General features: G+C 39.8%; 53 protein-coding genes. 13 read left to right on the top strand and 40 right to left on the bottom strand.

Annotated features, from left to right (window positions below; translation table 11 throughout):
• Window positions 1–162 precede the first annotated feature (162 nt).
• Window positions 163–978, bottom strand: coding sequence for an SDR family oxidoreductase (locus AWW67_RS01845; protein WP_062299839.1), 816 nt, complete (start codon window positions 976–978; stop codon window positions 163–165).
• 156 nt (window positions 979–1134) lie between these two features.
• Here AWW67_RS01845 and AWW67_RS01850 point away from each other — a divergent pair, with 156 nt between their 5' ends.
• Window positions 1135–1962 (top strand): carboxypeptidase-like regulatory domain-containing protein, encoded by an 828-nt coding sequence (locus AWW67_RS01850; protein ID WP_176699982.1) that lies wholly within the window; start codon window positions 1135–1137, stop codon window positions 1960–1962.
• Here AWW67_RS01850 and AWW67_RS01855 read toward each other — a convergent pair.
• Window positions 1959–3548, bottom strand: coding sequence for a SulP family inorganic anion transporter (locus tag AWW67_RS01855; RefSeq protein WP_062299843.1), 1590 nt, complete (start codon window positions 3546–3548; stop codon window positions 1959–1961). The genes AWW67_RS01850 and AWW67_RS01855 overlap by 4 nt on opposite strands.
• Window positions 3549–3706: 158 nt before the next feature.
• Here AWW67_RS01855 and rlmD point away from each other — a divergent pair, with 158 nt between their 5' ends.
• The 3 genes from rlmD (at window position 3707) to AWW67_RS01870 (ending at window position 9363) form a co-directional block, all read left to right on the top strand.
• On the top strand, window positions 3707–5110 hold the full coding sequence (gene rlmD, locus AWW67_RS01860; protein ID WP_062299975.1) for a 23S rRNA (uracil(1939)-C(5))-methyltransferase RlmD: 1404 nt from the start codon (window positions 3707–3709) through the stop codon (window positions 5108–5110).
• A gap of 86 nt (window positions 5111–5196) precedes the next feature.
• Window positions 5197–8115, top strand: coding sequence for an alpha/beta hydrolase family protein (locus AWW67_RS01865; protein ID WP_062299844.1), 2919 nt, complete (start codon window positions 5197–5199; stop codon window positions 8113–8115).
• A gap of 294 nt (window positions 8116–8409) precedes the next feature.
• Window positions 8410–9363 carry an aldo/keto reductase gene (locus tag AWW67_RS01870; protein ID WP_062299846.1) on the top strand — a complete coding sequence of 318 codons (954 nt, stop codon included), beginning with the start codon at window positions 8410–8412 and terminating at the stop codon, window positions 9361–9363.
• A 60-nt stretch (window positions 9364–9423) separates the two neighbouring features.
• Here AWW67_RS01870 and AWW67_RS01875 read toward each other — a convergent pair whose 3' ends face one another.
• The gene (locus AWW67_RS01875; RefSeq protein WP_062299847.1) at window positions 9424–9897 is read right to left on the bottom strand and encodes a hypothetical protein; all 474 of its coding nucleotides are present in this window, start codon (window positions 9895–9897) and stop codon (window positions 9424–9426) included.
• Window positions 9898–10159: 262 nt separating this feature from the next.
• The gene (locus AWW67_RS01880) at window positions 10160–10351 is read right to left on the bottom strand and encodes a cold-shock protein (protein WP_053224066.1); all 192 of its coding nucleotides are present in this window, start codon (window positions 10349–10351) and stop codon (window positions 10160–10162) included.
• Window positions 10352–10412: 61 nt separating this feature from the next.
• Here AWW67_RS01880 and AWW67_RS01885 point away from each other — a divergent pair, with 61 nt between their 5' ends.
• On the top strand, window positions 10413–10928 hold the full coding sequence (locus AWW67_RS01885) for a SixA phosphatase family protein (protein WP_062299849.1): 516 nt from the start codon (window positions 10413–10415) through the stop codon (window positions 10926–10928).
• 443 nt (window positions 10929–11371) lie between these two features.
• Here AWW67_RS01885 and AWW67_RS01890 read toward each other — a convergent pair whose 3' ends face one another.
• The 14 genes from AWW67_RS01890 to AWW67_RS01955 all read right to left on the bottom strand — a co-directional run bounded on the left by AWW67_RS01890 (window position 11372) and on the right by AWW67_RS01955 (window position 25683).
• Window positions 11372–12424: a M20 family metallo-hydrolase gene (locus AWW67_RS01890; protein ID WP_089082019.1), complete on the bottom strand. Its 1053-nt coding sequence runs from the start codon at window positions 12422–12424 to the stop codon at window positions 11372–11374.
• A 1-nt stretch (window position 12425) separates the two neighbouring features.
• On the bottom strand, window positions 12426–13211 hold the full coding sequence (gene argB / locus AWW67_RS01895) for an acetylglutamate kinase (protein ID WP_062299852.1): 786 nt from the start codon (window positions 13209–13211) through the stop codon (window positions 12426–12428).
• 142 nt (window positions 13212–13353) lie between these two features.
• Window positions 13354–14295, bottom strand: coding sequence for an N-acetylornithine carbamoyltransferase (locus AWW67_RS01900; protein ID WP_062299853.1), 942 nt, complete (start codon window positions 14293–14295; stop codon window positions 13354–13356).
• A 66-nt stretch (window positions 14296–14361) separates the two neighbouring features.
• The gene (locus tag AWW67_RS01905; RefSeq protein ID WP_053224061.1) at window positions 14362–15489 is read right to left on the bottom strand and encodes an aspartate aminotransferase family protein; all 1128 of its coding nucleotides are present in this window, start codon (window positions 15487–15489) and stop codon (window positions 14362–14364) included.
• Between the two features lie 9 nt (window positions 15490–15498).
• Window positions 15499–16452 (bottom strand): N-acetyl-gamma-glutamyl-phosphate reductase, encoded by a 954-nt coding sequence (argC, locus tag AWW67_RS01910; protein ID WP_062299855.1) that lies wholly within the window; start codon window positions 16450–16452, stop codon window positions 15499–15501.
• The gene (locus AWW67_RS01915) at window positions 16445–17647 is read right to left on the bottom strand and encodes an argininosuccinate synthase (protein WP_260311256.1); all 1203 of its coding nucleotides are present in this window, start codon (window positions 17645–17647) and stop codon (window positions 16445–16447) included. Before AWW67_RS01915 ends, argC begins: the two co-directional genes overlap by 8 nt.
• Window positions 17637–18317 (bottom strand): GNAT family N-acetyltransferase, encoded by a 681-nt coding sequence (locus tag AWW67_RS01920; RefSeq protein WP_053224059.1) that lies wholly within the window; start codon window positions 18315–18317, stop codon window positions 17637–17639. The genes AWW67_RS01915 and AWW67_RS01920 overlap by 11 nt, the downstream gene beginning before the upstream one ends.
• 331 nt (window positions 18318–18648) lie before the next feature.
• Complete coding sequence (locus tag AWW67_RS01925) at window positions 18649–19257, bottom strand: YkgJ family cysteine cluster protein (protein ID WP_062299856.1); 609 nt, start codon at window positions 19255–19257, stop codon at window positions 18649–18651.
• A gap of 110 nt (window positions 19258–19367) precedes the next feature.
• A complete protein-coding gene (locus AWW67_RS01930; RefSeq protein ID WP_062299858.1) occupies window positions 19368–20090 on the bottom strand; it encodes a hypothetical protein in 723 nt (240 codons plus the stop codon).
• 24 nt (window positions 20091–20114) lie between these two features.
• Window positions 20115–20885 carry a LytR/AlgR family response regulator transcription factor gene (locus tag AWW67_RS01935; RefSeq protein ID WP_062299859.1) on the bottom strand — a complete coding sequence of 257 codons (771 nt, stop codon included), beginning with the start codon at window positions 20883–20885 and terminating at the stop codon, window positions 20115–20117.
• Window positions 20882–21910, bottom strand: coding sequence for a sensor histidine kinase (locus tag AWW67_RS01940; protein ID WP_062299861.1), 1029 nt, complete (start codon window positions 21908–21910; stop codon window positions 20882–20884). The genes AWW67_RS01935 and AWW67_RS01940 overlap by 4 nt, the downstream gene beginning before the upstream one ends.
• Before the next feature lie 19 nt (window positions 21911–21929).
• Window positions 21930–22619: a hypothetical protein gene (locus AWW67_RS01945; protein ID WP_062299862.1), complete on the bottom strand. Its 690-nt coding sequence runs from the start codon at window positions 22617–22619 to the stop codon at window positions 21930–21932.
• A 63-nt stretch (window positions 22620–22682) separates the two neighbouring features.
• Entirely contained in the window at window positions 22683–23327 is a 645-nt protein-coding gene (locus AWW67_RS01950) for a hypothetical protein (RefSeq protein WP_062299864.1), read from the bottom strand.
• Window positions 23328–23514: 187 nt separating this feature from the next.
• Window positions 23515–25683 (bottom strand): TonB-dependent receptor, encoded by a 2169-nt coding sequence (locus AWW67_RS01955; protein ID WP_062299865.1) that lies wholly within the window; start codon window positions 25681–25683, stop codon window positions 23515–23517.
• A 259-nt stretch (window positions 25684–25942) separates the two neighbouring features.
• Here AWW67_RS01955 and AWW67_RS01960 point away from each other — a divergent pair, with 259 nt between their 5' ends.
• Both AWW67_RS01960 and AWW67_RS01965 read left to right on the top strand, forming a co-directional pair.
• Window positions 25943–26746: a hypothetical protein gene (locus AWW67_RS01960; RefSeq protein ID WP_062299867.1), complete on the top strand. Its 804-nt coding sequence runs from the start codon at window positions 25943–25945 to the stop codon at window positions 26744–26746.
• Window positions 26747–26753: 7 nt separating this feature from the next.
• Window positions 26754–27806, top strand: a complete 1053-nt coding sequence (locus tag AWW67_RS01965) for a WD40/YVTN/BNR-like repeat-containing protein (RefSeq protein ID WP_062299869.1) — start codon at window positions 26754–26756, stop codon at window positions 27804–27806.
• A gap of 40 nt (window positions 27807–27846) precedes the next feature.
• Here the strand turns inward: AWW67_RS01965 and AWW67_RS01970 are convergent, their stop codons facing one another.
• The 3 genes from AWW67_RS01970 to AWW67_RS01980 all read right to left on the bottom strand — a co-directional run bounded on the left by AWW67_RS01970 (window position 27847) and on the right by AWW67_RS01980 (window position 30808).
• Window positions 27847–28542, bottom strand: coding sequence for a hypothetical protein (locus AWW67_RS01970; RefSeq protein WP_141655357.1), 696 nt, complete (start codon window positions 28540–28542; stop codon window positions 27847–27849).
• An 84-nt stretch (window positions 28543–28626) separates the two neighbouring features.
• On the bottom strand, window positions 28627–29364 hold the full coding sequence (locus AWW67_RS01975; RefSeq protein WP_245620814.1) for a nitroreductase family protein: 738 nt from the start codon (window positions 29362–29364) through the stop codon (window positions 28627–28629).
• Complete coding sequence (locus AWW67_RS01980) at window positions 29357–30808, bottom strand: SLC13 family permease (RefSeq protein WP_062299873.1); 1452 nt, start codon at window positions 30806–30808, stop codon at window positions 29357–29359. Before AWW67_RS01980 ends, AWW67_RS01975 begins: the two co-directional genes overlap by 8 nt.
• Window positions 30809–31228: 420 nt before the next feature.
• Between AWW67_RS01980 and sucD the strand changes: the two genes are divergently transcribed.
• The gene (sucD, locus tag AWW67_RS01985; protein WP_053224046.1) at window positions 31229–32104 is read left to right on the top strand and encodes a succinate--CoA ligase subunit alpha; all 876 of its coding nucleotides are present in this window, start codon (window positions 31229–31231) and stop codon (window positions 32102–32104) included.
• A 54-nt stretch (window positions 32105–32158) separates the two neighbouring features.
• Here the strand turns inward: sucD and AWW67_RS01990 are convergent, their stop codons facing one another.
• The 15 genes from AWW67_RS01990 to AWW67_RS02060 form a co-directional block, all read right to left on the bottom strand.
• Window positions 32159–33355 carry a M20 metallopeptidase family protein gene (locus AWW67_RS01990; protein ID WP_053224045.1) on the bottom strand — a complete coding sequence of 399 codons (1197 nt, stop codon included), beginning with the start codon at window positions 33353–33355 and terminating at the stop codon, window positions 32159–32161.
• Window positions 33352–33879, bottom strand: coding sequence for a hypothetical protein (locus AWW67_RS01995; protein ID WP_062299874.1), 528 nt, complete (start codon window positions 33877–33879; stop codon window positions 33352–33354). Before AWW67_RS01995 ends, AWW67_RS01990 begins: the two co-directional genes overlap by 4 nt.
• The gene (gene secA / locus AWW67_RS02000) at window positions 33872–37225 is read right to left on the bottom strand and encodes a preprotein translocase subunit SecA (RefSeq protein WP_062299876.1); all 3354 of its coding nucleotides are present in this window, start codon (window positions 37223–37225) and stop codon (window positions 33872–33874) included. Before secA ends, AWW67_RS01995 begins: the two co-directional genes overlap by 8 nt.
• A 69-nt stretch (window positions 37226–37294) precedes the next feature.
• Window positions 37295–38065: a diaminopimelate epimerase gene (dapF, locus tag AWW67_RS02005; protein WP_062299878.1), complete on the bottom strand. Its 771-nt coding sequence runs from the start codon at window positions 38063–38065 to the stop codon at window positions 37295–37297.
• Window positions 38066–38199: 134 nt separating this feature from the next.
• Window positions 38200–38559, bottom strand: a complete 360-nt coding sequence (gene rplS, locus AWW67_RS02010; RefSeq protein ID WP_053224041.1) for a 50S ribosomal protein L19 — start codon at window positions 38557–38559, stop codon at window positions 38200–38202.
• An 86-nt stretch (window positions 38560–38645) separates the two neighbouring features.
• A complete protein-coding gene (gene trmD / locus AWW67_RS02015) occupies window positions 38646–39323 on the bottom strand; it encodes a tRNA (guanosine(37)-N1)-methyltransferase TrmD (protein ID WP_062299880.1) in 678 nt (225 codons plus the stop codon).
• A gap of 3 nt (window positions 39324–39326) precedes the next feature.
• Window positions 39327–39860: a ribosome maturation factor RimM gene (gene rimM / locus AWW67_RS02020; RefSeq protein ID WP_062299882.1), complete on the bottom strand. Its 534-nt coding sequence runs from the start codon at window positions 39858–39860 to the stop codon at window positions 39327–39329.
• An 11-nt stretch (window positions 39861–39871) separates the two neighbouring features.
• Window positions 39872–40435: a 30S ribosomal protein S16 gene (locus AWW67_RS02025; RefSeq protein ID WP_062299884.1), complete on the bottom strand. Its 564-nt coding sequence runs from the start codon at window positions 40433–40435 to the stop codon at window positions 39872–39874.
• Window positions 40436–40571: 136 nt separating this feature from the next.
• The gene (locus AWW67_RS02030; protein WP_062299886.1) at window positions 40572–40829 is read right to left on the bottom strand and encodes a hypothetical protein; all 258 of its coding nucleotides are present in this window, start codon (window positions 40827–40829) and stop codon (window positions 40572–40574) included.
• 178 nt (window positions 40830–41007) lie between these two features.
• Window positions 41008–42108: a DUF4221 family protein gene (locus AWW67_RS02035; protein ID WP_062299888.1), complete on the bottom strand. Its 1101-nt coding sequence runs from the start codon at window positions 42106–42108 to the stop codon at window positions 41008–41010.
• A 109-nt stretch (window positions 42109–42217) separates the two neighbouring features.
• Window positions 42218–42622, bottom strand: a complete 405-nt coding sequence (locus AWW67_RS02040; RefSeq protein WP_062299890.1) for a hypothetical protein — start codon at window positions 42620–42622, stop codon at window positions 42218–42220.
• A 61-nt stretch (window positions 42623–42683) separates the two neighbouring features.
• Window positions 42684–43847, bottom strand: coding sequence for a DUF4221 family protein (locus AWW67_RS02045; protein ID WP_062299892.1), 1164 nt, complete (start codon window positions 43845–43847; stop codon window positions 42684–42686).
• An 11-nt stretch (window positions 43848–43858) separates the two neighbouring features.
• Entirely contained in the window at window positions 43859–44113 is a 255-nt protein-coding gene (locus AWW67_RS02050) for a hypothetical protein (RefSeq protein WP_062299894.1), read from the bottom strand.
• A 2-nt stretch (window positions 44114–44115) separates the two neighbouring features.
• Window positions 44116–45285 carry a DUF4221 family protein gene (locus AWW67_RS02055; protein ID WP_176699983.1) on the bottom strand — a complete coding sequence of 390 codons (1170 nt, stop codon included), beginning with the start codon at window positions 45283–45285 and terminating at the stop codon, window positions 44116–44118.
• A gap of 15 nt (window positions 45286–45300) precedes the next feature.
• The gene (locus AWW67_RS02060) at window positions 45301–45573 is read right to left on the bottom strand and encodes a hypothetical protein (protein ID WP_141655358.1); all 273 of its coding nucleotides are present in this window, start codon (window positions 45571–45573) and stop codon (window positions 45301–45303) included.
• A 393-nt stretch (window positions 45574–45966) separates the two neighbouring features.
• On the opposite strand from AWW67_RS02060, the gene AWW67_RS02065 reads away from it, so the two are divergent.
• The 3 genes from AWW67_RS02065 to lpdA are packed head-to-tail and all read left to right on the top strand — an operon-like array spanning window position 45967 to window position 51690.
• On the top strand, window positions 45967–48717 hold the full coding sequence (locus AWW67_RS02065; RefSeq protein WP_062299899.1) for a 2-oxoglutarate dehydrogenase E1 component: 2751 nt from the start codon (window positions 45967–45969) through the stop codon (window positions 48715–48717).
• Between the two features lie 6 nt (window positions 48718–48723).
• Window positions 48724–50259: a 2-oxoglutarate dehydrogenase complex dihydrolipoyllysine-residue succinyltransferase gene (gene odhB, locus AWW67_RS02070; protein WP_062299901.1), complete on the top strand. Its 1536-nt coding sequence runs from the start codon at window positions 48724–48726 to the stop codon at window positions 50257–50259.
• A 30-nt stretch (window positions 50260–50289) separates the two neighbouring features.
• Window positions 50290–51690, top strand: a complete 1401-nt coding sequence (gene lpdA, locus AWW67_RS02075) for a dihydrolipoyl dehydrogenase (protein ID WP_062299903.1) — start codon at window positions 50290–50292, stop codon at window positions 51688–51690.
• A gap of 101 nt (window positions 51691–51791) precedes the next feature.
• On the opposite strand, the gene AWW67_RS02080 is transcribed toward lpdA, so the two are convergent.
• Together AWW67_RS02080 and AWW67_RS02085 are read right to left on the bottom strand one after the other, a co-directional pair.
• Entirely contained in the window at window positions 51792–52232 is a 441-nt protein-coding gene (locus tag AWW67_RS02080) for a hypothetical protein (protein ID WP_062299905.1), read from the bottom strand.
• 213 nt (window positions 52233–52445) lie between these two features.
• Complete coding sequence (locus tag AWW67_RS02085; RefSeq protein WP_062299907.1) at window positions 52446–52865, bottom strand: hypothetical protein; 420 nt, start codon at window positions 52863–52865, stop codon at window positions 52446–52448.
• Between the two features lie 192 nt (window positions 52866–53057).
• Here AWW67_RS02085 and carB point away from each other — a divergent pair, with 192 nt between their 5' ends.
• On the top strand, window positions 53058–55871 hold the full coding sequence (carB, locus tag AWW67_RS02090) for a carbamoyl-phosphate synthase large subunit (protein WP_062299909.1): 2814 nt from the start codon (window positions 53058–53060) through the stop codon (window positions 55869–55871).
• Between the two features lie 6 nt (window positions 55872–55877).
• Complete coding sequence (locus AWW67_RS02095) at window positions 55878–56117, top strand: hypothetical protein (RefSeq protein WP_053224026.1); 240 nt, start codon at window positions 55878–55880, stop codon at window positions 56115–56117.
• Window positions 56118–56144: 27 nt separating this feature from the next.
• Here the strand turns inward: AWW67_RS02095 and AWW67_RS02100 are convergent, their stop codons facing one another.
• Together AWW67_RS02100 and AWW67_RS02105 are read right to left on the bottom strand one after the other, a co-directional pair.
• Window positions 56145–56837 carry a hypothetical protein gene (locus AWW67_RS02100; RefSeq protein WP_062299911.1) on the bottom strand — a complete coding sequence of 231 codons (693 nt, stop codon included), beginning with the start codon at window positions 56835–56837 and terminating at the stop codon, window positions 56145–56147.
• 220 nt (window positions 56838–57057) lie between these two features.
• The gene (locus tag AWW67_RS02105) at window positions 57058–57516 is read right to left on the bottom strand and encodes a CPBP family intramembrane glutamic endopeptidase (RefSeq protein ID WP_260311260.1); all 459 of its coding nucleotides are present in this window, start codon (window positions 57514–57516) and stop codon (window positions 57058–57060) included.
• Window positions 57517–57671: the final 155 nt, after the last annotated feature.

Raw genomic sequence — 57671 nt, forward strand, 5'->3', positions numbered from 1 at the left:
GGAATCAGGAATCAGGAATCAGTTAAGGCTGAGTTTTTTCCAGCAATTTGAGTTCCCCACCTCACTGTTTTTTACTTTATTATTTCCTGATTTACTTGTTTTCTGTTTTACTAATAACTGATTCCCTGATCAACTAATAACTGACCAACTAATCACTCTTAACTACTTTTTCGCAGAAAAAGGCGAGTCTGGTTCTTTAGCGAAAACATTGAATACAATTTTATCCATTCGGCTGGGGATCCATTTATTGAGGAAGACGGCCAATTTACCTTGGCTGGTAAATACGATGTCGCGCTTTCTTTTTTGAATGGCTTTTATAATTCCTTGAGCTACTTCTTCTGCCGTCATCATCTTTCCTTCATCACGAGGCGATTCACCTTGGGAAGTACCGTCAGCCGTAAGTGCGGCATTTCTGATATTCGTTCCTGTAAAACCAGGGCAAGCCACGAGTACATGAACACCTCTGTGCATTACTTCCGTACGCAGCGATTCCATAAAGCCATTCATCGCATATTTTGAGGCGGTGTAAGCGGTTCTGGCTGGGGTGCCTCGGTAACCGTTAATTGACGAAACGCCTACAATGGAGCCTTTGGTTTTTAGTATTTCAGGAAGACAGTATTTAGTAGCGTAAAGGGTTCCGTAAAAGTTAATGTCCATCACTTTTTTGAAAACATCCATTTCGATTTCTTCGAAAAGCGCTCGCATGGAAATGCCCGCATTATTGATCAGGATGTCAATTTTACCGAAGGTATTTAGGGTTTCATTGACTAAAATCTCGTTGTCTTTTTCTTTGGCTACATCCAGTTGCAGACAAAGATTTCGGGTTTTCATGCCATCCAGAATTTCGGCTACTTCATTAAGGCGTGCTTCATTTCTACCAGTAATGACAATATGTGCGCCCAGTTTAGCAAACTCAATGGCCAATGCTTTTCCAATACCCGAAGAAGCTCCTGTGATGATAACAACTTTGTTTTTCATGCCTAATATTTACGCAAAGATATCAGCTTTTAGAACTCTCTTAAATAATTCATGATATTAAGGGCTTAATACATGATGGCTGTTAATAAATTAATGAAAAAGCTGGTATACATAATTACCCTTCTACTATTGATTACTGGCTACAGCAAGGCTCAAATGGTTATTAAAGGAAAAGTTATGGCTTCAGATGATGGATTGCCATTGCGCTTTGTGAGCATTCAAGCAAAAGAAACTGACAAAAAAACACTAACAACTATTGATGGTGATTTTGAAATTGAGGTTGAACTCGGACAAACACTTATTTTTAAATTCGTTGGGTTTGCCGAAAGGGAAGTTCAAATTACTGACGACAAATTTTATCTAGTTGAGCTCAAACCATATATCATTCAAGATGATTTTGGCCAGAGTCGTATTCATTTTGATGCAGGGTATGATCTGAAGAACAGGTTTGTTATAGGAAAGCTTAGCTACGTTTCAGACCAAATTGGGTGGTTTTCAATCCGAACTTCAGTCGTAAAAAACCTTACTAGCCAAGCTGATTTTCTCGACTCAAAAATAGAAGCTTCCAATCTTATTTACTCATATCCTAACATAAGCATTGGCACTACATTTCGATACCAAAATATCTCTTTCCAAGATTACAGTTTCAAAAACTCTACATTTTCATTTCAACCAAAATTGAGATATTTTGATGGTAATATTGGGTTTGGAGTTAGCAATCATGATTTAAATTCCAAGAAGTCTTTTGGAATCCTTCTTGGGGCAAATAAAGAAATTCGTCTTGGCAAATATCACTATATCCCGATTGAGGTCTCCTCAACCTTTTGGGGTAAAAACGTAGAATTTAATGCCTCATTAAAATATAGAGTCCTAAGATATTTTGAGCTTGGATTGAGCTATCAGCATTATCGAAGTTTTGATTCGTTGATAGCAACAGTTGGAAGCTCAATCAGATTATGGAAACGGGCTAAAAACGAATACTAAACTTCAGCCGCCACTTTTTTATTGTAATTATCAATCGCCACAAAGTAATCTGGATCTTCAAGTACATTCACATCGCAAATTTCTTCGGCACGTTTAATTAGCGCTAAGCAATCTTTACTTAAATGACGCAAGTGAATAGTTTTCCCTTCTTTCTGATACCTTTCTGCCAGCTTATTAATAGCTTCTATGGCAGATTGATCGACAATGCGTGATTCAGCAAAATCAATAATCACTTCATTCGGGTCTTCTTTAATATCGAATTTGCTATTGAAAAGGCTGATAGAACCAAAGAATAATGGTCCGTAAATTTCATAGTGCTTAATGCCGTGTTCGTCAATTGATTTCCTCGCTCGAATGCGCAATGCATTTTGCCAAGCAAACACCAATGCCGACACGATCACCCCTGCAAAAACAGCAATGGCCAAGTCGAAAATTACAGTAAGCCCTGTTACCAATATGATTACGATTACATCGGCCTTCGGTACTTTGTTCCAAACCTTAAAAGTAGACCAAGCGAATGTGCCAATCACCACCATAAACATTACACCTACCAATGCTGCAATAGGCACCATTTCAATGTATTCTGAACCAAAAAGAATAAAAGCGAGCAAAGCCAACGCGGCAACCACGCCTGAAAGGCGACCTCTTCCGCCAGATTTTACATTGATAATACTTTGGCCAATCATGGCGCAACCGCCCATTCCACCAAAAAATCCGTTCACCATATTGGCCAAGCCTTGCGCAACCGATTCACGGTTTCCGCTTCCACGGGTTTCGGTTAATTCGTCTAATAAGTTTAAGGTCATCAAGGATTCGATCAGGCCAATCGCGGCTAGGATTACTGCGTAAGGAAATATGAAGGCCAAGGTGTCCCAGTTCAGGTCGATTACTGGTACGTTGAAAGAAGGAAGTCCAGCTTTAATACCATCGCCTCCACCGGCTTGAATAAAACTCTTTACTGTTTCGGTTTCTATACCTCCAAAAATTACAATGAACGACACTACCAATATGGCTACAAGTGCCCCCGGAATATTCTTATTGATTTTAGGGATAAAAACCATAATAGCCATGGTCAGCAGTGTTAAACCAAGCATGATAAAAAGTGACTGACCTGTAAGCCATTCGCCACCTACTTTAAACATGCCCAGTTGCGACATAAAAATCACAATGGCCAAGCCGTTTACAAAGCCCATCATTACCGAATGTGGCACCATTCTGATGAACTTGCCCAGCTTTAAAAAGCCAGCCGACATTTGAATAATGCCTGTTAATATCAAAGTAGCAAACAAGAACTGAAGGCCTTGACCTTCGCCCATAAGCTCACCTTCGGCTACCAGAGAAACCATTACTACTGCCAACGCTCCCGTAGCTCCAGAAATCATCCCTGGCCTACCACCAAAAATGGAAGTAATTAGACCCATCATAAAGGCACCATAAAGCCCAACAATTGGAGAAATTCCAGCCACAAAGGCAAAGGCAACTGCCTCTGGCACAAGCGCCAAAGCCACTGTTAAGCCTGAAAAAATATCACTTTTGGCGCTGATTCTGTTTTTGTCAACAATTGAGAATGCTTCTCTAAAATTCATATGCGTTTTTGTAATAAGCCTGCAAAGGTAGGGCATTTCATTTAGACAGAAAGACTTACCTATGAATTGTTGGTTAAATCACACCACGGCAAAAGTAACTCATCATCAAAATTAACATTGGGTAACTAGACTTTCACAGAATGAAATTATCTTCGCGCATGGCAAAGTTTAGGGGAAAAAGAAAAGTACTAGAGCAAGTAAGAATCGAAGGCATTGCAGCAGAAGGAAAGTGCATTGCCCGTGTAAACGATGAAGTGCTTTTTGTGGAAGGCGTGGCGCCAGGTGATGTGGTAGATGTACTCGTGACCAGAAAGAAAAAGAACTTTATGGAAGGCAAGCCCCTTACTTTTCATGAATACTCAAAAGATAGAGTAAAGCCTTTCTGTCAGCATTTTGGCATTTGTGGAGGTTGTAAATGGCAACACATTCCGTATGACATTCAGCTAAAATACAAGCACCAGCAAGTGATTGATAATTTGGAACGTATTGGTAAAATCCCTTTGCCAGAAGTCAGTCCAATTTTAGGTTCTTCTAAAATCAAATATTATCGAAACAAGCTTGAATACACCTTTTCAAACTGGAAATGGCTAACGCAAGAAGAAATTGCCACAGGCGAAGAACTCGACCGAAGAGGTTTGGGCTTCCACGTTCCGGGCAGCTTTGATAAAATATTGGACATTGAAACCTGTTATCACCAACCCGATCCTTCTAACGAAATTAGGCTTTCGGTAAGAAAATACTGTTTGGAAAACGATGTCCCTTTTTTCGACTTAAAGCGAAGAACCGGAAATGTCAGAAACCTGATCATCAGAAATTCATCGCTAGATCAATGGATGGTGATTGTTCAGTTTGCCATGGAGCATGAAAAGAATATGGGGCTGATGGAGCACATTAAAACCGCCTTCCCTCATATTCATTCCTTACAATACGTAATTAACGATAAGGGCAACGAAACTTTCCACGACCTAGAAGTGAAACTTTACTCTGGCGAAGCTCATATTACTGAGGCCATGGAAGATGTCCAGTTTCGAGTTGGACCAAAATCGTTTTACCAAACCAATGCGGCTCAGGCTTATGAGCTCTACAAAATTGCCAGAGATTATGCTGGTTTAAAGGGTGACGAAGTGGTTTATGATTTATATACCGGCACAGGCACCATTGCCAACTTTATTGCCAAAGACGCTAAAAAAGTAATTGGTTTAGAGTATGTAGAAGCGGCCATTGAAGATGCCAAATTGAATTCAGAAATCAATGGAGTGACGAACACCGAATTCTACGCAGGCGATATGAGGGAATTACTCAATGACGATTTCATGTCTAATCATGATAGGCCGGATGTGATCATCACCGACCCACCACGTGCAGGAATGCACGAAGATGTAATTGAAATGTTGCTCAAAATTGAGGCTGAAAAAATCGTGTACGTTAGCTGTAACCCCGCCACACAAGCCCGCGACTTGGCTTTACTCGATGTAAAATACACCGTTAAAAAAGTACAGCCAGTAGATATGTTTCCACAAACGCATCATGTGGAGAATGTGGTTTTGTTGGAAAAGAAATAAACGTTTAAGGCTGATAAATTAGCCAAAACTTCGTGAGCGCATCAAATTTTGGTTAACTTCCTTTTCGAAATTAAACAAACTCAATCATGCGTAAACAACTACTCACATTCTTAGCACTTTTTTGCTTTGCAAGTTTTGCTGTGGCCCAAGAAAAAAAGCCCATTACATGGCAAGATATTCCCACTTGGAAATACATGCAAAGCAATAGCTTTCAAGTATCACCAGATGGAAAGTGGATTGCCTACGGAAACGTGGCTTTGGAAGCAGATGGCGAGCTCATCCTTCAAAACATTTCAGACCCAAGTGCTGAAAAAAAATCATTCCCCATCGGCTCAACAAACTTCCCCTCGATTTCTTTTAGTGATGACGGGAAATGGATTGCGTTTAAGGAGTATCCTACGTTTGCTGAAAGCAAAGCAAACAAAGGAGCGAAAGGAAAACCGCTTCGAGACAAACTTACTTTGATCGAACTAGGAACAGATGAGAAGACAACTTTTGAAAACGTAATCAGCTTTTCTTTCAACGGCAAAGCAGCTTCGCATTTGGCCATCAACCTGGCTAAAGATGGAAATGGTGACGGCAAAGGTTCTGATCTTTTGATTCATCATTTAAAGACTGGAAAATCTCAAAACATGGGAAATGTCTCTGAATTCAGGTTCAATAAATCGGGTAGCCACTTGGCATATGTTGTTGATGCGGCCAATAAATCTGGCAACGGCCTTTATCTACTGAATTTGACTAACAACAGAACCCAAATCTTAGATTCAGACAAGGCATCTTACAAGTCTATCAACTGGACTGAGAAAGGCGATGCTTTTGCTGCCTTAAAAATGGTTGAAGACAAAAAATACAAACAAGATCACGGTCAGGTAATTGGAGTGAAAAACCTAAACAACCCACAGGTTACCATTTATGATGCCCTGAAAGACAGCATTGGTTTTGACCAAGCGTACACCATAAGCGGTAGTCGAAGACCAATGTGGTCAGAAGATTTAACCCGACTTTTTTACGGCATTCACCCACTGACACTAGCGAAAAAAGATGATAAAAAAGAGCTGGACAAAGATTCGGTGAAAATGGCAGAAGCAAATGCCATGGAAAAAATCATGGCAGACACATCGATAAAGTCGATTGCCGATCTGCAAAAAGCAATTGCCAAACTGAACTCAGGAAAAGAAAAGAAAGAGGCAAATACTGATAAGCCAGATATGACCATATGGCATTGGAACGACAGCAAACTCCAGTCGCGACAGCAGGTTACGGCAAATCAGGACAAAAATTACAGCTTCTGGGCCATGTATAATGTGGCATCCGCTAAGCATACCGCTTTACAAGACAGCAGTATGAAAGATTTAAGTATTCTACCTAAACATCGTTATGCCTTGGGGTCAGATGCTCAAGCTTACGAACTAGACATTAACCTAGACGGGCAGCAATACAGCGACTTTTACATCGTAGACTTACTTACAGGTGAAAAAACTACGCTTTTCACTAAATTCTATATTCCATCATATTCGTCATCACCAAGACCCTCAACGGACGGAACCAAACTGATGTATGGAAAAGATGGACATTATTTCGTCTACGATATTGCTAGTAAATCAACAAAAAACATCACGGAAAATCTTCCAGTAACCTTTGTAGACGTTGAAGATGACCATAATGTAGAGAAGCCCATGGTGGGCGCCTTAGGCTGGAGTTCAGATGACAAGTATGTGTTACTTCGAGATGGTTGGGATATTTGGCAGGTGCCTTTAAATGGCAAATCATCATCTATCAACCTTACTCAAAATGGTAGAGCGAAAAAGATTCGCTACCAGTATAGGTTTGGACTTGATCCTGAGGAAAAAGGAATTGACCTTACTAAGCCAGTTTACGTCCGAACCTATGGTGAATGGAACAAAAAAAGTGGTATTTCCTTGCTTTCTCCAGCAAAAAAAGATGGCCTATCTTCTGGAGCTAAATCTCTAATCTGGGAAGACGCTAATGTTGGAGGCCTTAGAAAAGCTGAAAATGCTGATGCATTCTTCTTCAGTAAAGAGACCTTCAATATGCCAACAGAAATTTACATGACGGACGCCTCGCTTTCTTCACCAAAGCAGGTTACAGAAAACACACCTGATGCCGAAAAGTACCTTTGGTCAGACGGAACACAATTGGTGGATTATGTGACTGACAAAGGAGATTCATTACAAGGAGCATTATTTCTTCCAGCCAATTATGTAGAAGGGAAAAAGTACCCAACCATAGTTTACTATTACGAGAAACTTTCACAAACCCGCCATAATTGGGCAAACCCAGGATTTAGCGGAACAGGCTGGAACCCTACTGTTTACACCAGCAATGGTTATGCTGTGTTTATTCCAGACATCGTTTACAAGCTAGACGATCCGGGAATGTCAGCGGTTTGGGCAGTACTTCCTGCCGTAAAAGCCGCCATCGCTACGGGTGTGGTCGATGAAAATAATATCGGAATTCATGGTCATTCTTGGGGTGGTTATCAAACTTCTTTCCTCATTACACAAACAAACATGTTCAAGGCGGCTGCGGCAGGAGCACCTCTAACGAACATGATCTCGATGTATGATTTGATCTACTGGAACTCTGGCGGTGGAAACATGTCCATCTTTGAAGCTTCTCAAGGAAGGTTTAGTGGCGCCCCATGGGAAAACTGGGATTCTTACGAGCGAAATAGCCCAGTGTACCATGTGAAAAAAGTGAATACCCCACTCTTAATGCTTCACAACGACAAAGATGGTGCAGTAGATTTCACCCAAGGTATTGAGTATTATTCAGCTTTAAGAAGGCTGAAAAAACCAGTGATACTTATGCAATACAAAGGCGAAAATCACGGACTGAGCAAGCTTGAAAACCGAAAGGATTATAGCGTTCGTATGATGGAATTCTTCAATCATCATTTAAAAGGCCATGCTGCCCCAGACTGGTTAGAAAAAGGAATTGACAACCTTAAATTAGATGAACATTTAGAGAAAAGAGGTTTCTAAATTTAAAAACCAAATTGCTTTCAACATCACATCCCTCGATACACATCGGGGGATATTTTTTTTGCTAGTAGCCTATTTTTGAAGTGGCGAGTTTTAACTTAATACTAAAGGTAAGGCTAATACTATTTCTATTCTTTGGCAACCAGTTAAAATTAGAAGGAAGAATCCTTTCTAAAATTTAAAAAGCGAATTGCTTTTGGAAGTACTCTTCAAAAAAAATAAGCCTTACTAAATTCAAAAATTCTGAACTGCCAAAGAACTTGATTAGTTTAAGACTTAAATAAAAGAAGCATTATGAACCAATTGATATTTAAAAACGGAGATAAATTAGACACCATCGGGCTGGGAACTTGGAAATCTGAACCAGGAGAGGTTTACAAGGCAGTAAGAGAAGCCATAAAACTAGGCTACCGACACATTGACTGCGCTTGGATTTACCAAAACGAAAAAGAAATAGGCAACGCTTTTGCCGATGCCTTTGCCGAAGGTGATGTAACCCGAGATGAGCTTTTTGTCACCTCAAAACTTTGGAATTCATTCCATGCTCCAGAAGATGTAATGCCTGCCTTAAAAGAATCGTTGAACGCATTACAGCTCGAATATTTGGACTTGTATTTAATCCATTGGCCAATTGCTCATAAAAAAGAAGCCATCAATCCAAAAACTGCTGACGATTTTATTCCGATTGACGAAATGCCCATTGCCGACACTTGGAAAGCCATGGAAGCTTGTGTAGAGGCGGGGTTAGTAAAACATATTGGCGTTTCAAACTTCAATATTCCTAAGTTGAAAAAGCTGATGGAAACCGCCATTATTCAGCCCGAAATGAACCAGGTGGAGTCGCACCCTTATTTGGCTCAGAATGACTTATTGCAATTCTGTATTGACAACAATATTCATTACACGGCCTACTCTCCGCTTGGGTCGCGCGATCGTGCCGAAGGTATGAAAGGGATTGACGAACCTGATATGTTTGAAAATGACGTGGTGAAGAAAATCGCTGAAGCCCACAATGTTCACCCCGCTCAAATTTTAATCAAATGGGCGGAAGCCAGAGGCACTGCCGTAATTCCAAAATCGGTAAATCCAGAAAGGTTAAAGAAGAACTTGAAGTCGGCTAAAATTGAGCTGAGTAAGGAAGATATGGCCAAACTGAACAAGCTTGATAAAGGATACCGATTCCTAAACGGTAAGTTTTGGGAACGCGAAGGTGGAAGTTATACCGCAGATGGTCTTTGGAATAACTAGACTCACCTCGCACTTATTTAAATTCTCAAAAAACCAGCCTTGGAGACAGGGCTGGTTTTTTTATTCTATTCTAAAATGAATCAATAAAATCGACAGAACCTGTTCCAGTGTGTTCAAATAAGGAGTTTTTACCTTTAGGATAAATGTGTCATTTTTAGCACTTGCATTGAAAGACCTAAGTCCTGAAACGCTACTTTTTTTCAATTCAGAAATCCAATATTGAGCAAATTTGTTACCGCCATCTCCTAAAACAACAAACCTTTTTTTTGACAACAACCTAGAAATACCATTATTCATTTTAATGGTAAAATCGGAAGACTCAAAATTGGAAACAGTTAAACTAAGTTTGATGTTAGTGTTCAACGCAGAAACAGAAGCACCTTTACTTATTTCAAGTAACAACCTCAATTTATCACTTTGAATAATACTTTTATTCGTTACCACTAAAAGGACACTATCAGAATAATTATCCAGCTTTACATTAAATTCATCTGCAATAGATTCAAGTAATTCTGCAATTCTTTTATCATTCATTATTAATAAAATCTAATGCTCGGTTTAGCTTGTGCTTCCCTTATTGGTCGCTGTATCCACATACACAGCCTAATATAAAAAGCTTATTTCAATTTTACCTTTTGATTTTTAAAGCTTACTTCCACAGGGTTATAATAACCCATCTAACCTATAAAACAGAAGAGGTTACACCATTGCTGATGTAACCTCTTTTGTATTTTTATGATTTATAAAAAAACCCCGACCAGTCGGGGTTCAATAATCAAAAATCTATAATTCTTAACTATATTTTCTTGACATTCACAGCGTTAAGTCCTTTACGACCTTCTGCTTTCTCGAATTCAACTTTGTCGTCTTTGTCGATAGCATCGATTGTACCAGAAACGTGAACAAAGATTTCTTCACCAGATGCGTCATCAACGATAAAGCCGAAGCCTTTATCATTGTTGAAGAATTTTACTACTCCTGTATTCATTGTAAATTGTAATAAGTAATTAAAAATTTTATTTGTATTACGGCAAATGTAGCTATTAGTTATGAAATCCAATAAAACCAGCAATAAAAAACTGTATATCGTTCGTCATGCCAAATCTAGTTGGGGCAATCCGCATCTATCTGATTTTGAGCGACCTTTAAATCATCGTGGTAAAAATGATGCGCCAGATATGGGTCAGCGACTGGCCATGAAAGGCATCAAACCATCGCTTATCATATCCTCTCCTGCCAACAGGGCATTGACCACGGCAAAAGTAATTTCTGCTAAAATCGGTTATCCTGTTTCCTACATTATGGAAGAAGAAAGGCTTTATCATGCTTCTACCGGAACCATTAAAACGCTGTTAAGCCGAGTGGATGATCAGCACAACACAGTTATGATTTTTGGCCATAACCCTGGGTTGACTTACTTGATCAACGAAATCAGTCATTTTGATTTAGACAATCTACCCACCTGTGCGGTATGCGGTATTGAGTTTGAAATGGAAAGTTGGAAAGATATTCACAGTACTAAAGGTCATCAGTTTTATTACGATTACCCGAAATCGCAGCAATGATCTTCTCTTATAAAACGGGTCGCTCCTACGGAGCTTAACTATCTATTCATTTGACCCTAAGCTACAAACGGTAAGTCCCGCTGGGACTAGAGTAGTTTGTATTCTCGAATCTATGATCAAAAGCCTACCAAAGAGTAAAAGATACACATTTAAAATGCATCATAATTTTTAAGAAAACTAACCTCGTAGAGGTGGCCTGATTGTAACATAATCCACTAATCGCCAACAAGCCCCATCGGGGCGACCTGCTAAGATTGCCGCTAAAGCATACCCCAGTTCCAAAAATCCAATCATACCTGAGGACAAAGCCAGTCCATTAAGACACCCCATGTATCCGTGATGAAGCTAACCTCGTAGAGGCGGCCTGATTGTAGAATAGCCGCTAACGAACGAACCTTAAGCCCCATCGGGGCGACCCGATAAAACTTCAAGACTAATCTAAATCACAAAACCTGTTTCAGAAGTTGGATGTAAAACTCAATTCCCTCTTCTATTTCATGGATGAAAACAAATTCATCGGCTGTATGCGATCGTGCCGAATCGCCAACACCGAGCTTTAATGAAGGATAAGGCATTAGCGCCTGATCCGACATTGTTGGAGAGCCATACGTTTTTCCACCCAAAGCAATTCCCGCCTGAACAATCGGATGATCCATTGGAATGGAGGATGGATTCAATCTGGTAGATCGTGGTTCCACTTTGGATTTAACATGCGCTCTAATAATTTCTAAAATTTGGGTATTTGAATAGCAATCTGTACTGCGCACATCAACTACAAACTTGCATTCATCAGGCACTACATTGTGCTGCTGGCCCGCATTAATCATCGTTACCGACATTCGCACTGGCCCCAAGGTTTTCGAAACTTCATCAAAGGCATAAGTACGAAACCATTCAATATCTTTCATGGCTTTGTAAATGGCGTTTTCGCCTTCATTTCGGGCAGCGTGGCCAGATTTTCCGATGGCTACACAGTCCAGAACCATCAATCCTTTTTCCGCTATCGCCAAATCAAGCAAAGTAGGCTCGCCCACTATGGCGAAATCTATATCTCCCAGTTCTTCTAGAATACTTTCCACCCCATTCTTCCCAGAAATTTCTTCTTCGGCTGTAGCCGCCAAAATCAAATTGTATTTTAGGTCAGGAGCATGAGAGAAATGTAGAAAACAAACCATGAGAGAAACCAGACTGGCTCCAGCATCATTGCTTCCCAAGCCGTAAAGTTTTCCATCTTTCACCTCCGGAAAAAATGGATCTTTGATGTAGCCCACATTCGGTTTTACGGTGTCGTGATGCGAGTTGAGCAAAATGGTGGGTTTACTGGCATCGAAATGTAAGTTCTTCACCCAGACGTTATTGCCTTTTCTTTGGGTTGAAATTCCTTTATTCTGAAAAAAGGATTGAATCAAATCGGCCGTTTTATCCTCTTCTTTGCTGAAAGAAGGAATAGCAATAAGCTGTTTTAGTAATTCGATTGCCTCGTTGAATAACTGCATTTTAATTGGTGATTAGAGTTCCAGATTGGTCATTGGCCAAGGCTGGTAAGTTTTCAAAAGAACCGATTCTCACCGATTTAGCACCATGAGCCAAGGCCAATAAAGCGCAATCCATTTTGGGAAGCATGCCTTCATTGACCACTCCGCGCTCTTTTAGTTCTGCTACTTCTGCCCTTTTAATTTCAGGAATTACAATTTTATTTTCGAAATCGGAAAGTACACCAGGTTGCTCGAAGCAGTAAATCAATTTCACTTCAAATTGCTGCGCCAAAGCAGCTGCCACAGAAGCCGCAATGGTATCGGCATTCGTATTGAGCATATGACCTTCGCCATCGTGGGTCAAAGGTGCCAACACAGGGATTAGTCCCGAATCGATAAGGTTTTTAAGTATTTCAGTATTGATATTTTCTGGCTTTACATCGCCTACAAACCCATAATCAATTGCTCCAACGGGTCTTTTTGTAGCAGGAATTACATTGGCATCCGCACCAGTGAGGCCAATGGCGTTTACCTTCAAGGCTTGAAGTTTACTAACGATTCGCTTACTCACCAAGCCACCATACACCATGGTCACCAAATCAATGGTTTCCGCATCGGTAATTCTTCGTCCGTCAATCATTTTGGCTTCAATGCCCAATCTCTTACCAAAGTCGGAAGCAATTTTTCCACCTCCGTGAATTAGAATTTTCTCTCCTTCTAAAGTTGAAAACGATTTTAGAAAAGCATTTAAAGCCGATGCTTCATCAATTACCTTTCCCCCAACTTTAACAATGGTAAGTTTTTTCATTTTTCTTATTTATTTGGCCTCTCCCTAAATCCCTCTCCTAGGAGAGGGACTTTACAGACTGCGAGTGTGTAGTGGATCTCTCCAAACTGGCAGTCTGTAAGCCTTCCCCCTCGGGGAATTCCGAAGTTTCGGAAGGATGGGGCTACATTAACAATTCGTAAAACACCGCTTGAGCTGCGTAAACTCGGTTTTCAGCTTGTTCTAAATGAATGGCATTTGGTCCATCTAAAATTTCATCTTTAATCACCAAGCCACGTCTTACGGGCAAACAGTGCATCACTTTCGCGTTTTCAGTCAATTCCAATTGCTTCGAACCGAAAGTCCAGCTTTCATCCTGAGATAAAATTTGGCCATAGTCATCATAAGACGACCAGTTCTTCACATACACAAAATCGGCATCTTTAAGCGCCTCTGCTTGGTCATGAAAAACTGGTACACCTTGGCGAAACTCTTCTGCCAAATCATAGCCCTCTGGATTGGCAATACTGAAATCAACGTCAGCTTTTCCCATCCATTCTGCAAAAGAATTGGGAACTGCTTGCGGTAAAGCCTTTACATGTGGCGCCCAAGTCAGCACTACTTTGGGTTTGTGCGTTGCTGTCCATTGCTCTTTGATCGTAATCAAATCGGCCAAGCTCTGTAATGGATGTCTGGTGCCGCTTTCCAAACTCACAATGGGAACTCCCGCATATTTAATAAAGGCATTCAAGAGCTTTTCTGAATAGTCCGCTTCTTTCGATTTCAATTCAGGAAAAGTACGCACCCCCAACACATCAAAATAACGTCCCATTACAGCTGCAGCCTCCTTAATGTGTTCGGCCTTATCGCCATTCATCACCACACCATCTTCAAACTCTAAAGCCCAGCCGTCTTTCCCTATATCGAGCACAATGGCTTGAGCCCCTAGATTTTGAGCCGCCACCTGAGAACTCAAACGTGTTCTCAAGCTCGGGTTGAAGAAAATCAAACCGATTCTTTTGCCTTCGGCCAATTTGGTTTGAAATGGATTTGCCTTTAACGACAAAGCCTTTTCAACCAGTGCATTTATATTTTGTACGTCTTTTACTGAAGTGAAATTTTTCATTCTTTTTTATTCGTTGCGGAAATGAATTCAATCATTCCTACATTTTGAGATCGTAATTCTGACCTCTTATTTGTTTAACTCTATACTTAATGCGGCTAAAAACTGATCCAGTTCGGCCTTGCTAATGTTCAGCGGTGGTAATAAACGAATCGTGTTTTTATTTGAAGCCGAACCAGTGAAAATGCCATGTTCAAAAATCAAGGCTTTACGCAAAGCCGCCACATCAAAATCAAATTCAGCACCAATCATTAGGCCCTTTCCTCGGACTTCCTTCACTTGTTCAATTTTCTTCAATTCGGTTTCAAGGTAAGTGCCCATTTCGGTAGCATTCTTGAGTAAGTGTTCTTCCTCTATCACTTCCAAAACTGCAAGCGAAGCAGCACAAGCCAAATGATTTCCTCCGAAAGTGGTGCCCAACATGCCATGCCAAGGCTCAATTTCTGGTGAAATCAAAACACAACCCACTGGAAAGCCATTGCCCATTCCTTTTGCCATGGTAATAATATCAGGACGCACTACAGAATGCTGATGAGCGAAGAACTTACCTGTTCTTCCAGCCCCCGACTGTACTTCGTCCAGAATTAATACGGCTTCATACTTATCGCAGAGTTCGCGAGCTCTGGCTAAAAAGGCATCGTTTGGCGAATACAGCCCAGCAACTCCTTGAATGCCTTCAATAATTACACCTGCTACTTCATCATCAAAAGCTGAAGTTAAAGCCTCCAAATCATTCAAAGGCACAAAAACCACCTCGTGACCACTGTTGAATGGCGCTACGATTTTAGGATTGTCAGTTGCGGCAACTGCTCCAGAGGTTCTCCCATGAAAAGCATTTTCAACCGCAATAATTTTGCGTTTTCCAGTATGAAAAGAGGCCAGTTTTAATGCATTTTCATTGGCTTCGGCACCAGAGCTACACATAAAAAACTGGTAGTCGTAGTAGCCTGAAATTCGGCCCATCGCTTCGGCCAATTGATCTTGCAATGAATTTTGAACTGCATTGGAATAGAAACCAATTTTAGATAATTGATCTGTAATTCGTTTCACGTAATGCGGATGGGTATGACCAATGGAAATAACCGCATGACCACCATATAAATCCAAATACTCTTTCCCTTCTTTATCCCAAAGTTTGGCTCCAAGCGCACGCACAGGCTCAATTGGGTAAAGCGGATAAACATCAAATAATTTCATAGTTATCAATTAAAAAGCACTTGGTTTTAAGTTCAAGCCTAGTTTTTCAGGCAAACCAAACATTAAATTCATGTTTTGTACGGCCTGACCGCTAGCACCTTTGAGTAGGTTATCAATCGCAGAGTGGATCACCAAATAGCTGCCATGTTTTTCAAGATGAAGCACACACTTATTAGTGTTCACTACTTGTTTCACATCAATGGCCGCATCGCTTACCCAAGTAAAGGGATGGTCTTCATAATATTCCTTATACACCTGAATGGCTTCTTCCAAAGGCCACTCGCAATGCTGATAGGCCGTCACAAAAATGCCTCTAGTGAAGTTTCCTCTGTAAGGCACAAAGTTGATGGGCTTATCGAACCAAGGCTGAAGCTGTTGAAGGCTTTTCCCAGTCTCATCCATGTGTTGGTGGGTGAAAACTTTATAAGCCGAAACATTACTGTCGCGCCAGCTAAAATGGGTACTGGCCGAAGGTTGAACTCCTGCACCTGTTGAGCCCGTCATGCCAGAAAGGTGTACTTCTCTCAACATTCCGTTATAGGCCAAAGGCAGCAAAGCCAACTGAATGGCCGTGGCAAAACAACCAGGATTGGCCAAGAAACGGGCATTTTTAATTTCGTCACGATTAAGTTCGGGCAAGCCATAAACGGCTTCATTACTCATTCTGAAATCATGGCTTAAGTCAATAATCTTGACCGTATCTGGCACTTGATTCTCCTTCATAAATTCTGAAGAAGCACCATGTCCCATGCAAAGGAAAAGCAGATCAATATCGAAATGGATCTGATCCGTAAAGCAAAGTTCGCTATCTCCCAAAAGGTCGGTGTGCACATTATGAATAGGTAAACCTACCTGACTTCGGCTGTGGGCAAAAATGACCTCCACCTCAGGATGATGAATCAGTAAACGCAGCAACTCACCTCCTGTATAGCCTGCTGCTCCAACTATTCCTGCTCTAATCATTTTCTTGATTTACTTGGTGGTAAATGGCACTTTGGTTACCGAAAATCTTTGCAAAGCCTTTTACGTCATCACCCGTCCAAGCATTGTTCATTTCTCCGTAGTTGCCAAATTTGGCCGACATCAAATCATGCTCAGATTCAATTCCAATGAGCTGATAACGGTAAGGTAAAAGCTTGAAAAATGCTTTTCCAGTCACAAATTTCTGACTGCTTTCCATCATAGTTTCCAAATCACGCATTACAGGATCCATAAACTGCCCTTCGTGCAGCCAGTTGCCATAAAATGCGGCCACTTGGTCTTTCCAGTAAATTTGCCATTTAGTCAAAATATGTTTCTCCAAAGCCTGATGTGCTTTGATGGTAAGGATGGCAGCCGAAGCCTCAAAACCCACCCTTCCTTTAATTCCAATAATGGTATCACCCACATGGATATCGCGACCAATGCCAAAAGGTGCTGCTATTTTCTCTAAAGCCTGAATGGCTTCATATGAATGTGTAAACTCAGTTCCGTTTATCGACTTCAACTCACCTTTTACAAAGCCCAATTCTAAATCCTCTTCCACTGTTTTGGTTACTTGAGTGGGCCAAGCTTCTTCAGGTAAATAACCTTTAGAAGTCAATGTTTCTTTTCCTCCAACCGATGTTCCCCAAAGGCCTTTGTTAATAGAATAAGCCGATTTCGAAAAGTCCATATCTACACCTTTCGATTTCAGGTAAGCGATTTCTTCTTCTCTCGAAAGTCGCATATCTCGAATGGGCGTGATGATTTCCGCGTCAGGTAAGTAGGTTTGGAAAATCATATCAAAACGGACTTGGTCGTTTCCAGCACCAGTGCTTCCGTGCGCTATATATTCAGGGTTAAGTGTTTTGGCATATTTGGCAATTGCCATGGCTTGACTCACCCTTTCGGCACTTACAGAAAGTGGATAAGTACTGTTTTTCAATATGTTACCAAAAATCAAATATTTGATTACACTTGAGTAATAGTTAGAAGTTTCTTCAATGGTTTTATGGCTGGTTACACCCATCGCATAAGCGCGCTTTTCTACTTCGTCTAGTTCTTGCTGAGAAAAACCACCCGTATTTACCAATACCGAATGGATTTCTAAACCGCGTTCTTCGCTTAAATATTTTACACAATAAGAGGTGTCGAGCCCTCCGCTATAGGCTAAAACTACTTTCTTCTTATTCATCATTTTTCTTTCTTTTGGCTTCTGCCTTCAACAAAATATTTTTCTTAAAATTCACCCAGCGCTTGAACAAGTTAAAGTCTTTATCCAACTCGCGTTCTACCCATTGGGTTCTTTTAGGTTTTACGTTTTTCTCCCATTCCGGATTGTACAACATGGCTGTACAAATGCAGTTTGACCTATTTTTTGCTTTTAGTATCTCGTAATTGACACAGCTTTGACAGCCCTTCCAGAAATCCTCGTCTTGGGTAAGTTCTGAATACACCACAGGTTTATAACCCAATTCTGAGTTGATTTTTAACACAGCCGCGCCAGTAGTTAGCCCAAATATTTTTGCTGTGGGGTACTTCTTCCTAGATAACCTGAACACGGCTGCCTTAATACGTTTTGACAAACCTAAGCCACGAAATTTATGAGATACGATGAGCCCAGAGTTGGCTACAAATTTCTCATGACTCCACACCTCAATGTAGCAGAAACCCGCCCATTCACCCGCTTCAGTTACGGCTACTACCGCTTTGCCTTCACGCATTTTTAGCGATACGTATTCTGGGGTTCTTCGCGCAATTCCAGTGCCTCTAATTTTGGCGGAGTTGGCTATTTCTTCAATAATATCTTCTGTAAAGCGGGTGTCTTCTTCTGTGGCTACCCTTATTATGAATTTTGTTGATTCCATTCTCACTATAATTCTGGACCATGAAAACGACTCAATGTTTTCAGAAATCCTAAAAGGAAATATGATTAAAAATTTGAAAAAGAATATAGGTAATATTGGGGACTTGACTACCGCATAGGTAGTCTATGTATATGAGGCGACTAGCGCCTAAAAAACTTAGGTGTATATACAGCAAACTCAGACACAGGAAGTGTCAAGTTTACGGCTGATGATATGTTCGCTTCGTTCTTCATTCTGAAATGAGGGACAAAGGAAATGAAAAGTTTGGAATGGACAACGGTTTTATACAGGAATTTTAAAAACCCAATAAAAATGGTTCAAAACACAGTATTTACGCACTCAATTTACGATAACCTGCTGGTGGCCTGCGATATGCATAATAACTCATCACCACTTCAATTGCTTGACGAATTGCCTGATTAATAGGCATCATCTTAGTACCTAGTTCGGTGTCAATACTTCGAAGTCTAAAGTAATAATCACTCATCATTGGTGCGGGAGTACCTGCCTCCATATCTGCTTCAATCTTTGAAATAGTATCTGCTTGGCCTGCTTTCATGATTTTACAGGTAATGAATTTTGGCTTGCCGTTTTTATCGCGTGTAGCTGAATAACCAAAAAGCCGACAAATTAAACCTCGATATGCGTACTGAGAGCAACCTCCTTTATCTAAGGAATCCTTCACTGGATTAAATAGCGTACACATGGAGCTTTCATTCGCCAGCAGGCCTTGATAAACTTCATCAATTCGCTTGGTCAGGAAGAGGTGAAGGGCATAAGGAAGAAACTCTAAAGGAGTAGCCTCAATATTGGCCTTGAAGCAGCATTTTCCACAGCCCGAAACACAATGAAGACCACTTCTATCGCGAAGTGAATTCATTTCTTGGTCTAAAGCGGCAAAAATCTTTTCTACCGATTTTACTTTTCTGACGATTGACATAAGGGCTGCGAAGGTAGTGGAGAAAAGCATCGAGTTTACATTTCTCGTAAGATTTACTTTTAGTGCTTACACCCTAAAAGTCAAGCGTTTTAACCAAGGTTGGTAAAGAGTTATTTTTTGGAAAAAACAACCTGTGACCTCACAGGTAGGGCACCTTCTTCTAGGCTTAAAAATGAAATACCTGTAAGCATATTCCCATTACTTTTTTCTACATAGATAATTCCAAAACCAGCGGTAAGTACTTCGGAAGAAAACTCGATGGCCATGTATTTTCCTAAAGTATGGGTGTAGAATTCTCGTTTTTCATGTTGGCCGTTTTCCCAAATAAAAAGCTCTCCTTTGGGTCTAAATTCAAAGGTTTTATTCTGAAAAAACCCCGAACTACCATTGGTACTCCATGAGCTATTTGTCAGCTCAAATGGAGCAACTTCTGGAGAAAAAGCAGCAAAAAAATAGTCTGTTGGGCTTTCATCAATGGTTGATTTTAATACAAGCATACCTTCGGTATTGAATCCTCCGTAGAGTGTATCTTCTAACGATTCGAAGCGCACCTGTTTTCCATCTTGAATCACTTTCCACTCTTCTTTCACATCGGCATAGAAGCTTTCTGCCTTATTGCTCGGCAACACTGACAACAGCATAAGCCCAGGTTCTATGAAGCTCTGCTCATCGTCATAACCACCCTCATTATACTCCAACACTGCCCCGTCTTCTCCCATTACCATTTCGGGCGGAGAAGCCTTAATATAAGCCAAAAGCCAATTTCCATTAAGGTTTTGAGCACTAAGAGAGGTAGAAAAAACAATTAGAATTGATGATAATAAAACACGCATGTCCGAATATACGGTAAAAAGGCATTATCGATCGAGCCACTTTTTAAAATCTTGCACTTTGTCTCTGCTTACAATCGCATCGGTTTCATCTGTATGAATTAAAATAAGTCGGAGACGAGAGTTTGAATAGGTGATAATATCCTTTACCGCCTCTAGCGAAACCAAGTATTTACGATTAATGCGGAAGAATTTTTGAGGATCTACCAACTGTTCCACTTGTTCCATGGTGTAGTCAATAATGTATCGGTTCTTCTCTTTAGTTTGAAGGTAAGTGGCCTTTTCTTGGCTAAAAAAGTATGCTGTTTCTGAAGTTGCAATGGTGTGAATATGCTCCCCAATTTTGACAACAAAGCGCTCCTTGTATTGCTTTGTCAGCATTTGCATGGCTTGCTGAATCAGCATCATATCCATACCTGAGTTTCGCTCAGGTACGCTGGGCTTAAATCTGGCTTCATACTTTTCTAAAGCACTTTCTAAATCTGCTGGATCAATGGGTTTGAGCAAATAATCAATGCTATTTACCTTAAACGCCTGAATGGCATACTCATCAAAAGCAGTAGTGAATATGATGGGGGAAGAAACTTCTACCTGCTCCAAAATCTCGAAACTGAGTCCATCTGCCAACTGAATATCGAAGAACAGAAGATCGGGCTGAGGATTTTCTTTTAACCAATTCACCGTTCGTTTTACCGAATCGAGTTTGGCCAGTATTTCAATTTCTGGATTAATTTTTTCTAGTAAGCTAGCCAATCTCTTGGCTGCCATCGACTCATCTTCTACAATCAGTACTTTCATTTCTCAAAGGCTAATAATGGAAGTTTCACAATAAATTCGCTCGGCCCATCAACCACCTCCACGGGTATTGGGCTTAAGAATTCATACCTAGATTTTATGTTTGAAAGCCCCATACCTGAACTTTCATCTACTGGGATATTCTTCTTCTGAAGGTTATTTCGAACCACCAGTTTTTCCCCATTTTCAATTTCAACATGAATAGTAAGTGGTTCTTCTTCAGCAATTACATTATGCTTAATGGCATTTTCTAAAAGCATTTGAATGGCCATAGGTGGAAGCATTTTTTGTTCAAAATCTTCAATATTTATTATCAACTGAAGCTTTTCGTCAAACCTTATTTTTTGTAGAAAGAGGTAAGAGTTAACAAATTCCATTTCGGTTTTCAGGCTTACTACCTCTTGGGCACGAGTATCTAAAACATACCGATACACTTTTGAAAGCTCACGAATAAACTTGGCCGCTTGGTCTTGATCTTCATACACCAAATTGGTTAGCGCATTCAAGCTATTAAATAGAAAGTGTGGGTTGACCTGATTTTTGAGTGTTTCATATTTGGCCTCCATCTGTTCTTTTTTTAGCCTTTCTGCATCCAAACTGGCTTTCTTCCAGTTCTTAAGAAATTCAACCGAATTCAAGAAAAAAGAAATAACAAAAGTGATTCCGACAGAGATTAATAAGGTCCATTTAATATCACCCAAATCAATGTCGAAGCCATATTTCAGCACTACATATAGTGAGTAAACAGCTGTAGGAGTATATGCAATTACGCCTATTACTCCCCAAATAAATCGCTTACTTGGGTTTTCTAACCAAGGGATTCTATAGGAAAGATAATTGGAAACATGTGCATTGCCTTGCCAGAGTAAAATCCACTGAATGGCAGAAATGGCCGTTGCTGCAAGGGCTACATTCCAAGCACTAAAGCAGGTACTACACCAGAAATAGGCAGAAGGGCCTCCAAACAATGCGATAAGCACAGTTTCCTTAATCTCCTTTTTCCAGTTCAGTGTTTTGAGGTATCCCATTTAGGCTAAAGTACTGATTTTATACTTTCAATGTGTTGGCATATTTACCAACGCCAAATTGTTTTCTGTAACGGTTGGCATGATAAGCAATTAATGGCGAACCTATGGCAGCAGGCAAAACCCAAAGTAACCACCCCTTATTTCCTAAGGCCTGAAAAAGGGCTCCATTTTGAACTAAAAAAGCTGTAATGCTAGCGATAAATGCACCTCCCATTAAATTCATATGGGCAAACCACCACCACATTTTATCGGGTTTGGTATTTCTAAACCCTTTGATGTTGAGCCACGCGGTATTGGCAGTGAAAAACCCGAAAATGATGGACAGATAACCAAAGCTTGATGAAAAATTGCTCAAGACTAAATACCTAATTCCCGCCCCAAAAAGAGTTAAGCCAAAAGCAATGGCAATAAAAGCCGCGATCCAATCGATAAGCAATGGCTTCAATGTTTTTTTCAGCTCCAATACCCGTTGGCCTGCGAATGTCATATAGAAACTAAATACAGCTATGATGGTAAGAAAGAAGTTAAACCTAACGAAGCTTACAATTAAAATTGCGCTAATGAAGATCCAAGTCATAGACCAAAAGAAAACCTTTCCGGCAGCGCAGTGAATCTTACCTCCTTTTCTACCAAAAAAAGCAGCCAAAATTCCTGAAAGCAAAGTAGTAACGCCTGCAGTTACGTGAGATAAGATGAGTACTTTTTCCATGATTGAATCTTTTAAGGAAGAAGAAAAATGAGGTGCTACCGACTTTCGATAGCACCATTGTTTTTACTTTCCGCAACCAGCCATTAACTGTTCAGCTACTTCAATTCCCCAAGTAGGATCAAAGCTTTTTCCTTTTTCTTCAGCATTAAAGAGAGGAATACTTTTCTGCGCCAAACCACAGGCGCCTGCTGTAGAAGAACCGAAAAACTGTGCTGTACCATATTGCATTTGAGCCATTAAAGCCATTGCTCTAGGATTTTCAGGGTTTAATTTCATGGCATAACCAAAAGTTTGTGTTGCCAAGCCCGACAATGATTGTCCTCTTGTGTTTGGATCGGCCGCCAATTGCGCCATAAAATAAAAACCTTCTAAGGCCACAACCTCACTATTGTTAGGCACAAGCTCTTTCGCTTTTTCAACAAATGGCTTAGCCTTATCTAAAAGTTGGTCTTTGGCTTTTACACCCTCTGCCAATAATGAAGCATTAATATAACTAAGGGCAGCGTAATATTGAGGGTGCCACTGGTCGCTTGCATTGGAGGCTATACGTTCAAATTGACCAGCTGAAGCTTGTAGGTTTTCTAAATTTCGCTCAGCCCCCATTGACTGCAAGCCCTTGACCATGGCGTTCATATAAGCCTCTTGGTTTTGAGCATTTAAGGTGAAACTTGTGATAAAAAGTGCGAGTAAAATTGTAAGCTTTTTCATGTTATGTTTTTTATAGTTTTTGAGTTCGTTTTCTAATGATGATACTAAAGTGCAGGGAAATGATTGGCTTAGAAAAAAAGTGTTACCGAACCGTAGAATCTTCAGGATGAACCGTAATAAAGTAAAATTTCAAGGGGTCAAAACTCAAATTTCAAAAGGATCTCATCTAATGTCTAAATGCTAACTACTACAAGTTATCCAGCTGATTCTCTTGTCCATCTTTTGTTAAGGTGATGAACAGGGAAAGAAAAATGAAACGCTTGGCGCCTTGCCCTATCTCCTGTCGTTCATAAATACCTTGAGCATTCGCTTGATCTGCATATTGGTAACCAAACACATTATTGCGCCCGAAGATGTTGGAAGAAGACATGTACAGGATGATATTCGGTTTTATAAGGAAAGCAGCATTCAAACTCAAGTCGTGAAAAGTTGGTGTTTTATCATTCTGAAAACCAGACTTGTTCGGGTTGTGAAATGGCCTGCTCGAAGCAAAATTATATGTGGCTCCAAATTGAGTTCTTAACGGCACAACAAAATGTTTGGCCACAAAAGAGAAGTTGTGATTAGACACAAATGAAGGCGTAGCTAAACTCGAAAAATCTCGATAATCTCTTTTTGAATCCACGTAGGAGTAAGAAATCCAGTAGTCAGTATTTTCAAAGGTCTTACTATCTCTCCAAAACACATCCACCCCTTTGGCCTCACCAAAGCCAGCATTTGAGTAATTATTAGGGTTGAAATCATTCTCGTCAATGAACTTCACTAAGTCGTCATATTTTTTAAAATAGGTTTCTACCCTGAAAACACGATCATTATGAATGTATTGATAGTTCAGAATGTAATGCGCTGCCTTCTCTGGTTTTAAATTCTGATTTACCAAAGCATAGTCGTTTTGAGCAGATTGCAAATACTGCCCATAGGCCAGCGAAAACTGCCCTTTTTCTGTCAGCTTATACGACATCGCTAATCGTGGATTCACCCACGTTTGGCCCAATAATGAAGAGTGTTCTAAACGCAATCCCGTGCGCACTACAAACTTATTCGAAGCGAAATAATCCGTTTCAACAAAAGTGCTCGCAATGTTTTCTTTAAAATCGAAGGCATCATTTGGCCCATTTTCTATGTTAAATTTATTGGTGTATTTCTTAGCGAAAAACTCGGCCCCCATATTTACGCTCACCTTTTCGGCTGCTTCCCAGTTTAAAGCGAGCTTAGCGTGAACGCCTTTTTCGTCCTCCTCAATCACATCAGTATTGAAGTCAATTTTCTCTTGGTTCAAAGTGGTAGAAACCCCAGCCCGAACCGACCAACGGTCAGCAATAATGTCTTTGTAGCTCGTATTCAAATAGAAGTAATCATTACCAATCGAAACGGTGTCTTTCGCTCCACCATTATTGATGTTGGGTTGACGAATGCTCAGGTTCGAAATGTCCATATTGGTGTATACTTTCAATAAACCAGTTCCATTTATTTTCTGTCGGAAAACCAACTCAGCTACTTTCCCATTAGGCGCCACTTTCCAATCAAAATCCTGTTTGATCATATCTTGATAAGGGCGTAAATCCGTATACTGAACCTTGCCTGAAATACTGGAGTTCTCCCATTTTTTGGTGTAGGCCAAATCGCCTCCAACCGTCATTACCGAAATATCAGCTTGGGTTTTCTCGGCAATATCGTTGGAGTTTAAAACCAAGGCCGAAGAAAGTGCTTGGCCATATTCAGCAGAGTACCCGCCCGTACTAAATATGGTTCCTTTAAACAAAAAAGGACTAAATCGTCCTCTAGTGGGTACATTGGGAGCCGTAGCACCAAATGCATTTCTAACCTCAAGTCCATCAATAAAAACCTTGGTTTCGTAGCCTTCGCCTCCACGAACGAATAACCTTCCTGATTCGCCAACAGTGGCGGTACCAGGCAGAGTGTTTATTGCCCCCATGATATCGCCTGCTGCACTTGCCGTAGTTACAATATCAAGGGGTTTTAACACAGTCACCTTTTTAATATCGCTGGCTTCGAATGCTCCAGCGGTAATGGTTACTCCATCAATTTTATTGATTTGCTCTTCTAAAATGACATCCACCTGAATTGGTTGACCATTCAATTCAAGTGTTTTCTCGAAGGTTTTAAAGCCAATAAAGCTTACCATTAGGGTTCGCTGTCCTGTCTCGCTTGTTTGGAAACTGAAGGAACCGTCATTTTTAGAGTTTGCACCATCAAATGATCCTTTAATGTACACATTCGCAAAAGGGATTGATTGCCCTTGACTATCGGTTACTTTTCCTGAAATAACAGTTTGTGCCTTGGCATTGGAAGCAATGGCCAACACAAAAAGAATAATAAATTTGAAACACTGCATTGTTGTTGTTTTTTGAGTTTCAGCCCCAAGGGCTCGTTGTTGACTCAAAGGTGCGATGCTCCGTTTCTGAATTGAAATTAGTCTTACCGAATCGTAGAATTGGGCGGATGAATTGTGAGTTCTAAAAGGAAGTGACTAAGGTCAGTACATCGTAATCCAAAATTATTATGTTTTTAGAATCACTTATTCAATGCTATCATAAGCATCATTAATGGTTTTTCAACACAAGCCATTATCTTAGCTAACAAATCAAAACCTTATGAAAACCAAGACCTTATTTTTCCTCTCGCTCTTACTTGTCTGTTTAATACAAAGCTGTGGATCAGGAACCACTCAAGAAACCACAGATGTTGAATATGGCAACCCTCCAGCTGAAGGCTTTAATCTAGAAGGTTCTGACCCAAAAGCCATCGAAGTAGCCGATCAAGTAATGGAAGCCATGGGGGGACGTAAAGCATGGGACAACACCCGACATATTGCATGGAATTTCTTTGGCGCTCGTGATTTAGTTTGGGACAAATGGACAGGTGATGTTCGCATTGATATGCGCAATACTACTTTCCTAATCAACATTAATGATAATACTGGAAAAGCATTTATAGACGGAAGAGAAATTACCGATTCTGATACATTAAACAATCTAATTGGCAGAGGTAAAAGTGCTTGGATCAACGACTCCTATTGGTTGCTTATGCCTTTCAAATTAAAAGACTCGGGCGTTACACTAAAGTATTTGGGGGAAGAAAAAACCAATGAAGATGTATTGGCAGATAAGCTTGAATTGACATTCGATAAAGTAGGGAACACTCCAAATAACCGCTATTGGGTATGGGTAGATAAAACGGATCACTTGGTTAAGCAATGGGCTTATTATCGTAATGCGGCTGACACTACCCAAGGCTTCAATGTTCCTTTTAGAAATTACCAAAAGATGGGCAACATCTTAATTTCAGGAGACCGAGGCGAACGCCAACTCACCAATATTATGGTATTTGATGAATTACCTTCTTCAGTGTATAAATCGAAAGAAAAGCCAGATTTGGCTGCCTTGAAAAACCAGTAAAACCCCCATGAAGAAATTAATATACTTATTTCCAATCCTCTTCTTACTAGGCTGTGGAAGTTCAGAGAAAAAAGAAGAAGAAAGCAAAACACAAATCCCTTATTGGCAAGCACAAACGTCTGGTTCAAAAGCTAGTTTACGAGGTCTAAATGCCGTAACAGAAAATGTAGCCTGGGCCAGCGGCACCAAAGGAACGGTGCTCAGAACAATTGACGGAGGAGAAACTTGGGAAGACGTAAGTGTTCCAGCATCCGACACTATCGACTTTAGAGATATTCAAGGCTTTGATGAGAATACGGCCATTGTATTGAGTGCAGGCCTACCAGCGGTGATTTACAAAACCACTGATGGCGGTCAAAGTTGGCAACAGAAATACTTTTCTATGAAGGAAGGCACTTTCTACGATGCCATGGATTTTTGGGACGATCAAAACGGAATCATTTTTGGCGATGCGGTAGATAGCCGATTGCTAATTCTGAAAACCAAAGATGGTGGTGAAACCTGGCAAGAACTTCCTTTCGAACAAAGACCGATTGCTAAAGATGGACAGGGTGGTTTTGCAGCCAGTGGCACTTGCTTAATTACGAATGGAAATTCAGATGTTTATATAGGCTTAGGCGGAGAAGAAGCTAGTCTTTTTTATTCTTACGATAGAGGTGAAACTTGGGAGAAAACCATTACACCGCTTCAATCAGGTGAATCCACCGCAGGAATTTTTTCCATTGCTTTTAAAAATGAAAACGAAGGTCTGATGGTCGGGGGTGATTATCGTGGAGATTCGCTTACCCGAATCAATAGTGCCTATACCTTAGACCGTGGAAAATCGTGGTTTCCTGTAATGGCTGCTTTAAAACCACAAGGTTACAGGTCTGGAGTTGCTATTTTCAATGATTTGGTTTTGGCCGTAGGCAGAGAAAGTTGCGATTACTTTAGAGAAGGAATGGAAGGTTATGCTCCAATGGAAGGTAAATATTATGCTGTAAGCGTATCCAAAGACAACAAGGCAGCCTATGCTTCGGGTCCTGGAGGCTCGGTGGCAAAATTAGCCTTCAAGGAATAAGATTGCTCACAGAATTTGTAATCAAATAAACGACTGAGGTTTATTTGATTACAATTTTTGTTTTTGGCTTTTTATTGAAGTCTTCTTTAATAAACAGCCTATATTCCCAACTAGCCACTTTTTTGTCGTCCGAAATTACATATTCCTTATTTGAAACTGATTTAATCTTATTATCAAATTCAATAGTCTGCTTATAAGAAGCATCACCGAACAACATTGCAGCCATTTCTAAATCAAGTTCTTCTTCTCCATCTTCCTGAAGTCCTTTTTTAAAATTATCGACTATTCCATTGTTTTCAGTTCTTTCAAAAGTATTGCCCTTTTGGATAAAAAAGGTTGTCAGCTTAGTTGAGCCCACTTCTGTGGAGTCACGGTAAAACTCACTCATTCCCGCATTCAAGGCATCTACATCTGCAAAGTCAAAAAGCACCTCATATTTTAGGTTCTCTCGGTCAAACTCGTTCCGCCAATTAGATACTCCGTTGATTGCCTCCATTCGAGCCACCTTCTCTTCAAAACTCACCTCCATCTCATCCATGCTCTTAATGAACTCGTCATCTGCTCCGCCTAAAGACTTCATCATTTCAGCCATTTCACTCATATCAACGGCCATAGAATATGTACCACTACCATCATTTTTGAAAATGAATTTCTCTATAATCTTAACACATGAAGTAAGACATATTGAGAGACTGAGAATACAGATTATCGAAAGGAATTTTTTAGTGGTTTTCATAAGATGTAGGAATTTGAAATAAATATAAGCGATTAGCCTAAATCTGATTACAGATTAATAGAAATAAATTTTGATGATATTCTGCTAAACCTCAAAAATGACTTCGCTATTTGGCACTCTAAATCGCTCTGAATAAACACCACCTTCTGCTGCCGGACCGCAACCAATCACCATAGTTACTTCTGCTTTTCGCGGAAGCTTTAGAAACTTTTTAATCCGAAGTGAGTCCATACCTTCCATTGGGCAAGTATCGTAACCTTCAGATTTCATGCTCAGCATAAAGGTTTGGGCAGCCAATGCAGCACTTTTATGTACACTAATACGAACATCAGTAGCATTTCCGTGACGCACCATTGGCCTGTTTAGACCTACAAAAAAGTAGATGCACTTTTTAATAAAACCCCAAACGCCAAAAGGGTCGTTGTAGTAATATTTAGGAATTAGGCTTTCGTAATAGTTAAGTGCCCTCTTGGCTGCCTTGGTTTTAGGTTCGCCATAAACCCTTTTCATTTCTTTTACCAAAGCTTTTTGCCTTGTTCGCCAAAGATCTTTTCGAGCTACAAATACCACCAATTCTCTAGCAGTTTTCGCAGCCTTCTGATTCATACACATCCAGCTTACCTTTTCAAGGGCTTCTTCGGAACGAATTCTATAAAATTCCCAAAGTTGCATGTTGCTGCTATTGGGTGAAAGAATAGCCCTTTCCAAACTTCGCTTAACAGCATCTGGGTCAAAATCTGCTTTATCGTCATAAATCCGCACTGACCTTCTTTCTTCAACAATCTTATCAAATACTATTGCGCTTTCTTTCATGTTATCCATACACTAAGGGAATCAAGGTTTCTGATAAAACAGCTAAAAGAAGAATAGCTACAACATTAAGAATAAATCCAGCCCTAATCATTTGCTTCATGGGGATCATTCCAGAAGAAAACACTATTGCATTTGGCGGAGTAGAAATGGGCATCATAAAGGCATAGCTTGCCGCCAAAGTAACCGGCAACGAAAGGTACATTGGGTTAATATTTAGACTAATGGAAATTCCTAAAACTACCGGCACAAAGATAACGGCAAGGGCTACATTACTCATAATCTCGGTCATAAACAGCATAAATGCACTTAAACCTAAAACCAATAGTAACTTACTGACATTGCCTTGTTGGGTTATTGTTTCGCCTACAATCTGAACAATTTCAGTAGTTTCCATGGCCTTGGCCAACGTGAGACCACCTCCAAAAAGTAATAGAATTCCCCAAGGTAACTTTTTGGTATATTCCCAATCCAATAAAAATTCTCCTTTCTTCAAACTAACCGGAGTAGCAAACATAAAAATGGCACCTACCATCCCTATTAAGGTGTCGTTTAGCAAGTTGGTATTAAACCAAGTATTTAAGTTTCCTCTGAGAATCCAGGCAACTGCAGTAAGGACAAATATAATTGCTACCAACTTTTCTGCTCGGCTAATCTTTCCCAGCAATTTGATTTGATCGTCAATAATTTGAGAGGAATCAGCCAGATTCTTGATTCTACTAGGGAAAAGTACTTTAGTAAGCAAAAGGTAAGTAATGGTGAGCATGATAAAACATGTAGGTAAACCCACTTTCAAATATTGAGAGAAACTCACCTCATAATTCATCATTTCACTCATAAAACCCACCCATGCCACGTTAGGCGGAGTTCCAATAATGGTGGCTGTACCTCCGATATTAGCGGCATAAGCAATGCCTAACATGAGCACTAATGAAAACCTCTTTTTCCCTTTGTCTTCTGTCAGATCCAATTCTAGCAAACTGGTAATAGATAGTGCAATTGGCAGCATCATCACCGTTGTAGCTGTATTGCTAATCCACATAGAAAGAAAGGCAGTGGTAAGCATAAAACCCAAGATAATTCCATTTGGATTGGTGCCTGTTAGACGGATTAAGTTCAATGCGATTCGTTTATGCAGATTGTGCTTTTCCATTCCTAAACCCAAAATAAAACCTGCCATAAACAGAAATATAATAGGGTTTGCATAAGGTGCAGTAGCTTCGTTTGCATCGAAAACACCCGTAAGTTGAAACAAGACAATGGGAAGTAAAGCAGTAACAGGAATGGGAGCAGCTTCGGTAATCCACCAAATAATCATCCAAGCAGCAATACCAACCACCTTCCATGCTTCAGGAGATATCCAGAAATCGGGAGAAAAGGTTAGGATGAGAAAAAATACTAGGGGTCCAGCAAATAGGCCAAAAATTTTTGCGCCTTTGAAATCAGGTGTGCTCATTTTATTTTTTGGATGACCTACTAAGATAGTATTTTAATAGAGTGTTGTTAAGCCTAGGCGATTCAAATTCCTATTTTTCTAACAGGCCTAAAAAAAGAAAAGAGCCCCAACCTCGAGCTCTTTTTCTTAATCAACCTTAAAATACTAAAAACTAACTATGTATAATCAACCTTAATCTATATTCTTACCTGATAAGTGTTGTTTATCAATTCTTCTTTCTAAACACTTATGGGTAGGTATACCGACAATCGATAAAAATTGTTTCAGTTTTCAGAATAAAATTTCGTTAAAAAAGGTTAACAGTTTTTTCGTTCACAAAAGCTTGGGTTGTAATTCAGCCAAACGGAACATCTCAAGCAATTAATCCTTTGGCTTAGCCATTTATTATTCTATTTTTGCCACAAATTTAAACCCGCTGTAATGAGTGTTTTAGTCAATAAAGATTCTAAAATTATAGTTCAAGGATTTACCGGTTCTGAAGGTACTTTCCATGCTGAACAAATGATTGAATATGGTACAAATGTAGTTGGTGGTGTTACTCCAAATAAAGGAGGTCAGCTACACCTAGGCAAACCTGTTTTTAATACTGTTGAAGACGCAGTGACTTCAACAGGTGCAGATGTTTCCATTATTTTTGTTCCACCTGCTTTTGCGGCTGATGCCATTATGGAAGCGGCTGATGCTGGAATATCTGTAATCATCGCTATTACCGAAGGAATTCCTGTAAAGGATATGGTAATGGCTAAAGAATATATCAAAAACAAAAATGTTACTTTGATTGGCCCTAACTGCCCAGGTGTAATTACTCCTGGCGAAGCTAAAGTTGGTATCATGCCTGGCTTTATTTTCAAAAAAGGTAGAATTGGTTTAGTATCTAAATCAGGTACATTAACTTACGAAGCTGCTGACCAGTTGGTGAAAGCCGGTTTGGGTATTTCTACTGCAATTGGTATTGGTGGCGACCCAATTATTGGAACTCCTACTAAAGAAGCCGTAGAGCTTTTAATGAACGATCCAGAAACGGACGCTATCGTTATGATCGGTGAAATTGGCGGTAACTACGAAGCCCTTGCTGCTGAGTACATTAAATCAACAGGAAACAAAAAACCTGTAGTTGGATTTATTGCTGGTCAAACAGCGCCTCCAGGCAGAAGAATGGGCCACGCTGGTGCAATCATTGGTGGAGCAGAAGATACTGCAGAAGCCAAAATGAAAATTATGTCAGAGTGCGGAATTACTGTAGTTAATTCTCCTGCAGATATCGGAGCTACAATGGCTGAACTATTGAAAGCTTAAGAAGAATAAATCTTAGAAAATATTAAAGCCTCATTTTGAGGCTTTTTTTATGTCCTATTGGGCGGAAGCAAGTTGGTTCAAGGCAATCCAAGCCATCAGACCAATCCCCAATTCAATGGCATCTTCGTCTATGTTGAATTTAGGTGTATGCACCCCCAAAGTAGTTCCTTTTACTGAATTTCCTGTTCCCAAACGATAGAAGCAAGAAGGCACCTCATGCGAATAGTAGGCAAAATCTTCTGCCCCCATCCATAAATCTAAATCCACAATATTTTCTGCACCGAGATAAGCTGTTGCTGCCGCACGTGCTGATTGCGTAGTTGTCGGGTCATTGGTTAAGTAAGGGTAACCAACGTCAATCAACACATCACAACTCCCTCCCATTGCCTCAGCAAGTCCTTCAGCAATGCTTCTTATTTTTTTGTGTGCCTCAAAGCGCCACTCCTCGTCTAAAGCCCGAAAGGTTCCTCCGATTTTAACTTCATCGGGAATGATATTCTGCGCATGGCCACCTTCAATTTGCCCAAACGAAAGCACGGTTGGTTTTTTAGGGTCAGCATTTCTGCTCACTACTTGCTGTAACGCCACAATGATATGCGATGCAATCAGAATAGGGTCAATCACTTTATCAGGCAGTGCAGCATGACCACCTTTACCTTTTACGGTAAGGTAAATTTCATCAGCACTGGCCATGTATTGCCCTTCTCTAAAACCAACTTTCCCTGTCGGAATATACGGCATCACATGTTGCCCAAACATATTATTTGGTCTAGGGTTTTCCAAAGCTCCATCTTTAATCATTAAAGATGCGCCCCCTGGGTTTTTCTCTTCTCCCGGCTGAAAAACAAGCTTTATAGTTCCTTCAAACTGATCTTTAAGTTGCACTAAAATACGGGCGGCACCTAAAAGACATGACGTGTGGACATCGTGACCACAAGCGTGCATTACCCCTATATTCTTAGATTTATAAGAAACTTCATTTTGCTCCGTAATCGGCAAAGCGTCCATATCGGCACGCAAAGCCACCGTTTTGGATGCTGGATTCCTTCCTTCAATTAAGGCGGTTAACCCTGTTCCAGCCACTCCTTCCTTTGGTTCGATTCCTAATTTACGCAACTCAGCCGCCACATATTTTGCGGTTTCAAACTCCTTGAAAGAAAGCTCGGGGTTTGCATGAATATGCCTACGAATATTAACAGTATCCTCTGCATACTGAGCAGCAAGCTTTTTTACGTCATTCAACAAACTCATTTTTCAAGCTTGAATTGCTCTGGAACTACAGTAGCGGTTGGGTAATATTTCTTTATTTTTTCATAAAGCGGTTGGGCTTCTATCTGCTGATAGAACTCTCCAATCTTCACGAAATAGGTCGGCAATTTGTACTGAATCTGCGCCTCCATTGCTGGAAGAATATCGAAAAGGCGATTTCTGATTCTACCTGCCTCAACTTCGTTGGTACCAGAATAAACCATAATGGTATAGCCAGAAAGTGTTGCCAAGGTGTCATTTCTCACGGCAATGGAATCCATCACGGCATCCATCTTATCTGATATTTCATAAGTTGAGCGGATGGCTTGATTATTCAATACTTTGATTGTATCGCCCTCTTTAGATTGTACCTTAACAGTTGGGCGATATTTCGATAAATCATCAGAATAACTCAAATCAACATCGTCTCGCTTTACATCCTTTTTAGGAATAGCCTGATTGGTACAACCAACCGCCAACAGGACTACTGTCAGAGTCAATAAAGTATTTGAAACAGACTTAATCATTAATAACTACGCATTTATTGCTCAGAATATCTTCTTCCACTTGCTTAAACTTAACGTCATTTTTAATGGTTCCGTCTTGATACTGAACATTTACTCGATCGTTTCTTCCATAAATCTTTTCAGACTTAATAGGAGCTGTTTTTTCTACCGGAGGTCTGTTTCTAGTATCTTGTCTACTTGCCAAAGCAGATTTAGATTCTTCCTTACTCTCATTCAATTTCTGCTGACTTCCTCTACTTCTTGCCTCTTGCACCCTATCTGGCGCTTGTTGAGGGATATCGGCTTTGGTTAAGAAAGAAACGGTTTCTTCATTTACTTTAGAAAGGAAGGCTTTAAACAATTGGAAAGCTTCGAATTTATAAATCAAAAGTGGATCCTTCTGCTCATAAACCGCATTCTGTACCGACTGCTTCAAGTCATCCATGTCGCGAAGATGTTCTTTCCAAGTTTGGTCAATTACAGCTAGTGTAATAGATTTTTCCATGGCCTTGATCAGCTCAGCATTTTCTGTTTCAACAGTCTTATTCAGGTTAACAGCCACTCCAATCTGCCTTTTTCCATCAATAAATGGAAGGAGAATGTTCTCAACTGTAGCGCCTTTTTCTTGTTGAATATGCTTCATCAACGGCAGTGTTTTTTCCGCTATATTCTTGTTCTTCTTGTTATAATCTGCATAAACCTCTTCATACAGATCATTGATAAGCGTGTTTACATCAGATTGCGTGTATTGATCCAAATTAATTTTGGTATCCATACCTAAAGTACCAATGCAACTCAGTTTGAATCCATCGAAATCGTTTGTTGGTTTTGTATTGTTCACAATGTCTTCACAAGTGTCGTACATCATGTTCATAATATCCAACTGTAGACGTTCGCCCATCAGCGCATTTCTTCTTCGTTCGTAGATCACAGAACGCTGTTGGTTCATGATGTCATCATACTCCAAAAGTCGTTTTCTAGTACCGAAGTTATTTTCTTCCACCTTACGCTGTGCTCTTTCAATAGATTTGGAAATCATGGAATGCTGAATCATTTCACCTTCCTTCAATCCCATTCTATCCATTAACTTGGCCACTCTGTCTGAGCCAAAAAGCCTCATTAGATTATCTTCTAACGAAACAAAGAATTGAGATGAACCTGCGTCTCCCTGACGGCCCGCTCTACCTCTTAACTGACGGTCAACTCGTCTTGACTCATGTCTTTCTGTACCAATAATGGCAAGCCCGCCAGCAGCTTTAGATTCTGGCGATAGTTTAATATCTGTTCCACGACCCGCCATGTTTGTAGCAATGGTTACCGTACCTGGTCTACCAGCAGCGGCTACAACATCGGCTTCTCTAGCGTGTTGTTTCGCGTTCAATACCTGGTGCTCAATCTTTTTCAGATGAAGCATTCTACTCAATATCTCTGAGATTTCAACCGAAGTAGTACCCACAAGTACCGGTCTGCCTTCAGCAGTTAACTCAACGATTTCATCGACTACGGCATTAAACTTTTCTCTTACCGTTTTATATACTTTATCCTCTCTGTCTTCTCTTGCAATTGGTCTGTTGGTAGGAATTACCACTGTATCCAACTTATAGATTTCCCAGAACTCACCTGCTTCTGTTTCGGCAGTACCCGTCATACCTGCCAGTTTGTGGTACATTCTGAAGTAATTCTGCAATGTGATTGTAGCATAGGTTTGAGTAGCGTCTTCTACCTTCACGTTTTCCTTTGCTTCAATGGCTTGGTGTAGTCCGTCAGAATACCTACGACCGTCCATTACCCTTCCGGTTTGCTCATCTACAATTTTCACCTTACCGCCATCAAGGATGTATTCTGTATCCTTTTCAAACATGGTATAAGCTTTTAGCAGCTGGTTCACGGTATGTATTCGCTGGCCTTTTACGGAGTAATCTTGAATAGCTTCTTCCTTTTGTTTCAGCTTTTCCTCATCCGATAAAGTTTCATCTTTCTCTAGTCTGGCAACTACTTCTCCAATATCGGTCATGATAAAGAAGTTTGGATCTTCTCCTTCGCCAGTAATCAAGTCTGTTCCTTTTTCAGTAAGATTAACCGCGTTGGTTTTTTCATCAATAGTAAAGTAAAGCGGTTCATCTGCCTTAGGCATGTTTTTCTGATTGTCTTGCAGATAGAAGTTTTCTGTTTTCTGCATTACCATCTTCATTCCTGTTTCACTAAGGAATTTAATCAATGGCTTATATTTTGGAAGACCACGGAAGGCTCTAAACAAGGCTAATCCACCTTCTTCCTCGTTTCCTTCTTTAATTAACCTTTTGGCATCGTTCAAATACTGAGAACATAACTTCTTTTGTGCATCTACCAATTTGGTTACGCGAGGCTTCAATTCATGAAACTCGTGTTCATCCCCTTTAGGAATTGGCCCCGAAATAATTAATGGAGTTCTGGCTTCATCGATCAATACTGAATCGACCTCATCGACCATAGCATAATGATGCTTGCGCTGCACAAGTTCTTTGGCTTCTCTAGCCATGTTGTCACGCAGATAATCAAAGCCAAACTCGTTATTAGTTCCGTAAGTAATATCAGCACGGTAGGCTTGTCTTCTTTGTTCAGAGTTAGGTTGGTGCTTATCAATACAGTCGATGGTAAGCCCATGAAACTGGAATAATGGCGCCATCCATTCTGAATCTCGTTTTGCCAAATAGTCGTTCACCGTAATTACGTGAACCCCTCTTTCGGCCAAAGCATTTAGGTAGGCAGGCAAGGTAGCCACAAGCGTTTTACCTTCACCAGTAGCCATTTCGGCAATTTTACCTTGATGCAAAACAATTCCACCGATAAGTTGAACATCGTAGTGAAGCATCTCCCAAGTCACCTCAGAGCCTGCAGCTAACCACTTATTCTTCCAAACCGCTGTTTCACCAACAATTTCTACCTGAGGGCCAATGGCCGCAATTTGCCTGTCGTGCAAAGTGGCCTGAACTTCAAGTTTACCTACTTCTTTTAATCTTCTTGCGGTTTCCTTTACTACAGCAAAGGCATCGGGAAGCACATCCATAAGTACTTTTTCAAGTTCTTCATCGCGCTTCTCTTCCAATTTATCTATTTGATCAAAAATGCTCTCTTTTTGAGCAATCTCAAGACCAGTTTCGCTATCAATTCTTTTATGAAGTGCCTCTAGCTCTCCATCAATTTCTTTAAGGTAGTCTTTAATCCTTCCTTTAATTTCTTGGGTCTTCCCCCTTAAGGCCTCATCAGAGATGTTCCTCATTTCGGCAAACGCCTTATTGATCTTGTCAACGTAAGGTTTTACCTCTTTAATATCGCGATCTGACTTTGATCCGAAAACCTTTGCTAACCCCTTTGTTAAAAAACTCATACTGTATTTTTAATATGGTCTAAAGTTAATTTCTTGTATAGAAAAAGGAAACATAAGCTTGATTTATATTCACAGCTCTATTACTCCTTCGAATACTTTTTCTGCAGGACCTATCAAATAGATATCCTTAAAAATATCGCCCTCTTGGTTAAAAGAGACTTGAAGTTCTCCACCAACAGCATTAAGCCTAATGGGCGATTCTGCACCCTTAAGTGCAAAAGACAATGCCGCAGCAGTACATCCAGTACCGCAAGACAAAGTCTCGTTTTCAACACCTCTCTCATACGTCCTAATTACAAGTGAGTTGTTTGGGCACTCCTCAATAAAGTTCACATTTACTCCATCCTCTTTAAAGCGGTCAGAATAACGAATATCTCTACCTGTTTGCACAACATCAATATCGTGCGCATTCGGTACATATTTTATGTAATGAGGAGAACCTGTATTGATTAGAAAGTCGTTACCGATCAATTCATGTTCGGCAACATCATTCATTAATAAGTGTACTTCATCTTCATCAATAAAAGCGGAGTGAACCCCATCAATGGCTAAAAACCCGGTTTCATTGTCGATAATTCCTAAACTTTTGGCAAACATAACCGCACAACGGCTTCCGTTACCACACAAACTCTGTGAGCCATCAGGGTTAAAGTAAATCATTTCGAAGTCGAGTTCGGGGTGATTCTCTATAAGAATGACACCATCTGCGCCTACTCCGAACCTTCGGTCGCACAATCTTCCGATGAGCAAAAGGTCCGATTTATCGAATTTCAAATCACGATTATCGATCATTACGAAATCGTTGCCTGTACCTTGATATTTATGAAATTGAATCACCACTGATAAATTCTTATTTGGTGGGCAAAGGAACAATAAATGAGCCTTATTTAAAAAGGTGACATATTGGCGCAGAAAAAATATAAGGCATAAAAAAACCCCCAAAATGGAGGTTTAAATTCTTTTTAAAGGAATGACTATTTAGTCAACTTCTCTTTAATTCTAGCAGCTTTACCATGTCTACCTCTTAAGTAGAATAATTTAGCTCTTCTTACTTTACCTTTTCTAAGCACTTCGATTTTATCGACATTTGGAGAAAGCAGTGGGAACACTCTTTCAACACCAACACCGTTAGAAATCTTTCTTACTGTGAAAGTCTCACCGTTTGTGCCTGGGTTTTTTCTCTGAATCACAGTTCCTTGAAACTGCTGAATTCTCTCTTTACCACCTTCTTTAATCTTCACGTGCACATTGATAGTGTCACCTGGATTGAACTGTGGCATCGAAGTTCTTACTTCGTTATTTTCTTGCTCTATAAATTTGATAAGATCACTCATGATTTCTATCTCTAACAGCCTCGTCTAAAATCGGACTGCAAATATATGGAAAATGTTTTTGTAACAAGCAGGCTATCAATAATTTTTTATTCATCTAGCAATCCAGGTCGCCTAGCCCTAGTTCGCGCTACAGATTGCTCATACCTCCATTCTTCAATCTTGGCCTGATGACCCGATAAAAGCACTTCTGGCACAACCATTCCTTTATACTCCGCAGGCCGTGTATAGACTGGTGGAGCTACCAAATCATCTTGAAAAGAGTCCGTCAGAGCCGAAGTTTCGTCAGACAATACCCCGGGCAGCAGTCTAATTATAGCATCCGCTACCACAGCGGCTGCCAATTCCCCTCCCGATAGCACATAATTTCCAATGCTAATTTCTCGGGTAATAAAATGCTCTCTTACTCTTTCGTCTACTCCTTTATAATGACCGCACAGTAAAATAAGATTCCCTTTTAAGGAAAGTTCATTCGCAATTCCTTGATTCAGCAATTCCCCATCAGGAGTCATATAAATAACTTCATCATAATCACGCTCAGCCTTTAATTTAGAAATACACAAATCAATCGGCTCAATCATCATCACCATGCCTGCCCCACCGCCATAAGCATAATCATCAAGTTGACGCTGCTTGCTGGTTGAGAATTCACGCAAATCATGCACTACCACTTCTGCTAAACCTTTATCCTGCGCTCTTTTTAATATAGAGTGTGAAAAAGGACTATCAAGCAACCGTGGTAATAAGGTAATGATGTCAATTCTCATGGATTAATCTTCTAAATAAACATCTACCAAACCCTCAGGAACAAACATGTGAATTTGATTATTCTCTTTGTCTATTTCCTTTATCAGCTCATCCGTCAACGGAATCAATACTTCCTTAGAAGTTTTATGCTTTACCGACAGCAATGTTTGCGGACCAGCCTCAAACACATTCTCAATCATACCAACAGCCTCATCCGTATTCACATCGATTAACTCTAAGCCTACGAGTTCATGAAAATAAAAATCTCCTTCCTCTCGTTCTGGAAGAGTAGATAAAGGCAAATAAAGCACACAACCTTTAAGCGACTGTGCTAACTCTAGAGAATCCGTATCCTCAAACCTAATTATGGCTTTATCTCCATTTAAGGAGATAGCGGTAATAAAAAAAGGAACCAGTTGTTGCCCTTGTTGGACAAAAACTGATTCCAATGTTTTATATTCATCAGGATAGTCCACGTCTAATAAGACCTGAACCTCACCTTTTAAGCCGTGCGGTTTAACGATATACCCTAATTGGTAACAATCTTCAACCGTCATGACCGAATAAATTAATCTTCCTTTTTCTCTTCAGCAGCTGGTGCTTCTTCTGCAGCAGGAGCCTCTACTTCTTCAGTAGCTTCTTCCTCAGCAGCCGGTGCATTAGCAGCCTCTGCTTCTGCTTTTCTAGCAGCAATCGCCTCAGCTCTTGCAGCATTTACCTTAGCTTCCGCTTCTAATTTCGCTTTCTTAGCGTCATCTTTTGCTTTTGCTAATTGCTCTACTTTACCAGAAATCTGAGATTCTTTACCCTCTAACCAAGCCTGATATTTTTTATCAGCTTCTTCTTGAGTAATTGCGCCTTTGATTACACCAATCTGAAGGTGTTTTCTTAAAAGAACTCCTCGGTAAGAAAGCATTGCCTTTACAGTATCTGTAGGCTGAGCTCCATTCATAACCCACTGAAACGCCTTCTCATTATCAATATTGATAGTAGCTGGGTTGGTGTTTGGGTTATAAATACCAATTTTTTCAATAAAGCGACCATCACGTGGTGCTCTTGCGTCTGCGATAACTACATCGTAAATCGCTTGCTTCTTGCGGCCTCTACGGGCCAATCTGATTTTTACTGCCATTTAACTTTTAAAGTTTAGCGAGGATCACGTCCTCTAATCTTTGAAATCACGTCTCAAAAATGGACTGCAAATGTACGGGTAATATTTTAATTATAAAACGATTCAGAAAACTGACTTACTAAAGAATGTGTCTATCTTACTTCTCCAGCCACTCCCAATCAGAGCCGTCCTCGGCATTCATAAAAGTAACTTTCGCTTTTCCATCCTTACCAATTTCCAACAATGAGGGATACATATGAGAAAGCCCATGATCTAATGCGACAGACAACTCTATAAAACCTATTCCAGAAGTATCTTCTTCGCCCAGCACTTTAAGCCTAACCCTTATGCCTTTTTTCGATCCATAATTGATGAAAACATATTTGATTAAAGGAGAATTGTAACGTAACAACATAAAATCATAGGATTTCTTAACACAATTAGAACAGCCATTTTGAGGGATTACCAGCACAAATCTTCACTATTCAATTTTATCGAAGACTCCTCAAACAAAGGTTTATATTCGATTTCTAACCTATGCTTACAGCTCTGCAACCCAAGTAATATCACAAAACAACATATAATTACTCTCTTCATTTTTTCAAACCGATGAATGAAATCCCCATTATATCTTCCCCCTTAACACTATGCTGTGGCCCACTTAACCCGTCTGGTGTAACAAAAATCCCCCTGTCCAGCAAAGCATGCCAACCATCTATGATTCCATCAGAAAGTTTGTTAAAGTCTGCATCAAAAACAGTTACTGAATACATAAAAGGATCGCGTACCTCCTCTCCAGCTAACAGCCGCCTGTATGTATTCTTGCCTTTTTCAACCACCCCCACCCTGTAATACAAATCCTTATAAGGGTTATAAAGAACACCATAATATCTCGCACTACTGAAACCTATTGCGTGTACATCAATGTTGTTAGGGTCGTAAACTATGGGGCGTTTTCTCTCAAGAAAATGAAACTCTCCAATCGCATCACTCTTTCCATCTAATTTCTCTACAATGCCATTTCTAAGCCTGTAGACATTATGATCTAAGGGAAAACTTATAATAACATCTCCATTCTTAGTGTTTTGGGTTATGCGGCAATTGTAGAAGTAATAGAAATTATTCCAAACTGTACTACGCACATCAAAACCTTGGTAAGGCAAGGGAGCCTTTAGATATTCAAAGGTATCGTTACTCATATCTAATTTAATGATAGGAGCTACTTTGTTTTGTTCTTCTTTATCCGATATCTCCAAACCAATGTAAACAAAAGGAGGCCTAACTACCAGTGCCCCAAAAAGGGTTGAGGCACTTGGGTAGCGCACCTTACTGTAATCATCACTTGAATAATGAAATGTATTGAGCTTTTTACCTTCTGAGTTCATAAGGAACATACTAAAGTTTGTCCCCCTGCTCAATATAAAAATAGAATCCTTATTGTGGTAGTGGAAATAGTAAGGGTCTGGCCCAATATCATCTGGCCCCTGTTTGGCAAACTGGGTTTGCCCTACGCCTTTACCTGTTTTATAATCGAAGTACTTAAGAGCATTTGTTATTCTGTTGTAGTAGACAATTGCCTTACGGTCTTCACAGTATTGAAACGAACTACCAAAAGAAGGAGGAGGTGCCGTTTCATTGTCCAAGTGAAGATCTAACTCACCTACCACTCCAACTTGAGCTTTCTGAGCACTCATTGACAAAGGACAAAAGAGCAATAGGCTGCTCAACAAAGCATGAACACAAAAAAGATATTTTTTCAACAAGCTCCCCATACTAGTTTTCATATTCAATTAAGCACAAAAGTTAAAATTTATAGGGTTCAGAATCCTGTTCCATCTGTTCCTCAAGCCACTGCCAATCAGAGCCGTCTTCTGCATTCATAAAAGTAACTTTTGCCTTACCATCCTTACCAATTTCTAACAAAGAGGGATACATTTGAGATAGCCCATTCTCTAAGGCTACACGCAAATCGATAAATCCAATTCGGGAAACATCCTCCTTGCCCAAAACATTCAACCTAACCTTGATTGCCTTCTGAGAGGAATAGTGCGTAAAAACATATTTTATTTTGGGGCTTTCATAGTTCTTTAAAAGAAAGCCATAAGATTTTTTCACACAAGTCGAGCAACCATTCTGAGGAATAACTAACATAAATTCTTCATTATCAACCTCAAAGCCAGCCTCTTTCAAAAAGAGTGAATAGTCCATTTCTGAATGCCTACTACAACTCAGACTTATTGTCAATAACCCAAACACTGTTAAAAATACTTTAATCCTTCTCATTAAATTTCAATAACCCAATAGACATAATATCCTCCCCTTTACTATTTGGCAACAAAACCCATAAACCCTTAGGACTCACAAAAACACCCTTTTCGGGAGTCGCCTCTCTAGATGTAAATAAAACTTCTGTTTTTTTACTCAAGCCAGAATCAAATATCATCCATGAGTAAGAGTCAGGCACGTACTTTTTGGAATTTGATAAATACTTTGATTCCGTTTTTGAAACATTATCCAATTTAACTAATCTATAAAAAAGCTTATTATATTGATCATAGAAAATCCCAAAGTATCTTGCGCTTCCGAACACAATCTTTTTATATCCTACATCATTAACTTCAAATCTATTTTTGTCTCTAGAGAGCAATTCAAACCCCTTAACACTCTTGCTTTTTGCCTCTACTTCTTTTACTATCCCGTCTCTTAAAACATAGAGTTTTTGGCTCAGTGGGTAATTAATTACCATTTCATTATTATCAGCATTGAAGGCTAATCGAGACTCATAGAATTCATGCTGTCCTCCTTTGGGTATTCGTGACAAATCTAAATCCCTATATGCACCAGGTTCTTTTAAAAAACCATGTTCCTTGGTTACCATGTTATATTTTAAAACTGGTGCAACACTATTCCGTTCCTTCTGCTCTGAAATGTTGAATGATAAGAAAAAATGTTCCTTGTGGACAACAATGGCTCCTGAAACTCTAGTCAATCTTGGAAATGGTGTAAAACGATACCCATCTTTAGCTTCAAAATCGAAGGTATCAACTTTACCTCCTCTATCATTCACCAAAAAAAGTTTGGAATTCTGAAATTCTGAAAAGATAAAAATCGAATCCTTGTTATGATAATAAAAATAGTAAGGTTCACCGGGTATAGCCTCAGGGCCATAAGGTGAAAGTTTGGTTTCTTTTACAGTTTCTCCCGACTCTAAATCAAAGTACTTTATGGATTTAGTTATCCCATTCCAGTAAGCCAGTAAATCTGTATCATCACAATACTGAAACACACTACCAAAATACCATGGCATAGCAGTTTCATTATCAAGCTTTAGGTCTATAACTTTTCCAAATACCTCATTAGTAAATTGTACTGTTTGCCCTACACAAACAGTACATACTTTAGCTATTAAGAAACACAAAACAAGCTTCCTCATTATTAAAACAATTAGTTTAATGGCTCTATTGAGTTTCCAGAACATTTCTGTTTACCACTTTCATTGGGGGCTGACATATCTGCTGCGACACACCGAGAAATTAAAATATCATCTTCTCCTTCTGCTCCCTTTATTGTTATAGCATCACAGTACCCCTGATACATATTTTCTTGTATCAGGCAATACTCTTCATCTGGAACAATATAGAAAGGCACAATAAACAAACTCACAAAGCTATATACTGTAATAAGTGTAATTTTTTTCATAATTATTTTTTTAATATTTTCATTAATTTAAATTCCATAACATCCTCATCCTCTCCTTGTGGGCGCAACAACCATAACCCTTCTTCATTGACAAATAACCCCTGTTCAAAAAGAAGATTCTCATCAAAAAATTTATTCTCCGCAATTTTCTTGAAATCCTTATCAAAAGCCTGAATTGAGAACTCTTGATATATCTTTAACTCCTCACCCATATCTCTTCTTTTTGATAACTCCCTATTGAAAGGAAGCCTCCCAATACGATAATAAACATCCCGATATTGATCGTAAACCAACGCTGAATACCGTGGCATCAGCCTCACCTCGTCAATATATTTCCTTCTATTATTCTTATATTTCGTGAGCTCCGATTTTAAGAACAAAGGTTTTTCATAATAGACACTTTGCGCTCTAAAAATCAACCATTTATCACTATCTCTTTTTACCCACAAATCAGGTGATAGCGCGAAATCCAAAATCAACTCATTGGATAGATCATTGTAAAAAACAGCAGTTGAACCAAATCTGTGATCAAAAGGAATTTTTCCTAAATCACTTTTAGCATACGGTTGTGGATTAGTAAAGTAATCTAATTTCCCCGAGGCTATATCCAGCTTCAAGTACGGTGCTCTTTTGAGCATCTTCTGAGGGGAATAAACACGTAACCCTAAGAATAAAGCATTCATCTGTTTAGAATAGCTAATACCTCCAGAAATTCGTTTTAACTCAACAGTATGAGCAAGCTCATCACTAGTTGAATTCAGTTCATAGTTTCTATATTTTTCCCCTTTGCTATTAAGAAGACTTAAACGCCCATTGTTCAAATTTGAGAATACAAAAATAGAATCCCTATTAACCCAATAAAACGAAACAGGCTCAGGACCAACAGAATCCGGACCTTCTATGGATAATGGCACACTCAACACTATAGTACCTGATTTTACGTCAAATAATTTTATGCTGGCATCAATTTTATTTAAGTAAGCTACCGCATCTTCGGAAGACAAATACTGGAAACAACTCCCTGGAGCCCATGGATGTACAGTCCTTTCATCAAGTTCAAAAGTCATACTATCTCCCTTAATAACTTTAAATGGGAAATCAACATCCACCTCCCTTATGTACTGCCTTGCATCACCCACAAACTCACTGACAATTAACAAGAAGAGAATCAATAAATGTTTACACATTTAATTGTACATTTCTGGAAAAAAATACAAACTATTCCCTGAACACCTTGAATAAGCAAAATCTCCGCTTTCCCATTCGCATACAGCTAAATCTGTTGATTCCCCATTATATTGTTCAGTTGTAATATTACAGTAGTAGTCATTAGGCACATCATTACCATTCATATCTTTCGCATTTGTAAGACACTTAGAGTAATAATCCGGGACATACCTGAAAGCAAAAGAGCTAGCCAACAACAAGCCCATACCCATAATTAAAAATCTATTTTTCATAATCATTCTTGATAAAAGTAAAACATGATTTAAACCTAAATAGAAAATTTCGTAAATCAAATTATTACATATTTTTTTTTATTTTGCACTTTATACACTTCATACGCCTTCTATAAGGTATTACCATACGTATTCTATATTCATTTAATATTTTAAAACTAAGAAGACTATAGTTGTTTTCAATACTTCACTATGAAAGACAGAGTGGCTAATCACTCTTATGTAGAAGATATTCTCCCACACAAACACAACCCTAAGCCACTAAATACGATTAAGAACAAAAACCTCATTTTGATATAGAAAAATAAATACATTTATATAACCGCATAAACAGTTTTCAATAACTAAACTAAAGGTCTACCTTTGGTACTCATAAGAGGCAAACACCTGTTCATGGATAATTATTCTTATTTAAGCAATGCAGATCCTAAGGCTTTAGAAGCCCTTTATCAGCAATTCAAAAATGACCCCAACAGTATTGATGAGGGTTGGAAAAAATTTTTCGAAGGTTTTGAGTTCGCTCAAACGGAGTATTCAATGCTACCAGATGGTCAGGCTTCGAGCACTGCTCAAACTACAACTGGTACTAATACCGTTTCTGACAAAGAGGTTCAGGTAAGAAACCTGATCCATGCTTACAGAACTAGAGCGCACCTAAGGTCTAAAACCAACCCTGTTAGGGAAAGAAAAGATAGAAAACCAATTCTTGATTTGGCTGACTTCAACTTAAGTGAGTCAGACTTAGATACTCAATTCATCTCTGGTGAAGAGTTGGGAATTGGCAAAGCACCTTTAAGAAAAATCATTGAAACACTTAAATACATATATGAAGGAACTGTCGGCTTCGAATACATGTATGTTCGTGATCCAGAGAAACTAAAGTGGCTTAGAGAGAAAATTGAAAAAGATGCGCTTTCATTTAAGCCGTCTCATGCCCAGCGCGAAAGAATTCTTAGCAAGCTTAACGAAGCCGTAGTTTTCGAAAACTTTCTTCACACCAAATACTTGGGCCAGAAAAGATTCTCTTTGGAAGGTGGTGAAACTACAATCGCTGCATTGGATGCTATTATTAATAAAGGTGCCGAACTTGGTGTTAAAGAAGTAATGATTGGAATGGCCCACCGTGGCCGTTTAAATGTTTTGGCTAATATTATGGGCAAAACCTATGAACAAATCTTTAGCGAATTTGAAGGCAACTCTACACCAGACCTTACTATGGGCGATGGTGACGTTAAATATCACATGGGATTTTCGAGCCAAATTACTGCGGTAAATGGCGAAAAAGTTGAACTTAAACTAGCACCTAACCCTTCTCACTTAGAAGCAGTAAACCCGGTGGTTGAAGGCTTTGTAAGGGCCAAAGGTGATGAGGAATACAATAGAGACCGCTCTAAAATACTACCAATCCTTATTCACGGTGATGCAGCCGTTGCAGCTCAAGGTATAGTATATGAGGTTACTCAAATGGGTAATCTTGAAGGCTACAATACAGGCGGAACTATCCACTTTGTAATTAATAACCAAGTTGGTTTTACTACCGACTTTGACGATGCTCGTTCAAGTATCTATTGTACTGATGTAGCAAAAATTATTGACGCACCTGTACTTCATGTTAATGGTGATGATCCAGAAGCGGTAGTGTTCTGCGTTCAGTTTGCTACTGAGTACAGACAAAAATTTGGTGAAGATATTTTCGTGGACATGGTTTGCTACCGTAGACACGGCCACAACGAAAGCGATGAACCTAAGTTCACACAGCCTTCACTATATAATGTGATTTCAAAACACCCTAACCCACGCGAGGTTTACAATAAACAACTCATTGAAAAGGGAGAAATTGAAGCCGCTCTAGCTAAGAAATTAGACAAAGAATTTAGAGCATTGCTTCAAGATAGACTCAATTTGGTGAAGCAAAAGCCACTTCCGTACATCTACCAACCTTTGGAAGAAGAATGGAGGAACTTGAGAAGATCTAAACCAGAGGATTTTGAACAGTCTCCAGAAACTGGAATTTCAAATGATACGCTCAAGAAAGTAGCGGACGCCTTAACTACTATTCCAAAAGGATTTAAGCCTTTAAAGCAAATCGAAAAGCAGCTAAAACAACGTAAGGACATGTTCTTCAAAGAGAAGTCTTTGAACTGGGCCGCTGGTGAACTTCTGGCTTACGGCTCGCTTCTATTGGATGGTAAGAAAGTACGTTTAACCGGTCAAGATGTGCAAAGAGGAACTTTTTCACACAGACACGCTGTATTGCATGATGCCAACACCAACGAAGCCTACAATAGCTTAAACCATCTTGGAGCAGATAACAAATTCGAGATTTATAACTCTCTGCTTTCAGAATTTGGCGTAATGGGCTTTGAATTTGGCTATGCCATGGCAAACCCAAATGCTCTTACATTGTGGGAAGGCCAGTTCGGTGATTTTGCCAACGGTGCCCAAGTAATGGTAGATCAGTTCATTTCATGTTCTGAAACCAAATGGCAACGCATGAATGGAATGGTACTTCTTTTACCACATGGTTATGAAGGTCAAGGCCCAGAGCATTCAAACGCAAGACCTGAGCGTTACTTACAGTTGAGCGCTGAATACAACATGGTAGTGGCCAATATTACCACTCCGGCCAACTTCTTCCACGCATTGAGAAGACAGCTGACATGGGAATTCAGAAAACCATTGGTGGTGATGTCGCCTAAATCTTTATTGCGCCATCCTAAGGTAGTTTCACCGGTGGAAGATTTTACTTCAGGTCGTTTCCAAGAGGTAATTGGCGATGACTATGCAACTGCTAAATCTGTAAAACGTGTTCTTCTTTGTTCAGGAAAAATCTACTACGATTTGCTTGAGCGCCAAGAAGCAGACAAGCGTAAGGATGTGGCTATAGTGAGGGTTGAGCAAATTCAGCCATTCCCAACTAATCAAGTGAACGAAATCCTAAGCCAATATAAAGGTGCGGAAGTTTTCTGGGTACAAGAAGAGCCTGAAAACATGGGTTACTGGTCGTTTATATTAAGAGCCTATAAAGACAAAGTCCTTACATTAATATCTCGTAAAGCGAGTGCTTCACCTGCAACAGGCTACGCTAAAGTACACGCTGCCGAACAAGAAAAATTAGTCGATCAAGCTTTCGCAAAAAATTAAAAAATCATGAGTCTTGAAATCAAAGTACCTACCGTTGGAGAGTCAATAACCGAGGTTACAATTGCCCAATGGTTCAAAAAAGAAGGAGAGTCTGTAGAAATGGACGAAGTTATTTGTGAGCTAGAATCAGACAAAGCCACATTTGAACTAAATGCCGAAGCTGCAGGTAAATTGCACATTATTGCCCAAGAAGGCGAAACGTTAGAAATTGGTGCGACCATCTGTGAAATTGACACAGATGCAGCTGGAAGTAGCGCCCCTGCTCCAGAAAAAGAAGCTCCGAAAGCTGAAGCCAAAGAAAGTACTGGCCCTAAATCTACTGGTGAAACTAAAGAAATGATTGTTCCTACTGTAGGCGAATCTATTACTGAAGTAACCATTTCTAGCTGGTTGAAAAACACTGGCGATTATGTAGAGCTTGACGAGATTATTGCTGAAGTAGATTCGGACAAAGCAACTTTTGAATTGCCTGCCGAAGCATCGGGTATACTTACCATTATTGCAGAAGAAGGCGACACTATCGAAATCGGTGCAACGATTTGTAAAATTGAGGTAACCGAAGGTGGTGCCCCTGCTAAATCTGAAGCAAAAGTAGCATCTGGTGCTGCTCCTGCTTCTCAATCTGCTTCACAAGATCAAACTTACGCTACAGGCCATGCCTCTCCTGCAGCGGCTAAAATTTTAGCTGAAAAAGGTATTGACCCTAAATCAGTTAAAGGAACAGGCGTTGATGGTAGAATTACCAAAGAAGATGCAGAAAGTGCTCAAAAATCGGCACCAGCGCCTAAAGCAGCGGAAAGCAAAAAAGAAGATTCAGCTCCAGCCATTAGTGTTCCAGGTGGACGTAATGAAAGTAGAGAGCGCATGTCGGCTTTAAGAAAAACAGTGGCCAAGCGTTTGGTTTCAGTGAAAAACGAAACTGCAATGCTTACTACCTTCAACGAAGTGAACATGAAACCTATCATGGACATTCGTAAAAAGTACAAAGATTCGTTTAAAGAGAAGCACGAGATTGGCTTAGGCTTTATGTCGTTCTTTACCAAAGCGGTAACTATGGCGGCCAAAGACTGGCCAGCTGTAAACGCTCAAATTGATGGTAACGAAATCGTTTACCATGATTTCGTAGACGTTTCTATTGCCGTTTCAGCCCCGAAAGGTTTGATGGTTCCTGTAATCAGAAATGCAGAAAGCATGAGCTTCGACCAAATTGAAAAAGAAGTAATGAGGTTGGCCATGAAAGCGAGAGATGGTAAACTTACGATTGAGGAAATGACTGGAGGAACCTTCACAATTACTAATGGAGGTATTTTCGGTTCTATGCTTTCAACACCAATTATCAATGCTCCGCAGTCGGCTATTTTGGGAATGCACAACATTGTAGAGCGCCCAATGGCAGTAAATGGTCAGGTTGAAATTCTTCCTATTATGTACTTAGCCCTTTCTTACGATCACAGAATTGTGGACGGAAGAGAGTCGGTAAGCTTCTTAGTAAGAGTGAAAGAATTACTAGAAGATCCAACAAGATTATTATTAGGAGTATAAATCTAAAATCAAACATCCAAAATCGTAGATATGAAATATGATGTAACAGTGATTGGTTCGGGACCCGGTGGTTATGTAGCGGCAATTCGTTGCGCACAACTGGGAATGAAAACGGCCATCATCGAAAAATACGATACATTAGGTGGTACTTGCTTAAACGTAGGTTGTATTCCTTCAAAAGCATTACTCGATTCTTCAGAACATTACCATAACGCAGCGCACACCTTTAAAACGCACGGCATTGAATTAGATAACCTTAAGGTAAACCTAAAGCAAATGATCGATCGCAAAGCAGGTGTGGTAACCGATAACGTGAATGGCATTGCCTTCTTAATGAAGAAGAACAAAATTGATGTTCACACGGGTGTTGGATCGTTCATCGATAAAAACAACATCAAAGTAACCGACAAAGACGGTAAAGAAACCAAGCTTGAAACGGATAAAGTTATTATTGCTACGGGTTCAAAACCTTCTTCGCTTCCTTTCATCACAATTGATAAAAAGCGTGTCATTACTTCTACCGAAGCCTTAGAACTTAAAGAAGTGCCAAAACACATGATCGTGATTGGTGGTGGTGTAATCGGTATGGAGTTAGGTTCGGTGTATGCCCGTTTGGGTGCCGAAGTTTCTGTGGTGGAATACATGGATTCGCTTATCCCAACGATGGACAGCACTATGGGGCGTGAGTTGAAGAAATCATTGAAAAAACTCGGTTTCAACTTCTACTTAGGACATAAAGTAACCGAGGTAAAAGGCACAGCGAAAAACGTAACTGTTAAAGCTGAAAACAGCAAAGGCGAAACTGTTGAACTGAACGCAGATTACTGCTTGGTTTCAATTGGAAGAAAACCTTATACCGAAGGTTTGGGGTTAGAAAACATTGGCATTACGCCAGATGATCGCGGCAGAATTGAGGTTGACGAGCATTTAAAAACCAAAGTGGACAATGTATATGCCATTGGTGATGTAATCAAAGGCGCCATGTTAGCCCATAAGGCTGAAGAAGAAGGCGTTTTTGTTGCAGAAACTATTATGGGACAAAAGCCACACATCAATTACAACCTAATTCCTGGTGTGGTGTATACTTGGCCAGAAGTGGCTGCTGTAGGTTATACTGAAGAGCAGTTGAAAGAAAAAGGAGTTGAATACAAAACTGGTTCTTTCCCTTTCAAAGCCTCAGGTCGTGCTCGTGCTTCAATGGACACTGACGGTTTAGTAAAAGTATTGGCTGATAAAAAGACCGATGAAATTCTTGGCGTACATATGATTGGACCAAGAACAGCAGACATGATTGCTGAGGCCGTTGTAGCCATGGAGTTCAGGGCAAGTGCCGAAGACATTGCAAGAATGTCGCATGCGCACCCAACTTATACCGAAGCTTTCAAAGAGGCTTGTTTAGCAGCAACTGACAATAGAGCGTTGCACATTTAGACAAAACTTACATAGCATAAAATAAGAGAAGGCCGTCAAATGACGGCCTTCTCTATTTTTAACCTAAAAACTCAACTCAACTTTTATTAAAACTCAATTTCTTATTGTTGCCCCTTTATTTCTGCGTTCAACTTTCTGTTTAAACTAAAAAAACTAACCTCCGATGAATTATTATTTTGAAGGGACTGTAAGCCCTCAAGCGTCTTCATTTCGTAAGTCTTGAATTGTGCAGCTACATAAACTGTATCATTATCACTGTTCAAGTATCCAAATGAAAAGCGAATATCTCCATCGCAACTGAAGTCGAATATTTCCTTCTCTTCATTATCAATTTTCATTTTTATTCCCTTTTCAATTTTCGAGAATTGAAAAAGAACCTTCTCTTCATCTAAAGCTTCCCATTCCCCCATCAAAGCCTCTTTTAGGTTTTCATTTCTTGAATCGAAAAATCCGTTTCCTGAAACCCTTGCTCCCTGACAGCCACTTATTAATATGGATAAATAAAAGACTAAAGCCATAGCCGATTTTGAGTACTTATTCATGTCTTAAGAGTTGGTCAGTTATCATTTACCAAACACTAAGCCATATATAAAATCAGCCAAAAGAGGAAGAGGTGAGAGGTTTTAAAAACTATTCCTACCCACTATGGGATAAAATTCCCAATTTTAGAATCAGACTCAACAAAGTGATGTTTACATAAAAAAACCTGCTGTTCAGCAGGTTTCTAATGATTAATAAAAATAGTTAGAGCTAGCCTATTTTGATTTACGCGTGGCTTGCACTGGGAAAGAGTCAGCCCCCATATTTACGTATCCAGCCATACTTTCGCCATCAAAAGTACCCTCAATACTTGCTGTAGTACCCATAACATCAATAGAGCCAGAAAAAGCATTACCTACCACTGTAAATCCAGTTACATTCAATGTCCCGAATTGATCAGTTTCCATCACTGCAGCATAAAGACCATTATCTCCTGTAATTCTCATTATTCCATAGCTATCGGTATCAGGGGTTTGCACGGTATAATCCCAAACTCCTCTTGGGTCATAAGCTTTTTCTTTGGCCTTCTTTTCCACCTTAGCAGTAGCCGATGCTTTTCCTGATGCACAGCCTACGATAGAAACCGCTAAAAGCAAGCTTAAAGTAAGTGTTAAAAGTGACTTCAAATTTTTCATAGTGTTGTTTGTTAGTATAAAATGTTCATCTGAATTTAAGCTTTTTTTCTTTCTGCCTTTCTGAAAACTTTTAGAATTTCAGCCTTAGATACCAAATCTAAGAATAAGCTTTCCATTGGTTTTGATTATAAGTTTTACGCTATAACTTTGTGCCAATTTACACCCTAGTAAAACCGCACGTACCCCTTACAAATGCCTAAAGACAATAGTATAAAATCTGTCCTCATCATCGGAAGTGGGCCAATCATCATCGGACAAGCTTGTGAATTTGATTATTCTGGTACTCAAGCCTCAAAATCATTAAGGGAAGAAGGAATCGAGGTAACCCTCATCAATTCCAATCCTGCCACAATCATGACCGATCCGGTAACGGCCGATAACGTTTATTTGAAGCCTTTAACAAAAAGGTCCATCATTGAAATTCTAGAAAAGCATAAAATTGACGCAGTTCTACCAACTATGGGAGGCCAAACTGCACTCAATTTGGCAATTGACTGTGACAAAGCAGGAATCTGGAAAAAGTATGATGTGAGAATTATTGGCGTAGACATTAATGCCATCGAAACTACTGAAGATCGTGAGAAGTTCAGGTTGAAGATGCAAGAAATAGATGTCAACGTTTGTAAAGGAGAAACCGCAACATCTTTCTTAAAAGGAAAAGAAATTGCGCAAGAAATTGGTTTTCCGCTCGTGATTCGTCCTTCCTATACATTAGGAGGCTATGGTGGTGGATTTGTGAACACCCAAGAAGAATTTGACGCTGCGCTAACGCATGGCTTAAATGCTTCACCAATTCACGAAGTATTGGTAGAGCAAAGTATTTTGGGCTGGAAAGAATACGAACTAGAATTACTCAGAGACAATATTGGCAACGTCATCATCATCTGTTCTATCGAGAACTTTGACCCAATGGGTGTCCATACTGGCGACTCGATCACAGTTGCGCCAGCCATGACTTTACCTGACACTGTCTATCAGGAAATGCGTGATTTGGCCATCAAAATGATGAACGCCATTGGTCAGTTTGCAGGAGGCTGTAATGTACAGTTCTCTGTAAGCCCAGAAGATGACACCATCATTGGTATAGAAATCAACCCTCGTGTTTCAAGGTCTTCGGCACTGGCTTCTAAGGCTACTGGTTACCCAATTGCGAAAATTGCCGCTAAGTTGGCCATTGGTTACAACTTAGATGAATTGAAAAACCAGATTACTAAAACCACCTCAGCCTTCTTTGAGCCTGCACTGGATTATGTAATCGTAAAAATACCTCGTTGGAATTTTGACAAATTCAAAGGTTCTGACAGAAAGCTTGGTTTGCAAATGAAGTCGGTAGGTGAAGCCATGGGAATTGGCCGAAACTTCCAAGAAGCACTTCAGAAGGCATGTCAATCTTTAGAGATTAAGCGTAACGGATTAGGGGCCGATGGCAAGGAATTAAAAGACCAAGCCGCCTTGCTTTACAGCTTAGAAAACCCAAGTTGGAACAGGCTCTTCCATATTTATGACGCTTTTAAGCTTGGCATTCCGTTAAAAACCATTCAGAAGAAAACGAAAATCGACAAGTGGTTCCTTCAGCAAATTGAAGAAATGATCCAGTTGGAAGATGAAATCGAAAAGCATAACCTTGAATCTTTACCTGAAAGCCTTCTAAGAACGGCCAAGGAAAAAGGGTATGCCGACAGACAAATCGCACATTTGATTAAATGCCTTGAGAGTGAAGTTTTCACTAAAAGACATGAAATGGGCATTAAGCGAGTGTATAAACTTGTGGATACTTGTGCTGCAGAATTTGAAGCCCAAACTCCATATTATTACTCTTCTTTCGATGAAGAAAACGAATCGATTAGCAGCGATAAAAAGAAAGTAATTATTCTAGGTTCGGGACCAAACCGTATCGGGCAAGGAATTGAATTTGATTACTCTTGCGTTCACGGTTTATTGGCCGCCAAAGAATGCGGTTACGAAACCATCATGATCAACTGTAACCCTGAAACGGTTTCTACAGATTTTGATGTGGCAGATAAACTCTACTTCGAACCTGTTTTCTGGGAACACATTTACGACATTATTCTTCATGAAAAACCAGAAGGTGTAATTGTGCAATTGGGCGGGCAAACTGCCTTGAAACTGGCCGAGAAGCTCGATCGTTACGGAATCAAAATTATTGGAACGAGCTACAATGCCCTTGATTTAGCGGAAGACAGAGGCCGTTTCTCTGACCTGTTGGCCGAAAACGATATTCCTTACCCTAAATTTGGTGTAATTGAAGATGCTGATGAAGCCTTGGAGCTTTCTAAAGAACTAGGCTTTCCATTATTGGTGCGTCCTTCATACGTGTTAGGAGGCCAGAGCATGAAGATTGTGATCAACGAGCAAGAGCTTGAAGAACACGTGGTCAATATCCTAAAAGACATCCCTGGTAACCGCGTGTTACTCGATCACTTCTTAGAAAATGCGATTGAAGCAGAAGCCGATGCCATTTGCGATGGAGAAGATGTGTACATCATAGGAATTATGGAGCACATTGAGCCTGCCGGAATTCACTCTGGCGACTCATATGCTGTGCTACCTCCTTACAGTCTCGGTGATTTCATCATCAGACAAATTGAGGCACACACCAAGAAAATTGCACTTGCGCTAAACACTGTCGGGCTCATCAATATTCAGTTCGCCATAAAAAATGATAAAGTTTATATCATTGAAGCGAACCCAAGGGCATCGAGAACCGTTCCGTTTATAGGTAAAGCCTACCAAGAGCCATATGTAAAGTACGCTACAATGGTAATGTTGGGTGAGAAAAAGATCAAAGACTTTGACTTTAAGCCAGTTAAGAAGGGCTACGCCATTAAAGAACCGGTTTTCTCATTCCATAAATTCCCGAACGTAAACAAGGAACTTGGGCCAGAGATGAAATCTACTGGTGAGGCAATTTACTTTATAGATGACCTAATGGATGATTATTTCTTGGACATCTACTCTAAAAGGAATTTGTACCTAAGCAGGTAAAACGATATGTTTTTTAAATTTTTATTCTTCGTAATTCTAATTGGCTGGATAATCCGCAATGTGCTCCGCTTTTTTGTAGCAGGCCTAACAGGCCAGCAAAGAACGGCTGGCGCTCGCCAACAGTATACGCAACAACATCGTCCCGAAGGGAAAATCAATGTTGACTACGCGCCTAAGAATACGAAAGAAAAATCCTCTGATAATTTCAGAGGAGGAGAATATGTAGATTACGAAGAGGTGGATTAATCCACCTCTTTTTTTGTGCTTTTTTGGTCACAGCGAGACGCGACCAGTGGGGGGATATCTTCCTTTTAGCCTTTGGAATATTTCAATTTTATTTGATCCACTGGTCATCAATGTTCGATCATGATGGAAGTTAGATGTTCTGGGCAATGGAGTTTCCAAATCATCAAAATAGTTGTAAAAGATTATATACGACATCACAAAATCCAGAATGTTACCATACCAACCGCGGCCTTCAGCCATTTCATATTCCCAACCATAAATTTCATCGGGACTGGTAACATGAAAAATATCTGACATTAGAGTTAAAGTATTCTCAAAGAATGGCAGGATTAAAAGGTCTCGATCATTTGGAGGGTTTGGGGCTTTGGGATCATAGTATCCTTGTAATTTGGAGTGTTCGTCTGAATCTAACCAAGAATATACAATGGTGTTAACTGGGTAATTCTGTGCGTTTATATCTTTTATATATTCAGGAACCTCTGAAAAAACTGGATAAATCGGATTGTTCAAAAAAATAACACCAGTTTCCTGTGGTGAGGATTTTAAAAGTTGAGCTTTATCTTTTAGGTTTTCAACGTCAATTAGATAGCCAGAAATATGATTGTCCAACCATGCTAATTGTAGGTCTCGATGTTCAAAAAACTTCCAGACTTTGACAATTTCAGAGTGTTGTTCAAAACAAGTCGTGAAGTGGGTTAATGATTTAATAGTATCATCCATAAATTGATTGTTGTGAATGAAATTAAGTAATGGATGTTTAGATATTAGTAAATTCTCTTTAGTCATAAATGAATTAAAAATAACATTATGTATACGCCACGTTTGTGGCGCATATATCCCATGTAATTTATTAAAACTTCCTTATAGCGATAAATAATAGAGTGCTATAAGGAAGTTTTAGTGAAGGTTCTTGGAGAAATGGTTCGTATAGCAATTCCAATTATTCTTTAATCCCATGCCTAACATACAACCAAGTAACCAAAGGCGGCACAAATACAGAAATCACCAGCCCCAAAATCATAATTGCTCCTTCTGGCTCAGTTCCACCAGTTGAAACCAAGGCTATTTCACCCAAAGGGCCTTTAGAAAACAGTCCGTTGTTAATGGCATTCCAGCCAAGATGAAGACCAAAAGGAAGCATGATAGATTCTGTTTTAGCAAAGGCATATGCCCAAACCAACCCCATTAAGCCTGTCAGTAGAAATACATAAATCATGGGCACCACATTCCCAAATGCGCCAAACGAAAACCAATGGTAGACGCCAAAAGCAGTTGCCGAAATCAATACCCCTTTCTTACCGCCTAGTTTTTTGATCAGGAGGTAAAGTAGAGCACCTCGGTAAATCAGCTCTTCGGTGAATACGGATTTGAGATCGTACCAAACTGAATCGAGGAGCAATGTAAAACTAAATTGGTCACTCAGAAGCCAGGTTTCAGATCTTAAAACTGCCAGCACAAGGGTAACCATGGTGCAAATAACCGCGGAAACTAAAAAACCCAATCCGAACTGTTTGAGCCTTTTGGTTACTGGTGTAAAGCATAAAGCCAACAGAC

The organism is Roseivirga seohaensis (genome assembly GCF_001592945.1).
GTDB classification, from domain to species: Bacteria; Bacteroidota; Bacteroidia; order Cytophagales; family Cyclobacteriaceae; genus Roseivirga; species Roseivirga seohaensis.

Excerpts from the sequence above, each read along its gene's own strand:
- AWW67_RS01845 (WP_062299839.1), bottom strand. The coding sequence starts at position 978 with ATGAAAAACAAAGTTGTTATCATCACAGGAGCTTCTTCGGGTATTGGA.
- AWW67_RS01850 (WP_176699982.1), top strand. The coding sequence starts at position 1,135 with ATGGTTATTAAAGGAAAAGTTATGGCTTCAGATGATGGATTGCCATTG.
- AWW67_RS01855 (WP_062299843.1), bottom strand. The coding sequence starts at position 3,548 with ATGAATTTTAGAGAAGCATTCTCAATTGTTGACAAAAACAGAATCAGC.
- rlmD (WP_062299975.1), top strand. The coding sequence starts at position 3,707 with ATGGCAAAGTTTAGGGGAAAAAGAAAAGTACTAGAGCAAGTAAGAATC.
- AWW67_RS01865 (WP_062299844.1), top strand. The coding sequence starts at position 5,197 with ATGCGTAAACAACTACTCACATTCTTAGCACTTTTTTGCTTTGCAAGT.
- AWW67_RS01870 (WP_062299846.1), top strand. The coding sequence starts at position 8,410 with ATGAACCAATTGATATTTAAAAACGGAGATAAATTAGACACCATCGGG.
- AWW67_RS01875 (WP_062299847.1), bottom strand. The coding sequence starts at position 9,897 with ATGAATGATAAAAGAATTGCAGAATTACTTGAATCTATTGCAGATGAA.
- AWW67_RS01880 (WP_053224066.1), bottom strand. The coding sequence starts at position 10,351 with ATGAATACAGGAGTAGTAAAATTCTTCAACAATGATAAAGGCTTCGGC.
- AWW67_RS01885 (WP_062299849.1), top strand. The coding sequence starts at position 10,413 with ATGAAATCCAATAAAACCAGCAATAAAAAACTGTATATCGTTCGTCAT.
- AWW67_RS01890 (WP_089082019.1), bottom strand. The coding sequence starts at position 12,424 with ATGCAGTTATTCAACGAGGCAATCGAATTACTAAAACAGCTTATTGCT.
- argB (WP_062299852.1), bottom strand. The coding sequence starts at position 13,211 with ATGAAAAAACTTACCATTGTTAAAGTTGGGGGAAAGGTAATTGATGAA.
- AWW67_RS01900 (WP_062299853.1), bottom strand. The coding sequence starts at position 14,295 with ATGAAAAATTTCACTTCAGTAAAAGACGTACAAAATATAAATGCACTG.
- AWW67_RS01905 (WP_053224061.1), bottom strand. The coding sequence starts at position 15,489 with ATGAAATTATTTGATGTTTATCCGCTTTACCCAATTGAGCCTGTGCGT.
- argC (WP_062299855.1), bottom strand. The coding sequence starts at position 16,452 with ATGATTAGAGCAGGAATAGTTGGAGCAGCAGGCTATACAGGAGGTGAG.
- AWW67_RS01915 (WP_260311256.1), bottom strand. The coding sequence starts at position 17,647 with ATGATGAATAAGAAGAAAGTAGTTTTAGCCTATAGCGGAGGGCTCGAC.
- AWW67_RS01920 (WP_053224059.1), bottom strand. The coding sequence starts at position 18,317 with ATGGAATCAACAAAATTCATAATAAGGGTAGCCACAGAAGAAGACACC.
- AWW67_RS01925 (WP_062299856.1), bottom strand. The coding sequence starts at position 19,257 with ATGTCAATCGTCAGAAAAGTAAAATCGGTAGAAAAGATTTTTGCCGCT.
- AWW67_RS01930 (WP_062299858.1), bottom strand. The coding sequence starts at position 20,090 with ATGCGTGTTTTATTATCATCAATTCTAATTGTTTTTTCTACCTCTCTT.
- AWW67_RS01935 (WP_062299859.1), bottom strand. The coding sequence starts at position 20,885 with ATGAAAGTACTGATTGTAGAAGATGAGTCGATGGCAGCCAAGAGATTG.
- AWW67_RS01940 (WP_062299861.1), bottom strand. The coding sequence starts at position 21,910 with ATGGGATACCTCAAAACACTGAACTGGAAAAAGGAGATTAAGGAAACT.
- AWW67_RS01945 (WP_062299862.1), bottom strand. The coding sequence starts at position 22,619 with ATGGAAAAAGTACTCATCTTATCTCACGTAACTGCAGGCGTTACTACT.
- AWW67_RS01950 (WP_062299864.1), bottom strand. The coding sequence starts at position 23,327 with ATGAAAAAGCTTACAATTTTACTCGCACTTTTTATCACAAGTTTCACC.
- AWW67_RS01955 (WP_062299865.1), bottom strand. The coding sequence starts at position 25,683 with ATGCAGTGTTTCAAATTTATTATTCTTTTTGTGTTGGCCATTGCTTCC.
- AWW67_RS01960 (WP_062299867.1), top strand. The coding sequence starts at position 25,943 with ATGAAAACCAAGACCTTATTTTTCCTCTCGCTCTTACTTGTCTGTTTA.
- AWW67_RS01965 (WP_062299869.1), top strand. The coding sequence starts at position 26,754 with ATGAAGAAATTAATATACTTATTTCCAATCCTCTTCTTACTAGGCTGT.
- AWW67_RS01970 (WP_141655357.1), bottom strand. The coding sequence starts at position 28,542 with ATGAAAACCACTAAAAAATTCCTTTCGATAATCTGTATTCTCAGTCTC.
- AWW67_RS01975 (WP_245620814.1), bottom strand. The coding sequence starts at position 29,364 with ATGGATAACATGAAAGAAAGCGCAATAGTATTTGATAAGATTGTTGAA.
- AWW67_RS01980 (WP_062299873.1), bottom strand. The coding sequence starts at position 30,808 with ATGAGCACACCTGATTTCAAAGGCGCAAAAATTTTTGGCCTATTTGCT.
- sucD (WP_053224046.1), top strand. The coding sequence starts at position 31,229 with ATGAGTGTTTTAGTCAATAAAGATTCTAAAATTATAGTTCAAGGATTT.
- AWW67_RS01990 (WP_053224045.1), bottom strand. The coding sequence starts at position 33,355 with ATGAGTTTGTTGAATGACGTAAAAAAGCTTGCTGCTCAGTATGCAGAG.
- AWW67_RS01995 (WP_062299874.1), bottom strand. The coding sequence starts at position 33,879 with ATGATTAAGTCTGTTTCAAATACTTTATTGACTCTGACAGTAGTCCTG.
- secA (WP_062299876.1), bottom strand. The coding sequence starts at position 37,225 with ATGAGTTTTTTAACAAAGGGGTTAGCAAAGGTTTTCGGATCAAAGTCA.
- rplS (WP_053224041.1), bottom strand. The coding sequence starts at position 38,559 with ATGAGTGATCTTATCAAATTTATAGAGCAAGAAAATAACGAAGTAAGA.
- trmD (WP_062299880.1), bottom strand. The coding sequence starts at position 39,323 with ATGAGAATTGACATCATTACCTTATTACCACGGTTGCTTGATAGTCCT.
- rimM (WP_062299882.1), bottom strand. The coding sequence starts at position 39,860 with ATGACGGTTGAAGATTGTTACCAATTAGGGTATATCGTTAAACCGCAC.
- AWW67_RS02025 (WP_062299884.1), bottom strand. The coding sequence starts at position 40,435 with ATGGCAGTAAAAATCAGATTGGCCCGTAGAGGCCGCAAGAAGCAAGCG.
- AWW67_RS02030 (WP_062299886.1), bottom strand. The coding sequence starts at position 40,829 with ATGTTGTTACGTTACAATTCTCCTTTAATCAAATATGTTTTCATCAAT.
- AWW67_RS02035 (WP_062299888.1), bottom strand. The coding sequence starts at position 42,108 with ATGAGTGCTCAGAAAGCTCAAGTTGGAGTGGTAGGTGAGTTAGATCTT.
- AWW67_RS02040 (WP_062299890.1), bottom strand. The coding sequence starts at position 42,622 with ATGGACTATTCACTCTTTTTGAAAGAGGCTGGCTTTGAGGTTGATAAT.
- AWW67_RS02045 (WP_062299892.1), bottom strand. The coding sequence starts at position 43,847 with ATGAGGAAGCTTGTTTTGTGTTTCTTAATAGCTAAAGTATGTACTGTT.
- AWW67_RS02050 (WP_062299894.1), bottom strand. The coding sequence starts at position 44,113 with ATGAAAAAAATTACACTTATTACAGTATATAGCTTTGTGAGTTTGTTT.
- AWW67_RS02060 (WP_141655358.1), bottom strand. The coding sequence starts at position 45,573 with ATGAAAAATAGATTTTTAATTATGGGTATGGGCTTGTTGTTGGCTAGC.
- AWW67_RS02065 (WP_062299899.1), top strand. The coding sequence starts at position 45,967 with ATGGATAATTATTCTTATTTAAGCAATGCAGATCCTAAGGCTTTAGAA.
- odhB (WP_062299901.1), top strand. The coding sequence starts at position 48,724 with ATGAGTCTTGAAATCAAAGTACCTACCGTTGGAGAGTCAATAACCGAG.
- lpdA (WP_062299903.1), top strand. The coding sequence starts at position 50,290 with ATGAAATATGATGTAACAGTGATTGGTTCGGGACCCGGTGGTTATGTA.
- AWW67_RS02080 (WP_062299905.1), bottom strand. The coding sequence starts at position 52,232 with ATGAATAAGTACTCAAAATCGGCTATGGCTTTAGTCTTTTATTTATCC.
- AWW67_RS02085 (WP_062299907.1), bottom strand. The coding sequence starts at position 52,865 with ATGAAAAATTTGAAGTCACTTTTAACACTTACTTTAAGCTTGCTTTTA.
- carB (WP_062299909.1), top strand. The coding sequence starts at position 53,058 with ATGCCTAAAGACAATAGTATAAAATCTGTCCTCATCATCGGAAGTGGG.
- AWW67_RS02095 (WP_053224026.1), top strand. The coding sequence starts at position 55,878 with ATGTTTTTTAAATTTTTATTCTTCGTAATTCTAATTGGCTGGATAATC.
- AWW67_RS02100 (WP_062299911.1), bottom strand. The coding sequence starts at position 56,837 with ATGGATGATACTATTAAATCATTAACCCACTTCACGACTTGTTTTGAA.